A 55,526-nucleotide genomic window follows, 5' to 3' on the forward strand; every position below is an offset into this window, starting at 1 on the left:
GTCATCGGCCAGGCCTGCGAGTTCGATTACTCCGGCGCCCAGGCCTGCAAGGCGCTGCGCGAGGAGGGCTTTCGGGTCATCCTGGTGAACAGCAATCCGGCCACCATCATGACCGACCCGGAGATGGCCGACGCCACCTATATCGAGCCGGTCACCTGGCGCGCGGTGGCCGCCATCATCGAGAAAGAGCGCCCCGACGCGCTGCTGCCCACCATGGGCGGGCAGACGGCGCTCAACTGCGCGCTCGACCTGGTGCGCCGGGGCGTGCTGGAGCGCTTCGGGGTGGAACTGATCGGCGCCTCGCGCGAGGCCATCGACAAGGCCGAGGACCGCGACCTGTTTCGCAAGGCGATGCGCAAGATCGGGCTCGACATGCCCCGCTCGGCCATCGCCCACAGCCTGGAGGAGGCGATCCAGGTCCAGGCCTCCATCGGCTACCCGTCCATCATCCGGCCCTCCTTCACCATGGGCGGGAGCGGCGGCGGGATCGCCTACAATGAGGAGGAGTTCGAGGAGATCTGCCGCCGCGGACTGGACCTGTCGCCGACCCACGAGCTGTTGATCGAGGAGTCGGCCCTGGGTTGGAAGGAATACGAGATGGAGGTGGTCCGCGACCACACCGACAATTGCATCATCATCTGCTCCATCGAGAACTTCGACCCGATGGGGGTGCATACCGGGGACTCCATCACGGTCGCCCCGGCCCAGACCCTGACCGACAAGGAATACCAGATCATGCGCGACGCCTCGCTCAAGGTGCTGCGTGAGATCGGGGTGGATACGGGCGGCTCCAACGTCCAGTTCGCCATCAATCCCGACGACGGGCGCATGATCATCATCGAGATGAATCCGCGCGTCTCGCGCTCCTCGGCCCTGGCCTCCAAGGCGACGGGGTTTCCCATTGCCAAGGTCGCGGCCAAACTCGCGGTGGGCTATACGCTCGATGAACTGCGCAATGACATCACCGGTGGGGCGACGCCGGCCTCGTTCGAGCCGTCGATCGACTATGTGGTCACCAAGATCCCGCGCTTCGCCTTTGAGAAGTTCCCCCAGGCCAATCCGCGGCTTACCACCCAGATGAAATCGGTAGGGGAGGTGATGGCCATCGGGCGCACCTTCCAGGAATCGCTGCAAAAGGCCCTGCGCGGGCTGGAGACGGACCGCTATGGGCTCGACGAGGTCGTCGACCTCAAGCACCCGGAGGCCCGCAATACGATCAAGCACGAGTTGCGCCAGGCCGGGTCCGAGCGCATCTTCTATCTGGCGGACGCCTTCCGCGCCGGGATGGACTGCCGGGAGATCTATTCACTGTGTCAGATCGACCCCTGGTTCCTGGCCCAGATTCATGACCTGGTCGAGACCGAGGCTCAGGTCCGCCAGGCCGGTGTGGCGGCACTGGACGCGCAGCGACTCTATGCACTGAAGCGCCAGGGCTTCTCCGATCGCCGCCTGGCGCGCCTGACCGCCGCCACCGAGCAGGAGATCCGGGAACTGCGCCATTCACTCGGGGTGCGCCCCGTCTATAAGCGAGTCGACACCTGCGCCGCCGAGTTCGCCTCCAGCACCGCCTACCTCTACTCCACCTATGAGGAGGAGTGCGAGGCGCAGCCCACCGACCGGCAGAAAATCATGGTGCTGGGCGGCGGTCCGAATCGCATCGGTCAGGGGATCGAGTTCGACTATTGCTGCGTCCACGCCGCCCTGGCACTGCGCGAGGACGGCTATGAGACCATCATGGTCAACTGCAACCCGGAGACCGTCTCGACCGATTATGATACCTCCGACCGGCTCTATTTCGAGCCCCTGACCCTGGAGGACGTACTGGAGATCGTGGACAAGGAGAAGCCGCTCGGTGTCATCGTCCAGTACGGCGGTCAGACCCCGCTCAAGCTCGCCCGGGCCCTGGAGGCCAACGGGGTGCCCATCATCGGTACCACCCCGGACGCCATCGATCGGGCCGAGGACCGCGAGCGCTTCCAGCAGTTGATCCACCAACTGGGGCTGATGCAGCCGCCCAACGCCACCGCCCGCAGCGAGGCGGAGGCGGTGGCCAAGGCCGCCGCCATCGGCTATCCGCTGGTGGTGCGCCCGTCCTATGTCCTGGGCGGGCGGGCGATGGAAATCGTCTTCGATGAGATCGAGTTGGCCCGTTATATGAAGTACGCGGTGCGCGTCTCCAATGAGTCACCGGTGCTCCTGGACCGCTTCCTGGAAGACGCCATCGAGGTCGATGTCGATGCCATCTGCGACGGCAAGGACGTGCTGATCGGCGGCATCATGGAGCATATCGAGCAGGCCGGGGTGCATTCGGGTGACTCGGCCTGCTCGCTGCCGCCCTACACCCTGTCGCAATCCACCCAGGACCGGATGCGCGTGCAGATGGCCCAGATGGCCCACGGGCTCAACGTGGTGGGGCTGATGAACGCCCAATTCGCCATCAAGGGTGACGATATCTATATCCTGGAGGTCAACCCGCGCGCCTCGCGCACCGTGCCCTTCGTCTCCAAGGCCATCGGGTTGGCCCTGGCCAAGGTCGCGGCCCGCTGTATGGTCGGCACCTCATTGGCGGCACAAGGATGCACGCGGGAAGTCCGGCCCAAACACTACTTCGTCAAGGAGGCCGTCTTCCCCTTCATCAAGTTCCCCGGGGTGGATACGGTGCTGGGGCCGGAGATGAAGTCCACCGGCGAGGTAATGGGGGTCGGCGAGTCCTTCGGCGAGGCCTATGCCAAGGCCCAGGAGGGGGCCGGCACCCTGTTGCCGGTCAAGGGCAAGGCGATGCTCAGCGTGCGCACCGCGGACCGGCCGCGCCTGATCCGGGTCGCCCGCGACCTGCTGGCCCTGGGCTTCAGCCTCTACGCCACCCGCGGCACGGCCATCTCGGTGCACGAGGCCGGGCTGCCCTGCGTGATCGTCAACAAGGTCATGGAGGGTCGGCCCCATGTGGTCGACATGATCAAGAACCGCGAGGTGAGCTTCATCGTCAATACCACCGAGGGCGCCCAGGCGATTGCCGACTCCTCCGCCATCCGCCGCGCCGCACTCCAGCACAAGGTCAGTTACACCACCACCATCGCCGGGGCCGAGGCCACCTGCCTGGCGTTGAAGCAACTCGACATCCTGAGTGTCAATCGGCTCCAGGACCTTCACTGAGGACTCCACGAATGAGCAAGGTACCTCTCACCGCCCGCGGCGCCGAGAAACTGCGTGAGGAACTGGAGCGCCTCAAGCGCATCGAGCGCCCGCGGGTCATCGAGGCGATCGCCGAGGCGCGCGCCCACGGCGACCTCAAGGAGAACGCCGAATACCACGCCGCCCGCGAACAGCAGAGTTTCATCGAGGGCCGCATCAAGGACCTGGACGGCAAGCTCTCCAATGCCCAGATCATCGACGTCACCAAGCTCCCGGCCACCGGGCGCGTCGTCTTCGGCGCCACCGTCCTGGTCCTGGAGGTCGAAAAGGACGAGGAGCGCAGCTTCCAGATCGTCGGCGACGACGAGGCGGATCTCAAGCAGGGCATGATCTCTATCAGTTCCCCCATCGCCCGCGCCCTGATCGGCAAGAGCGAGGGCGACGTCGGCGTGGTCGATGCCCCCGGGGGCAAGCGGGAGTTGGAGATGCTGGATGTCAAGTACATCTGAGCAGGAGCAGATGGTACGTTGTCGTTGTAGGTGTCGTAATCGTAATAGGAATCGTAATCGTTGTCGTAATCGAATAATCCGACCACGATTACGACAACGACAACGACAACGACCGCGTACCCGGGATCGCGGTCACCACATCAGTTTCGATCGCAGCCGTATCTACTGGACTTGCATCATCTCAGCGTTGCGCCGTGTTGCTCTTGAGAGCAAAGCCCGGCGGTGTCTTCTGCCAGGGGTAACCCTTGGCCGCCATCTCGTAGCCCAGGGCAAAGAGCTTGCGCATATACTGGGTATCGAAATCCTCCTTGCGCTGCGCCGTAAAACTGTCCGGGATGTAGGCCAGGTTGAAGTCGACACCATCGCGTTGGGTGGTGAGATAAATGCGAAAGAGATCGCCGATCCCCTGGGTCTGGATCAGCGAGGAGATCGCCCGTCCGGCGATGGTCATGGTGCTGCGATCCACCTGCGCCCATTCCGGGTCCAGCCGACTGTTGCGGATGATATAGGCCCGCCGCGCGCGCTGCTGGATGCCAAGTTTGCGCGCCCCCGCCCTGATATCGAGCGAGGCGGGGTAGACGAACACCTGTGCCGTGGCACCGCCGTCCACATGCATCTCCTGATAGCGGCGGCCGTCGACCTCGACATCGATCATGGTCGGGGGAAAGGCGCCGGGGATGGCGGCGGAGGCCACCATCAGGGTGCGAAACAGTTCCAGCGCCTTGGGATCGCGGCTCACCGCCAGCTTACTCAGGTTCCAGATGACCCCGCGGCGCGCATCGAGATCCGTGGTCCCGACCAGGAGCAGGCGCCCCTTGGCATATTCGGCGGCGATGACATCCAGGAACGCCCGATCGACATGCCGGGCGATCAGCTTCCACAGGGGGGCATTGTCGGCCATGGCGTCGCCGGTCAGCGCCACGATGAGGTTGCGCGGTTGGGCGATGTCCTTGGCGGAAATCGTCGTATAAACCTGCTTCAGCGTGGCGTCGTAGGTCGGCCCCGCAAAGGCGAAGGGTGCGGTCAGTGCCCCGGTGCTGATGCCGGTGACCAGCTTGAACGCGGGCCGGTTGCCGGCGAGGGTCCAGCCATTGAGCAGCCCGGCACCGAAGGCGCCGTCGTCACCGCCGCCGGAGATCGCGAGGAAGACGGCCGGCGGCAGCGGGCCACGGTGACCCTGGCTGGCCAGGTAGGCTTGCTCGCGGGTGACGGACTCCGCCGCTTCGCGGGCCATCGCCACCTGATCCTGTGGGTTGCCGATGCGGTACCGGATATTCGCCATTCCCGGGATCTGTGCCTGAGCCTGCAACCCTGGCGGAACGGCCGGTTGGCGGGTCAAGGTGGTGCAACCCTGGACGCATAGCAGGGCGAGCAGCCCGATCAGTGTGGTGATCGCCATGCGCCCGTTCGGTATTTTCAGTCTCATGAAGGTATGCTCAAGTTAGGGGCTCGTTGAGTTCGCTCATGCGCCGGCGATTATCATACCGGAAGCGCCGGCGCTCGGTACCGCGCCGGTGGTCACTCAGGGAATGTCGAATCAATAGGTTTCCGCGATGAACTTGAAGGGATAATCAGGTTCCCGATAGTCGTGGGGCTTCTGGCGCTGCGGCAACTCCACCCGGTCCCGCGGCAACTCCTCATAAGGGATCTGGTCGAGCAGATGGGTGATGATATTAAGCCGTGCACGCTTCTTGTCGTCCGACCTGGCCACATACCAGGGTGCAAACGCGGTATCGGTGGCCGCAAACATCGCGTCGCGCGCCCGGGAGTAGTCATACCAGCGGCTGTAGGACTTGAGATCCATCGGCGTGAGCTTCCAAACCTTGCGCCCGTCCTCGATCCGCGCGGAAAGTCGGCGTGTCTGCTCCTCGGGGGTGACCTCCAGCCAGTATTTGAGCAGGATGATCCCGGAATCCACCATCGCCTGCTCGACCGCCGGGACCAGGGTCAGGAATCGCTCCGCCTGGTCATCGGTGCAGAAACCCATGACCCGCTCCACGCCGGCCCGGTTGTACCAACTGCGATCGAAGATCACGACCTCGCCGGCGGCCGGGAAGTGCGCCATGTAGCGCTGCACATACATCTGGCTCTTCTCGCGGTCCGTCGGCGCGGGGAGCGCAACGACCCGAAAGACCCGCGGGCTCACGCGCTCGGTGATCGCCTTGATAGTGCCGCCCTTGCCCGCCCCGTCGCGCCCTTCAAAGACGATGCAGACCTTGAGGCCCCGGTGAACGACCCACTGCTGGAGCTTCACCAACTCGGCATGCAGCCCCGCCAGCGCGGCATCGTACTGTTTCGGTTTCAGCTTCTCTGGGGTCTGCGTTCCGTCGGGCTGCGCCTTCTCGATCTCCACCGGTGCCTTTTTGGTCGGTGTCTTGGGTGGCTTGGACTTCACGGATTCATCTCCTGGGGTTGGTCCGACGCGCCCGCCTGCGAGCGGTAACGCTCCACGGCCGTCGGCAGATTGAACAGCATCCGCTCGCGACCCAGCGTCGCGCCGAGCGGCGAGCGCTGAACCATACCGAGCGCCTGCGGATTGAGCGCCACCAGCCAGAGCAGGCCGCCGCGGCTGCGCAGCAGCTCCTCGCCCTCGATCAGCATTTTGAGCGCCGAGTATTCGATGTCGGGCACCGCGCTGAAGTCGAGCGCCACGACCCGTGGCGCGGTGGCATCAATGAGTGCCCACAGCTGCTCGCCGATGCGCTGGGCGTTGGCGAAGAAGATCTGTCCCTCAGGGCGCACGAGCAGCAGCCCGGGGACGCTCTCATCCTCTGGATGGTCATCAGACCTTGGGCGAAACACGTCGGTGCCGGGCTTGCGACCGAGGACGTAGAGGCGGGGGTGGGCGGCCTGATAGGCTAGGGCGACCAATGAGACGATGATCGCCACCGCGATCCCCTTGAGCGTCCCGAGCAGCACCACCCCGGCACCGGCCGTCAGCGCCCAGAGGAACTCCATGCGCCTGATCCGCAGGATGTCACGGAACTCCGTCGGCTGGATCAGGCCGATCGAGTACACGATCACCACGGCCGCCAGGGTCGCCTGCGGCATCAGCCCCATCAGCGGTGCGAGCAGGACCAGGGTCGCCACGGCGACCGCGGCCGTCGTCAACCCCGCGATCTGGGTGCGGGCCCCGGCGCGCCGATTCACCGCCGTCTGCGAGGTGCCGCCGCCCGCGGGCATGCAGCTGAAGAAACCGCCGACGACATTGCCGAGGCCCGTGGCCAGCAACTCCCGGTTCGGCGCGGGGCGCGGCTCGCCGCGCCCCGCGAAGGCCCGCGCCGCGGCGATGGACTCGGTGAAGCTCATCAGGGCGATGCCGAGTGCGCCGGGCCAGAGCTGCTCGACCAGCCCCAGGCTCGGCGCGGTGAAGGGCGGCAGCCCTTGGGGGATGTGGCCCACCGTCTCTACGCCAAGACTCTGCAGCGACAGCAGGCCCGAGGCGGCAATACCGAGTGCGACGGCGACCAGCGGTGCCGGGGCGCGCGGGGCGAACCGCTCGATCCCCACCAGGAGGATCAGCATCGCGGCGCCGACCGCAAGCGTCGCCAGCGAGGTCTCAGGCAGATGGTGAACGAGCGCGAGCAGGTTTTGCAGGAACGAGCCCTTGTCGAAATGGATGCCGAGTAGCTTCGGCACCTGATCCAGCACGATGATGAGCCCCACCCCCGCCTTGAAGCCGGTCAGCACCGGCTCGGAGATGAAGCTGGCAACGACCCCCAGGCGCAGGATCGCGGCCAGGATCAGCATGACCCCGACCAGGAGGGCAAGGGTCGCGGAGGCAGTCAGCAGCCCCGCCGCATCCCCGCCCGGCACCACCAACGCGAGTTGGGTCCCGGTCAGGATCGCCAGCGTGGTGGTGGTGCTGACGCTCAATGGCCGCGAGGTCCCCAGGATCGCGTAGATCACCATGGGGATGAAGGCGGTGTAGAGACCCACCTCGACCGGCAGCCCGGCGACCGTGGCATAGGCCATGGCCTTGGGGACGACCACCGCCGCGGTGGTCAAACCGGCGACGAGATCAGGGCGCAGCCACTCACCGCGGTAACCGCGGATCCAGTCGAGGACGGGCAGGCCGCCCTGTGAAGCGTTAGCTCCCACCGTATGCACTCCTCACTGTTTGGTCAACCGAGTTCTCGCCCCGCCCCTGCCGTTGGTGGGCACAGAGATCGGAGCCGCGAGCAGCCGCGATACGAGGGCGAAGACCATCGCGCTCGACCGTTCAGCGCCCGTTGAGCGTTTCGTCCGGCCAGTAGCGGGAACCGGTCAGCTTGGCTGCGACCTTCCATCCCTTGCCGGTCAACACGAACACCGCCTTGCCGTCGGTGAAGCGCAGCCCGACCTGCTTCTTTTCATCGCCCGCCATGGCGCCCACCGCGGCCGATGCGTCCAGGCCCTTGGCAACGAATGAATCGAAGCTGGCGCGGTCCTCGAACAGGATCACGAGCTGGGAGGCGAAGCCGCCGAGTCCAACGCTCAAGCCCGCGCCGGTGGTCGCCATCTTCATGTAAACACGCGAGCCGGACTTGGCGTCGACCGCGACTCCGCGCCCGTAGCCCGCGACGACGTAGAAGCTCGCCTCCCGTTTGTCGAAAACCGCATAGCCGGCGCTCCGCTTGAACAAGGCGCGACTGCCCGGCTCCTGAGCAAACAGCCGCCGCAGCGTGGTCTTGGCCATCGTATCAAGTTTGGCCCGGGTCGCCGCGGGCGTGGCCTCGTCGCTCAGACTCTTCTTGGTCGAATCCACCGTGCCCTTGACTGCGCCAGCGGCCTTGCCCGCCGCCGCCCCGGCGGTATCCACCGCACCCTTGGCCGTATCGCCGACCGCTTTCGCGGCCTTCGCCGTGCCTTCTTTCAGGCTGTCGAAGAGCTCGGCGCTCGCGAGCGGGGGTGCGAGCACGAGCAACAGTGCGACAAGAGAATGGATTTTCATCTGTCTAAAGACTCCGATACGGATGGGAACGTCCAGGTGATAGGCCCGGTCTTGACGAGCTGCCGCCCGGGCTCGCCCAGCTTCTTGCGGTAACGCACAAGCTGAATCAGGTCCGAGCTGACCTGCGGATTACTGGTGAAATACGAGTGCCCGAAGAAATCGGTGCGCTTGCCCAGGTAAGAGATCATGTCCATGCGTCCCAATGCCTCCATGTAGCGCTGACCCTTCTCGGGGATGTCCTCGGGCCGCATCTGGCCCACCCGGTTGCGGCTGCGGAACAGGATCTGCGAGACCCGCAGCGCCCGGTCGTCGGGCGCCGTGTAGATGGTCAGCCGGCCCTTCAGGACACGCGGCAGCTTGCCCTCGGGCCACACCGTGACCAGGTCGGGATCGGAGAGAAAACCGGTAAGCTGCTGGGCGGCGATGTCCAGATCGATGTCCGGGGAGAGCAGCACCAGGTTGTCGATCTTGTACAGATCGACCGGCTCCTTGCCGGCGGCGATCGCCTCGAGCCCCAGCTCGCGCACCGCCTTGAGGGTCAGCGCGGTGCCGCGGCTGTGGGCCAGGATCTGCACCCTCTCCACCCCGGGGGTCGTCGCGAGCATGCGCAGGCTCTTCTTGAGATGCTCCACCGCGAAGTCAGCGGACTCGGTGGTGCTGGTGTAGGAGGTCAAGAAGTTGCCGCTGGCGGAGGCCGGCCAGGTGAAGAAGGCGCATACCTGCTCCCGGCCGAGGAAGTGGCAGAGCTCTGCGGCGGTATAGGCCGCGGTGGCGAAGGTCTCGTTGAAGCCGTGCACGTAGAGCAGGACTTCCTTCTTGGGTGCGGCGGCGAGCCGGCGCTGGACCTCACCCTGGAGCCTACCCTTGGCCTCGTAGTGGCTCGCCAGCTCGGCACGATCCCGCAGCAGCTTCCCGTTCTCTGCCCGGTGCAAACGATAGGGCTCAATGGGGAAGGCCCCCAGCTCCCGCACCTGACCCAGTTCCAGATCGACCTGGCGCGTACGCTTGGCCAGTTGGCTTTGCTGCGTCATGGTCTCCCAGTCCAGCCCCGGCACCACGCGGACCTGGGCGGAGCCGAAGGCGATGCGCCGGGCGCGGTCTTGGCCGTAGGTCAACGGGCCCTGGTCCGTGTCCTGCGCTGCCAGTTCCGCGGCCGTCGGCGGTGCCCGGTCGGTGATGTAGAGGAGATCCAGGTCCGGGCTGCGGCGCGCCTCCTTGGGTAGATCGAAGACCGGCTGGCCGCCTGGCAGTTGGTACAGGGTCGGGGTCGGCATCAGTTGGCGCGCGCTGGTGGCGCAGCCGCCGATCAGTAGGGCGGCCAGCAGTCCGGCGGCGACCTCGGCGGGTCTCAACAACATCGTATGGATTCCACAGGAGCGTGACGCTGGCCCGGCGCCGCGGGCAACGGTTGAATCGGAGTATGCACGACGCGCGCCGACCGCAGGGCCGGCGCGCGTCGTGCCATCGTCAATGCCCGCCGAAGACCAGCACCTGCATCGGCAGCAGCAGGGCCTGGATGCGCAGGATCATCGCGTGCACGAGGCCGACCGTATCGATGGCGTGCAGCCCGAAGCGGTGCAGCGCGCCGATATCGTTGGACTGCAGCGCCTCGTAATTGCTGGTATAGGCGTTGGCGATACAACTGCCGCCCTGCGGCAGGGCGTCGAGCTGACCCGGGTAGAGCGGCTCCATGATGACCGTAATGGTGCCGGGGACGGCCATCTGCTGGACATCGAGCAGTTGGTCGGTCTGGCGCACTTGGCCGGAGGCGATGACATTCTGGACCTCGGTCACGACCACCGGGACGATCCGCCAGGGCATGGCGATGCAGGTGACCTCGCCGATCATGCCCACCTTCATCACCTGCGCCTCGATCTGCCCGAACCCGGCCACCAGGCCGGTGGCGCGGCGCTCCGGCACCAGGATGCCGGCCGGTTTGACCATCGGGTTGACCACGTCGCCCGGCCGCAGCGCGAACTGTTGCAAGATGCCGTCGGTCCCGGCCACGACCAGGGTCTTCTTGAGGTCCACCTGGGCCTCGCGGAGCGCCGCCTCGGCGCTCGCCTTCTCCGCCGGGAGCTTGTCCTCAAGCTCCGACAGGGTGCCGGTGCGGGCCGCCACCGCGGCCTCGACGGCACCCTCCTGGGTGTCGACCTGCACGCGCATCCGCTCGATATCGCGCACCGCAACCGATCCGGGGCTGCGGCGCTGCACTTGCTCCCGGGCCGCGAGTTCGTCGACGGCCTGCTTGAGCGCGGCGCGCGCCTGGACGACCCGCGCATCCGCCTCCGCCAACTGGGACTTGGCCCCGACCATGGCGGCCTCGACCTCAGCGATCTTGCGTTGGGCCGTGGCCGCCGCCGCCTCCTGCTCGGTGCTGTCCAGCCGGAACAAGGGTTGCCCGGCCTTCACCCGTTCGTTGAGTTCGACGAAGGTCTCGGCCACCCGGCCGACCTTCTCCGGCATGATGGTCACGGTGCGAAACATCGAGTTGGCGGACTTGGTCGCGGGATGAAAGTAGAAGATGGTGGTGATCAGGCTGAGTGTCAGCAGCAGGCAGAGGGTGATCCCCCAGCGCAGCTCGAACCAGACGGTGAACAGATTGATCTCGTGCCCCAGCCGCTTGCCCTGTACGAAGCGGCGATAGAGGAAGTCCGGCAGGATGGTTAGCATCGAACAGAGGAATAGCTCGACCATGGCTTAAACCTCCCGCGGCTCGGTAGGCGGGGCCGTGCCCGGTGGCGGCGCCTCCGGGACCGCGGCCTTAACCGGAGCCGGCGCCGGGGGCTCGGCGCCGCCGGCCATCCGGTCGAGCGAACGGGCGATCGATACCAGCGGGGTCATGAAGTCCGGCATGGGCAGGAGGGCGAGCAACAGCCCGGCGATCCAGAAGGCGTGGTTGTGGGTGAAGAGCGCCAGCAGCGCCAGCACCGCGACGATCTCCATCTGCACCTTCTGCCCGCGATGCGCCATCTGCTCCGGAAGCGCATGGAGCTTGAAGTAAAAGATCCCGATGCCGATCACGGCGAGCAGCACGAAAATGGCCATCACCACGAACAGTACGTCGGTCTCCCCCGGCGCCGTGACGAAGGCGGGCAAGTGGTGCGTTGCGGCCGGGTGTAGCGGCTCCGCCATCAGTGTATCTCCAACTCGAACGTGTGTAGGTCGGGACCGGGTTTCATACCGGTCCTTGGGGTCCTCGAGGTCCCGGTAGAGCTGGCCAGCGATGCAATCGAGCAAAAACCCCATTCCCGGCCGCCATCCCACCGACTGATCGGCAGGTCGCCGGGCAGGATCTCCGCGGCGACCATCCCGGCATAGTTGACCGGGTCCTTGGCGCTGCCGAACGCGGGAGCGTAGCACACTTCGGCGTCGTCGAGATCGTCGCTGGCTGCGCCCGGCTGGATGGCTATGGCCATGGCACTGATCGGCTTGTCCGCCGCCCCCCGGTCCGTGCCGAGCGCTCGACGGCGTTGCCCGTCGGATCGTCGCGCTTGGCCTCTGCGTGGTCTCGCCGCTCGTGCAGTTGGAACCCAACACCTGTCCGGACGCTCGGGGTCAGCACCCGTCGTCAGGCCCTCGCCCTTGGAACCTCGGGTGCAACCCCCCGAGGTTGACCCGCGGGGGCTCGGGGGTGTCCAGGGTGCCTGCGAAGTCGGCCTATCTCGCCCTGTTGTGATAACCTGACCAAGGCTCGCAATGATCCAACATGCTACCGGAGGCCGAGCCCGAACGCGAGGACCCGGAGCCTCTGCAGTCGCGCAACGCCTGCTCTACCGGTTCGACCCGGCCGCGCTACTGATCCAGCGCGAGCAGGATGGGGGAAGCCGATTCCCCGAGCGAGGTTCCAACCGCCCGCTGTCTACACTTTATCGCTTAAGGATCCATCATGAATAATCCCACTCTCGGGCGTGTGTTGCGAGCGCATCTCGGCCGCGCCGCGCTGCTGCTGTGTCTTGGCGGTGCCGGGCCCGTCGCGGCCCGGACGCTGGAGGTGGGGCCTGACAAGCCATTCCAACTGCCCTCCGCCGCGGCCGCGCAGGCGCAGGACGGCGACCTGATCCGGATCGCGCCGGGCCGGTATGTCGACTGCGCGGTGTGGAAGGCGAATAACCTGGTCATCACGGGGACGGGGCGGGCGCAGGACACGGTGATCGCCGACCAGTCCTGCGGCGGCAAAGGGCTGTTCCTCACGGATGGCACCGGCATCACGATACGCAACCTGACCCTGACCGGCGCGCGCGTGCCGAGCAGGAATGGGGCTGGTATCCGTATGCAGGCCGACAATCTCACCGTCGAGGGGGTGCGCTTCATCGACAATGAGAACGGGATCCTGGTCAATACGGATGTGCACGGCTGGCTGCTGGTGCGCGACAGCGAATTCGTACTCAACGGCATCTGCTCGCCGTGCGGGCACGGGATCTATGCCGGCCCTATCGACTTGGTGCGCGTCGAGCGCTCCAGGTTCTTCCAAACGCGCGAAGGGCACCATATCAAGTCGCGCGCAATGCGTACAGAGGTGATCGACAGCGACCTTCAGGACGGGCCCGATGGTACCTCGAGCTACCAGATCGAGGCGCCCAACGGCGGGGCGGTGGTGGTGCGCGGTTGTACCATTGAGAAGGGTCCGAAGAGCGAGAACCACACCGGCGCGATCGTCATCGGCAAGGAGGGCGTGAAGCATCCGACGCCCGAGATCCTGGTCGAGAACAACCGCTTTCGGGTCGATGGGGACTACCATTCGTTTCTGGTTGTCAACGAGGCCGTGACCGGCGCCGTGCTCAAGGGCAACCGCCTGTCGGGTTCGGCCAAGGCGCTGCTTGGCAATGGTGAGGTCCACTGAACGCGACGCGGGAGCGGGTTGTCGTTGTTGTGGTCGTATTCGTGGTTGTCGTAGCGCCCCTGTTTCTCTCGCACGCCAGATGGCCTCGCTTGTCGGATTTCGAAAACGAAACCGACAACGACAACGATTGCGGCCATGTTCAACTTTTTCTTGACTCGTTACTAAGAGGTTGCGGTCCAGTATGATGGGGTCGGCAACGCACTTGAGACATCCATGGACTTCGACACCCTCGACACCCTGCGCACCCACCACCCCGGCTGGCGGCTGTTGCGCTCTGACCATGCCCCGCTGGTGGCGAGCTTTCTGGCGCGTGTGTTCATCGCGCCGAACGTGCGGGTAATGGCGGCGGCCGATCTGGCCGAGGCGCTCGAGGACGCGTTGTACGAACTGCGCGTGCGCCTGGGCGCGGACGCCTTCCCGAAGTCCGCGCTCAGCTACCTGAATGACTGGGCCAGTCCCGACAAGGGCTGGCTGCGCAAGTTCTACGCCCAGGGCTCGGACGAGCCGCAATTCGACCTGACACCGGCGACCGAGAAGGCCATCGCCTGGCTTGCCACCCTGACCGAACGCGCCTTCGTCGGTACCGAGTCGCGCCTGTTGACGCTGTTTGCCTTACTCAAGCAGATGTCCGAGGGGAGCGAGTCGGACCCGGCCAAGCGCATCGCCGACCTGCATCAGCGACGCGACGCGCTCGACGCCGAGATCGCCCGGGTCGCGGCGGGCGATCTGCCGCTGTTGGACGACACCGCGGTCAAGGATCGCTTCCAGCAGTTCACCCAACTGGCCCGCGACCTGCTGAGTGACTTTCGTGAGGTGGAATACAACTTCCGCCTGCTGGATCGGCGGGTGCGTGAGCGTATTGCGCTCTGGGAGGGTGCCAAGGGGGCGCTGCTGGAGGAGATCATGGGTGAGCGCGATGCGATCGCCGACTCCGACCAGGGGCGCAGCTTCCGCGCCTTCTGGGACTTTCTGATGTCCAGCAGCCGGCAGGAGGAATTGACCGAACTGCTGGCGCGGGTCCTGGACCTGCCGCCGGTGGCCCAATTGAAGCCGGACCCGCGCACCAGGCGGGTCCACTACGACTGGCTGGAGGCCGGCGAGCATACCCAACGCACCGTGGCGCAGCTCTCGCAGCAACTACGGCGCTTTTTGGACGACCAGGCATGGCTTGAAAACCGTCGCATCATGGATATCCTGCACGGTATCGAGGCCAAGGCCCTGGCGTTGCGCGACACCCCGCCCCCAGGCGAGCTGGTGAGTATCGCGGAATCTGCCGCCACGGTCGAATTGCCCCTGGAGCGGCCCCTGTTCACGCCGGCCCGGCGGCCGCTGATCGCGGATATCGTCCCGGAGGCGGGCGATTCCGATTGCGATGCGGCCGGGCTTTACGATCAAATCGTGGTCGACCGCGCCCGGCTTGCCCGCCATATCCGCCACGCCTTGCAGGATCGGGCGCAAGTCACGCTACGCGAACTGACGCAGACCCAGCCCTTGCAGCAGGGCCTGGCGGAACTGGTGGCCTATCTGCAGTTGGGCAGCGAGTCATTCAAGATCGCGGTCGATGAGGACACCCAGGAACTGATCGTCTGGCAGGCCGTGACGAGCGGCGGCGAACCGATTGAAAGGCGCGCCCGGCTGCCGCGCGTCATCTTTGTGAGGTGAGGCGATGGAAGAACCAACCCCGGTCGGTACCGGCGTGGACCTGTCGGCGCTCGCGATCACCCTGCTCAAGGGGGTGATCTATCGCGAGGGTGACGAGCGCCTGTGGGGCGGCCTGCTCAACCTGCAGGCCCGGGTGCGCGATTATGTTGCGATCCTGGGCCTCGACCTGGTGCTCGACGAGGCCGAGGGCTATGCCTTCCTGAAGAGCCGCCCCGAGACGGCCGAGGACGAGGCCCCGGTGAAACTGCCCCGCCTGGTCGCGCGGCGGCCCCTGTCATTCCCCGTCAGTCTGTTGCTGGCCCTGCTGCGCAAGAAGCTGGCCGAGTCCGATGCCGGTGGGGGCGATACCAGGCTGGTGCTGACGCGCGAGGACATCGTCGAACTGGTGCGGGTGTTCCTGCCCGACAGCAGCAACGAGGCCAGGCTCATCGACCAGATCGATACGCACCTGAACAAGGTCATCGAACTGGGATTCGTGCGCCGCCTGAAGGCGGCCGGCAGCCCGTCCGGCTTCGAGGTGCGGCGCATCCTCAAGGCCTTTGTCGATGCCCAATGGCTGGCGGACTTCGACGCGCGGCTGGCCGACTATCAGGCCCAGCTCGCGGGGGCGGCGGACGCGACTGATGATGAATGAGCCCTTGACCCTGGATCTGGATTTCGTCGCTGACGATACCCTGGCGGGCTTTCGCCTTCAGCGGCTCGAGGTCTTCAACTGGGGCACCTTCGATGAACGCCTGTGGACCCTGCACCTCGACGGCAAGAACTGCCTGCTGACCGGTGATATCGGCTCCGGTAAGTCGACCCTGGTGGACGCCATCACCACCCTGCTGGTGCCGGTGCAACGTATCGCCTTCAACAAGGCCGCTGGGGCGGACAGCAAGGAGCGAACGCTGCGCTCCTATGTGCTTGGGCACTACAAGTCGGAACGCAACGAGGTGACCGGAACAGCCAAGCCGGTGGCGCTGCGCGATCACAACAGCTATTCGGTCATTCTGGGTGTCTTCCACAACGCGGGCTATGACCAGACGGTGACGCTGGCCCAGGTGTTCTGGATGAAGGAGGCGCAGGGTCAGCCGGCGCGCTTCTTCGTCGGTGCGGAGCGCGACCTGTCGATTGCCGCGGATTTTACGCGGTTCGGGACCGACATCGCCCAATTGCGTAAGAAGCTGCGCCGCCTGGGCGCCGAGATCGAGGACAGTTTTCCCGCGTACGGTGCCTGGTTCAGGCGCCGCTTCGGCATCGACAACGAACAGGCCCTGGACCTCTTTCTCCAGACCGTCTCGATGAAGTCGGTCGGCAACCTCACCGACTTCGTGCGCAGTCACATGCTGGAGCCCTTCGACGTAGGCCCCCGCATCGCGGCCCTGATCACCCACTTCGACGACCTCAACCGGGCGCACGAGGCCGTGCTCAAGGCCAAGCATCAGGTGGAACTGCTCAACCCGCTGGTCGCCGATTGTGACCGCCACCGCGTACAGGCGGCCGAACTCGAGGACCTGCGCGCCTGCCGCGAGGCCCTGCGACCCTATTTCGCGGAATTGAAACTCGAGCTGTTGGACCGGCGGCTGCAACTGCTGACCGAGGATCAGGCGCGCCTCACGGCGCAGAAGACGCGGCGCGCCGAGCAACGCGATCAGGAGCGCGCCGAACTGGATCGGCTCAAAGGTGCGGTCGCGGACAACGGCGGCGACCGCCTGGAGCAGTTGGCCATCCAGTGCCGGGATCAGGAACGCGAGCGTGACCGCCGCCGACAACGTGCCCAGCGCCATGCCGAACTGCTCGCGGCCATCGGTGAGTCACCGACCGTCGAGGAGGCCACTTTCGCGACCCAGCGGCATCGATTGGCGCAACGGCGCGAGGATCTCAGCCGGCAGGAAAGCGACGTGCAGAATCAACTCACCGAATGGGGCGTGTCGCTGCGCGAGGGCCGCCGCGAGCACCAGACGCTCATTGATGAGATCGCCAGCCTCAAGGCCCGGCAAAGCAATATCCCGTCCTCGCAGGTGGCGATGCGCTCGGCCATCTGCACTGCACTGGGGCTCGACGCCGAGGCCATGCCCTTTGCCGGTGAACTGCTCCAGGTGCGCGAGGAGGCGCGCGACTGGGAAGGCGCGATCGAACGGGTTCTGCACAACTTCGCCCTGTCGCTCCTGGTGCCGGATGCGCAGTATCCGCAGGTCGCCGACTGGGTGGATCGCACCCATCTGGCCGGGCGCCTGGTGTATTTTCGGGTGCGTCCCGGCAGAACCGCCGACGCCCAGCCATTGCACCGCGATTCATTGGTCCGTCAACTCGCCATTCGCTCGGATTCGGCCTTCTATGACTGGCTGGAGCCTGAGCTCGCGCGGCGCTTCGACTATGCCTGTTGCGCCACCCCGGAACAGTTTCGCCGCGAAACCCGCGCCCTGACCCGCAGCGGTCAGGTCAAGACGCCGGGGGAGCGTCACGAGAAGGACGATCGTCACCGGCTCGATGACCGGGGCCGCTATGTGCTGGGCTGGAGCAACGCGGCCAAGATCGCGGCACTTCAGGTGCAGCAGCAGGGGCTCGAGACACGGCTCGGCGGGATCGGGGCCTCCATTGCCAAGGCGCAGGCCGAACAGTCACAGTTGCGTCGGCTACTCGAGACCCTGGCAGCCCTGCATGAATTCGACACCTTTCGTGATCTCGACTGGCCGACCTGCGCGACGACCATCGCGCGCCTGCAAGACGAGCGGGCGCGTCTGGAGGCTGCCAGCGACCTCCTGCGCGAACTCGCGTCCCAGCTTGCCGCGGCCCAGACGGCCTTGAGTGCGAGCGAGGCGGGCTTGTCGGCACTGGACAAGGAACTGGGCAGTGTGGAAACCCGCCAAGAGACCGCCGCGGCGCTGCGTTTACAGACCGCCGCATTGGCCGTCGGGATTGACGAGGCGCTGCGTCTGCGGCTGACGGGACTGCGTGCGCAGGTGTTGGGCGAGCACCAGCTTGCCATTGAGTCGTGCGACAACCGTGAGCGTGACCTGCGTGACGGCCTGCAGCAGCGCATGGACACCGAGGCCCGAGCGCTCTCCCGGTTGGCCGAGCGAATCATCAAGGCAATGTCGGCCTTCAAGGACGCCTACCGGCTCGAGACCGCCGAGTTCGATGCCAGTCTGGAGGCCGCATTCGAGTATCGCAAGCTCCTGGATCAGTTGGGCCGGGACGATCTGCCGCGTTTCGAGGAACGCTTCAAGGAGCTCCTGAACGTCAATACGATCAACGAGATCGCCAACTTCAATGCGCAGCTCGCGCGCGAGCGCGAGACCATCCGCGAACGCCTGGCCCGTATCAATGAGTCGCTCACCCAGATCGATTACAATCCGGGGCGCTATATCGTGCTGGAATCCCAGATCAGCCCCGATACCGAGATCCGGGACTTTCAGGGCGACCTGCGCGCCTGCACCGAAGGGGCACTGACCGGCTCCGAGGACGCGCAGTATTCGGAAGCCAAGTTCCTGCAGGTCAAGGCCATCATCGACCGCTTCCGCGGACGCGAGGGCACCTCGGAACAGGACCGGCGCTGGACCGCCAAGGTAACCGATGTGCGCAACTGGTTCCTGTTCGCCGCCAGCGAGCGTTGGCGCGAGGACGGGACCGAGCATGAGCACTATTCGGACTCCGGCGGCAAGTCCGGCGGCCAGAAGGAAAAGCTCGCCTATACCATCCTGGCGGCGAGCCTGGCCTATCAATTCGGGCTGGAATGGGGGGCGGTGCGTTCGCGCTCGTTCCGTTTCGTGGTCATCGACGAGGCCTTCGGCCGGGGTTCGGACGAATCGACCCAGTATGGGCTCAAGCTCTTTCAACAACTCAACCTGCAACTGCTGATCGTCACCCCGCTGCAGAAGATCCACATCATCGAGCCCTATGTCGCCAGCGTGGGCTTCGTCCACAACGAGGGCGGCCGGGCCTCCAAGCTGCGCAACCTGTCGATTGCGGAGTACCGGGCGCGCAAGGCCGAACTCGCGGTATGAGCTGGACGACCCCCGCCGACCTGAAGGCGCAACTGCGCCGCCTCTGGGAGCGCGGTGAACTGCTGCGTCCGCTCATCACCGGCGAGCCGCGGTTCCCGCTGCGGCTGACCCTGAAGGTCCCCGGCTCGACCGAGCTGGCCGAACGCTTCGAGTCCGTGCGCGTCTGGATTGCCGAGTTGATCGCCGTCCCCCAGTGCCGAATCGAGTGGCGCGAGGTCAATCATCGGGTCCTGGGGTCCCAGCGCCTGCCCCAGTCCATCTGGGTCGAAACACTCGACGCCGCCCTGGCCCTGATCGGCAGACGCAGCGAGGCCGATCGTTTCGCCGAGTTGCTGGCGCTCACGCGCGCCCGGCAGCCGCGCCTGCTCGACTGGGTTGGCAAGCGGCCCCTGCAGGCCATCGAGTTGGCCGGGCAGTGGCGGCACCTGCTCGCCGTGGTGGACTGGCTGGCCGAGCATCGGCGGCCCGGCATCTACCTGCGGCAGGTGGACATCGCGGGGGTCCACAGCAAGTTCATCGAGGCACACCGCGGGGTCCTCACCGAGTTGCTCGACCTGGTATTGCCGCCCGCGGCCATCGCGGCCGAGCGAACCGGCATCGGCCAGTTCGCCGCTCGCTATGGCTTTCTCGACAAGCCGGCCCGTATCCGCTTTCGCGTGCTCGATGCAGGGCTCGCCCTGCTGCCGGGTCCGACCCTGCCGGATGTGACGCTCGATGCCGAGAGCTTCGCACGGTTGGAGGTGCCGGTGCGGCGCCTGTTCATCACTGAGAACGAGACCAACTTTCTGGCCTTCCCGCCCGCCGCGGACTCACTCGTCATCTTCGGCGCCGGCTATGGCTGGGAGGCGCTCGCCGGGGCCGACTGGCTCGCCCGCTGTGCCATCCACTATTGGGGCGACATCGATACCCACGGCTTCGCCATCCTCGATCAGTTGCGCAGCCGCTTTGCTCAAGTGGAATCCTTCCTGATGGATCGCCCAACCCTGATGGCCCACGAGGCCCTGTGGGGGGAGGAGGGCGACCAGGTCAGGCACGACCTGCCGCGACTCACCGATGCGGAGACGGCCTTGTTCAATGATCTGCGGGACAACCGCATCCGCCGCGGCTTGCGGTTGGAACAGGAGCGGGTGGGGTTCGGGTGGGTGAGGGCGGCCTTGGATGCAATCGATCTTGGAGAATCCTCCCTCACCCGCGCTTACTCTCGACCGCCAAGCCATGCAGTTAATCCGACCTAAAGCCTATGCTACGCGAACAGTGCATCCAACTGCGGATTTGCTGTCACCAACAACACCTGCTTGCGCACCGCCTCGCTATTGAGCTCCAGGCGGACATAACACTCCCCACCGGCCTTCGATGGCTGCTTGCGGATGAGTTGGATGCGGTGGAATAGATGCCCGTGGCGTTCGGCGAAGCGCGCGAGGCCGACGGCCTTCTCGAAGTTGTCCGCCAGGCTCGGATCGTGGGGCTCCAGGATATCGAACCGGTAGCCGCCAACCGCTGAGCCGGCGGCCTCACCCTGGCGCACCACCACCAGGTCCGGGAACATCGGCCGCTCGGCCCCGCCGGTCAGATAGGGGATCTCCAGCGACCAGGGCTTGCGGTCCTGGTTGCGGAACCAGCCGACAACCTCCGGGTTGCCCACCTCCTCCGCAATCAACTCGCGCTCCCAGGTCTCGAGATCCGCCCGGAAGCGGCCGTCGTCCTCCAGATACAGATGGCGCTCATAGTCGGGCGCACCCTCGGTGCGGCGGAACTCGATCCGCTCCGGCAACCGCCATTGCATCTCCACCGGCTTCGCAGTGGCGAGCCGCAGGCGTTCGTAACGGACGCGATCCTTCTCCTTGAGCTTGCCGATGGCGTGTTTGTGACGGTCATACAGGGCATCGAAGGCGGTCTCGCCCTTGGCCTCCAACCCGGCCATGACGGCATGACTGCGGGCCAGCAGGATGACCTCGACCTTCACGTCCAGGGCCTCGCGGTCGGCGTGGGTATCCCACCAGGTCTGGTGCAGCCCGTTGCCCAGGCGCTGCCCGGCCTCGGAAAACTGGCGCTCAATGTCCGCTTCGGACGCATCGATCTCGTACTCGCGCACCGGCGTAACCAGCTCGCTACCGGTGTCGAGGGTCGTGGTCTTCATCCCGACCCGCATGATGGCCGCCGCCGACTTGGCGAAGGTCCCCGTCGCCTTGAGCCCGTCCAGCTCGGTCCCGAGCCAGGCGACCACCTGCTCCTTGGCCGCTCCCCAGGCCGCCGGCTCGATGTCGTCCAGGTTCAGCCGCCGCGCGAGCCCGACGAAGCGGCGAAGGTGGCCCTGGGCGCGGGCCGCGTTGACCCGATAGGTCACAAGCCCGGCCATGGCCGCGAAGATATCGGCCGCGTCCGTGCGCCGGCTGAGTGTCACCAGTTCGCGGCTGGAGCCGACCACCGCCGGGGGCGCGTGCTCGACGTCCTTCAAATCCTCCACCACCGCCTTGACCGCGGCATCGTCGAAGTAAGGCAGGAACAGATGCACATCGTTCAGGGCTGCGTCCCGCTCGATCCGCCGCGCGAGCGGCGTGCGCACCATGCGCCCGAGCAACTGGGCAATGTAGGTGTGGTCCTCCGCCCGGCGGAAGGACATCATCACCTCGGCCCGCGGGCAGTCCCACCCGGTGGAGAGGCTGGTCTTGAAGAAGACCACGCCGATGCCCTTGTCTTCGTCGATCCGCGAGGCATCAACCCGGCGCACCCGCCGTCCTCCCAGGTCCATGTCCCCGCAATCGTGCAGCGCATGGACCGCCTCGCCCTCCAGCAGCGGCCTGCCGATGGCCTTTTCGATGACGTTGAGCGCCACGCCGAGATCGGTCCGCGACGGCTGCCGCTCGGTGCCGTTCTCCACCTGCACCACCAGGATCGGCCAGACCCGCTGCTCCTGCTCGGCCTTGCAATAGGCGTCCCAGGCCTGGCTCATCCGCACCCAGGCCGCCGCCGCCTCCGCCAACAGGGCCATCTCGGAGTGCCCCGCCTCCTTGGGATGATGGATCGGGATGCGGTCCTTCAGCAGGCCGGAGGCACGCACCTCGGCGACCGGCACACGCACCGGATGCTGGGTGTGGTCGCCGCCCTCCAAGAGATCCGTGAACCGCTTCGGCGTCGCCGAAACTCCGATGACCAACGGCATCCGAATTAGGCCGGTCTCGATATGCCCCAACAGGAAGCGCTGGATTAAGGTGCGGGCTTCTTTGGCCTGCTTGCCCCCAGCCATACCCCGGTGGGCCTCGTCGATCACCACATAGAAGCGATCCGGGATCGCCCGTGCAGTATTCGAGAAGGTCGTCCATATCGAATATTGCCGCCCATCAGTCCCTCCGCGCGTGAGGCGCTTGTCTGTCCCAAGTTTCTGTACGTTGATGAAGTGGATGACGCCGGGTTCCAATTGCTCGCGGTCGAAACCGGCATCGATGGTGACGAGACGCTGCTCGCCGATCCGGTTCGACACCTGATTGATCCGACGCCGAGTCTGCTCGTTCAACTCCGGCATGTCAGAAACCCAGAGGATGGTCGCATCCGGCTGGGCCGGGAGACCCGCGGCATCACCGAACAGGATGTTCTCGAACAGGGCCGCCATAATGACGGTCTTGCCGCTACCCGTGGGGGCCGAGAACGAGATCGCCTGCGGGTTCTGGCTGGACGCATGTTCACGCGCCAGCAGCACCTTATCGCGCAACAACCCCAGCGCCGTCTCCTGGAAGTCGAACAACTCGTACTTCATCGCGTGCCCTCCTGGTTCACGGCGGATCGTCCATCCGCGCTCAGCCGGTCCGTATTGATCAGGAAGTTGTCCAGATAATCCCGGTAGAGTTGAACCATCTCCAATCCTGGGCTGCCCTGACCCAGCACCTCCATCGCCTCGGCCGACAGGTCCTTGAAGGCGTCCGCCGAGTCGGTCACGATGAAGACGCAGCGCAGTCCGGATCGGCCGGACAGTGCGCCGAGCAGGGCCTTGAGCCCAGCCTCGTCCAACAGCACGGCGAATGGATTTCCCGGCGGGGCGAAGAAGACCGGCTCCGACTCACCGCGAGCAAACGCCGGCCGGGGTCCGATAGCCCCAGCCTTGAGCCAGAGCAACGGCAGGATCTCACGGAAGGCCCGCTTCAAGGCCACACGATCCTGGTCCAGGAACTCCAATTTGAAATAGGCCAGATTCGCCGCGAAGCCATCGGCCAGCGGGCGCTTCTCCTCCTCCGCGACCAGGATCGGCCCCAGCAACCCCTGAACCTCGCCCTTCAACGCCTCGAACCGGGCCTTGTTGGCGGTGACGATGTAGAGATCCGTGATGTGGTCCTGTCCGTCCAGGGCCGCGACCCAGTCTTCCGCCGCCGCCTCGTCGAACAGCACGCTGGCCTTGTGGTCCTCGGAGCAGATGAAGGGGCAGGGGTCCGTGACCAGGCTTTGCGGCAGGCCGTCGATCAGGGCCGCGAGTTGCTTCTTCTTGGCGGGGGTATCGAAGGCTCCCGCCGCGACGAATCCGATCTGGGTCACGCGCCGCGGACGCTCGCGCTCGACCGTCTTGCCGGTCAGGTAGTCGCCCGGCAACCGGGTGCCGTCGTCGCGGCGACCCAGAATCGTGAACTTCGAGCGCGGCCAGGTCACCGAGCGACAGATTCCACGATCCTCCCATTGATCGTCGCCGGGCCGCAAACCCCGTGATTGAAGGGCGTCCGCTTCGCTTCCCGCTACTTCGTTATTTGTAACGAGGATACAGCGTCGCTTGCTGCCATCGATGGCGTTAAGGAGGTTCACAGCGTTTAGTGTGGTGCCACTACCAGCAAAGAAATCCACTACCAAGGCATCACTCTTGCCCGCAACGAAGAATCGAATGGCGTCGCGCACTGCATAGATGCTCTTCGGGAATGGGAATTCCCCACCGGGAATGATTTGTTGCAAAATACCTGTGCCGTGACTACCCGCATCATAAGCCGTTTTGTTCCAGACGCTTCGAGGTGCTGTAGACTTCAATCCCAGAGCATACTGAACAATCAACTCGTTTGACTGTCCGCGGCCGGTTACAACGATTTCCCCCCTTTTGATCTTTTCAAAAGAACCCGCAGATAAGTAATAGAAGGGGTACGAGCGCTTCTGGTGATCAATGCGTCCAGTCTTGAACCCTCCTTTTTCGCGGATCGAGCGGAGTGTTTCGGGGACAGCCGACCAGCTATATTGGCGACCATCCTTTATAGGGGGCCAAACAGCGATCGTTCCCTCCGGTATGGGGACACTGGCCTCGCCCTCATCTACTCCTATAGATTCGCCAATAGAGTGAAGGCTGAAATCGGACTTGTTTAAGAAAATCGGATACCAAGATCCTGGGTTGTTCGACCTAAGTCCTTTGCGCCCGGTTCGCGCAAGACCCCGCCATCGCACATGTGTCTCAGATGAGTAGTCTCGCTCGGTTAGCATGTCGCTGCCAAAAGATTGCAGCCGAATATCTCCAATGAATACGAAGAAAGCGTACTCTTCTACGCGTGAAAATTCGTTATATCGCGCAGTACCTTTCGGATTAATCACGATGCTGGTCATTTGCACATTGCAGCCGGGAAAAATTTGCTCTAACAGCAGTCCGAGGCGCAAGTATTCCTTCTCGTCAATTGTGACAATGAGCACGGAATTGTTGGGATTAAGCAGCCGCTTCGCGAGTTTCAACCGCTTTTCCATGAACGACAGCCATTTCGAGTGCCGCCAGGCGTCGTTGCCATCCACGTAGTCGTTGTTGTACTTCCAGTCCCGAGCGCCGGTATTGTAAGGCGGGTCGATATAGATGCAGTCCACCTTGCCGGCGTAGAGATAGGTCAGCAGTTGCAGTGCGTGGAAGTTGTCTGCCTCGATCAGGCAGTGCCAGGGGGCTCCCGCCGGGCCGTTCTGGACCTGATCCATCGGCACCAGGGCGGGGAAGATCGGCTCGCCGAACTGACGTACCACAGTCAACTCGTCGACCGGCCAGTCCCAGGGGTCGCCGGCACCGGGAGCGCCCTCGGGCCGGACGCAGTGGGCCATCCCCTCGCTCACTCGACGCACTCGCCAGAGGTCGGTCAGCGTGCCGCCCGTGCGTGCCACCAGGTCGCCGCGCCGCGGCCGGGCCTGCGGGATGGGGACCAACTCCGGCAAGTGGCGGTCGAACACCAGGCCGAACTTCCTGGTCTTCTGCGCCTGCGCCCACTCGCGCCGCAACTGCTCGCGCAGCCTGGGTTCCTGGACCTGGGCAATCAGATCGTCGATGGCAGACAAGGAAGTTCCTCTTCTTGTGAAGTCGCGGGGTCAGGTGTCGTCGCGGTCCGCCGGTTCCCGCATCCACCTGGCGATATCGCGCTTGCCATGGAGCACGCGCCAGACATCGATGTGGTCGTCGCGCTCGCAGTAGAAAACGAGGTGGGGGTAACGCGCCAAGGGCCAGGAACGCAAGCCCGGCAGGTCCAACTCAAAGGCGTAGCGCGCCGACCCGGTAGCCGGGTGGGCGCCGATGTGGGCGTAGGCCCGCTCCAAGGCGTCAATGAAGCCCAGCGCGGCGGGCGCGGCGTCCGCCGCCAGATAGTCGTCGATGATTGCCTCAACATCCCGCATGGCCCGTTCGCGCGGGATGACGGGCTTGCCGGTCACTGCGCAGAACCCTGGCCGGCACGCGTGCGCAGGGCTTTGAAATAGGCCCGGTCGGCCGGCGCCGCCGGGGCGGAGTCGGCGCCGATGAGCAGCAAGCCGCGCAGCCGTTGCCGATCCTGGTCGCGCCGGATCAGGTCGCGCACGTACTCGCTGCTACTGCCGAAGCGGCGGCCGGCCACCTGCTCGTCCACATAGGACTTGAGCGTGTCGGGCAGGGAGATGTTCATGGTACTCATGCCGTCAGCGTAGCGACGATGGCAAGTTTTGGCAAGACGGGGTGCTGTCGGTTCGGCGCGGGTGGCATCATTTCTGCGCTTCTTTCAGGGGCAGGAAGAGTTGCCGTGGGACCAGCCCAAAAGGTGCAAAACCCTGGTGACGATAAAATGCCTCGGCCTGCTCATTCTTGGCATCAACCACCAGGGCAAAGACCGCCACCTCGGAACGCGCGGCGCGCGTAAGCGCGTCCCAGAGCATGGCGCTGCCGAGACCCCGGCCTTGATCGTCCTGAGCGACGGCCAGGCGACCCAGCCGCGCGACGGGGATCGACGGATACCGCGGCAGACGTTTGACCAGCGACTCCGGCAGGTCGCCCAAAGGGATGCCGGCGGCGGCCAGCGTGTAGTACCCGACCACCCGTAAAGTTGTTGCCTCGACGGCGACATAGCCGGCCGTCAGGCGGCGGCGCATATCCTGGGTGACGCGCTCGGCGAAGTATCGATCCAACGCCTCGACGCCACAGGCAAAGCCCTTTCGGTCATGGTGGGGCGCCAGCGCCTGAAGTCGAAACGGGGCCGTCACTCGGAACCGAACAGTCGGGCGTGGGCCTCTTGGGCGCGGCGCAGCGCGGGCGTCGGGGCCGGGGGATCGAGCAGCGCCTCGACGAAGCGCCGTTGATCCTCGGCGGAAAGCCGGATGATGCTGGTCTCCTCGATGGCGCGGTGCGCGGCCTCCTGCGCGGCAGCAACGACAAAATCGCTGACGCTGCGCCCCTGGATCTCGGCGGCACGTTTGACCAGCACCAGCGCCTCGGGCGCAATGCGCGCCTCGAGGCGCGCGGTGCGGTTGGATGTAACCGGCATGATGGATCTCCTTAAATTTTTCTACCTCATTATGTACGGCAGAGTGACGAACATGTCAAGCGCCGCAAGTGTCAAGCGTAGTTGACAATAGGTGCTGTCAGTTATAACTTACGCCCATGAATGCTCCCGCGCCCCCCCCGGCCGCCGCCGGCCGTCCGTCCCCCGCGGCGGTGCTCGAACTCCTGAAGCCGATCACCTGGTTTCCCCCCATGTGGGCCTTTGCCTGCGGTGTGGTGTCCTCCGGGATACCGATCGCCGAGCGCTGGCAGTATTTCGTGCTCGGGGTCATCCTCGCCGGTCCCATGGTGTGTGCGACCAGCCAGGCGGTGAACGATTGGTTCGACCGCCATGTGGATGAGATCAACGAGCCCCATCGCCCCATCCCCTCCGGGCGGATCCCGGGGCGCTGGGGGCTTTATATCGCCATCATCTGGACCATCCTGTCGGCGCTCCTGGCCGCGACGCTCGGCACCTGGGTCTTCTGGTCGGCGGCCCTCGGGTTGGTGCTGGCCTGGGCCTACAGTGCCCCGCCGGCGCGCCTCAAGGCCAACGGCTGGTGGGGAAACCTGGCGGTCGGCATGTCTTACGAGAGTCTGGCCTGGATTACCGGGGCGGCCGTAATGCTGTCCGGCGCCCTGCCCAACTGGCGCGTCCTGGCCCTGGCCGGACTCTATGGTCTGGGCGCCCACGGGATCCTGACCCTGAACGATTTCAAGGCGATCGAGGGCGATACCCGCATGGGCGTGCGCTCCCTGCCGGTCCAACTGGGCGTCAAGGGCGCGGCCTGGGCCGCCTGCCTTTTCATGGCCCTGCCGCAGGTCGTCGTGGTGCTGCTGCTGTTCGCCTGGGACCGACCGCTCAACGCCGCCGCGGTCGCGGTCGTGCTGCTGATCCAGGTCGGGATGATGGTACGCTTCCTCGGCGACCCGGTCGGGCGCGCCCTGTGGCTCAGCGCGATCGGCGTCAGCGTCTATGTGACCGGGATGATGATCAGCGCCTTCGCGGTGCGGAGTCTCGCCCCGTGAGCAGGCCGGACGGCGCGCCCTTCGGCTGGCTCGGGATCTTCCGGCTCGGGCTGGTCCAGGCCGCCCTGGGGGCCATCGTGGTCCTCACCACCTCGACGCTGAACCGGGTCATGGTGGTCGAACTGGCGCTCCCGGCCATGCTCCCCGGCGCCCTGGTGGCGCTGCACTACGCGGTGCAGGTGCTGCGTCCGCGCCTGGGCTACGGGTCGGACCTGGGCGGTCGCCGCACCCCCTGGATCATCGGCGGCATGGCGGTCCTGGCCGCCGGCGGCGTGCTGGCGGCCCTGGCCACGGTGCTGATGTTCACCGAGCGGACGGCGGGTATGGTGCTCGCGGTCCTGGCCTTCATGATGGTCGGGGGCGGCGTCGGCGCCTGCGGGACCTCGCTCCTGGTGCTGCTGGCCAAGCGGGTCGATGAGCGCCGCCGGGCGGGCGCCGCGACCGCGGTGTGGCTGATGATGATTGTCGGCTTCGTGGTCACCGCGGGCCTCGCCGGGCACTTTCTTGATCCTTTCTCACCGGCGCGGTTACTGCTGGTGAGCGCGGTCGTCTCCGCCGTCGCCTTCGTCGTCACCCTGCTCGCGACCCTCGGGATCGAGGGGCGCACCGCGGCCCCCGCGACGTCAGGGACGCGCCCAACGCCCTTCCGCACGGCCATGGCGCAGGTCTGGTCCGAGCCCCGGGCGCGGCGCTTCACCATCTTCATCTTCGTCTCCATGCTCGCCTACAGTGCCCAGGACCTGATCCTGGAACCCTATGCCGGGACCGTCTTCGGGATGACCCCGGGGGCCTCGACCGGGCTCGCGTCGGTGCAGCACGGCGGGGTCCTCGTCGGGATGCTGTTACTGGCCGTCCTGGGCAGTACCGCCTGGGGGCGGCGCCTGTGTTCGATGCAGACCTGGACCTTCATCGGCTGTATCGCCTCGGCCCTGGCCCTGGGCAACCTCGCCGCCGGCGGTCTGGTCGGGGCCGGGTTCCCGCTGCGTCAGGCGGTCTTTCTGCTGGGGGCCGCGAACGGACTCTTTGCAGTGGCCGCCATCGGCTCCATGATGGGCCTGGTGGGGGAGGGCAGGGAGGATCGCGAGGGGGTACGGATGGGTCTTTGGGGCGCCGCGCAGGCCGTCGCCTATGCCGTGGGCGGCTTCCTGGGTACCGCCGCCATCGACCTCACGCGTCAACTCATGGACTCGCCCGCCCCGGCCTACGCCGCCGTCTTCGGCGCCGAGGCCGTCCTGTTCCTGGTCGCCGCCGCCCTGGCCAAGCAAGTCGTCCGCCCGGACGCAGCCCCCGCGACCGCGACGCCAGTCCTGACCGAGCAGTCCGCCGCGGCCGACTGCTGATGCCTTTTCACTATCGGCAGCATCCTGCCGGCTGTTTATTCTTACTATATCCTGAAATCGCCTTAAGCGATTTCAGGATGGAGGCGGGTGATGATCGACACTGAGCGCTTCGAGGTGGTGGTGGTGGGCGGCGGCCCCGCCGGTGCGACGGCCGCGACCGACCTGGCCCGCGCCGGCCGCTCGGTGCTGCTGCTCGACCGGGCCGGGCGCATCAAGCCCTGCGGCGGGGCCATTCCGCCCCAGGCCATGCGCGAGTTCGACCTGCCGGCGCACCTGCTGTGCGCCCATATCAACTCCGCCCGGATGATCGCGCCCTCCGAGCGCCAGGTGGATATGCCGATCGAGAACGGCTTCGTCGGCATGGTCAAGCGCGATGTCTTCGACGAGTGGCTGCGGGCGCGGGCGGCCGAGCACGGCGCGGTGCGTCGCACCGGCACCTTTACCGAACTGGTCCGCACCGCCGACGGCGATGTCACCGTGCGCTACGCGGTCGAGGTGGACGGCGGCAAGGCCGAGATCCACGAGGTGCGCGCCCGCTGCGTGATCGGGGCCGACGGTGCCCGCTCCCGGGTGGCGCGCCAGTGCGTCCCCGGGGCGGACAAGATGCCCTGTGTCAGTGCCTATCACGAGATCGTGCGCTCCCCCAAGGACGGCGAGAACGGCTTCCAGGCCAACCGCTGCGATGTCTACTACCAGGGCAAGATCTCGCCGGACTTCTATGGCTGGGTCTTCCCGCACGGGGACACCACCAGTGTCGGCGTGGGCACGGCGCAGAGCGGCTTTTCACTGCGCGAGGCGACGCGCGAACTGCGCCAGGCCGCGGGGCTCGCGGACGCAGAAACGCTGCGCCGCGAGGGCGCCCCCATCCCGCTGCGCCCCCTGGGCCGCTGGGACGACGGGCGCAACGTGGTGCTGGCGGGGGATGCCGCCGGGGTTGTCGCCCCGGCCTCCGGTGAGGGTATCTATTACGCGCTGGCGGGCGGGCGCTTCGCCGCCGAGGCGGCGAAGGCCTTCTGCGCCACCGGCGATGTCCGCAGCCTCAAGTCGGCCCGCAAGGGGTTCATGAAGGCCCACGGGCGCGTCTTCTGGGTCCTGGGGATCATGCAGCGCTTCTGGTACTCCAGCGACAAGCGGCGCGAGCGCTTCGTGAAGATGTGCGCGGACCCGGACGTGCAGCAGCTCACCTGGGAGGCCTACATGAACAAGCGCCTGGTCAAGTCGCGGCCGGCGGCCCATATCCGCGTCTTCTTCAAGGACATGGGGCATCTCCTGGGGCTGGTCTCGGCCAAATGAAGAAGTAGCGTTCGCGTCGGCTGAGACTATCGGGACAGGATCAGTAGCGAGTTAAGAACAAGTTAAGCACAATCGTTGTCGTTGTCGTTTTCGTAATCGGAGAAGCGATGCACTTTGGGGTGCGAAAGAACGCGGGGCGCTTCGATAACCTCGATTACGACAACGACAACGACAACGACAACGAAAAGACCTGACAGCGGCCGACAAATGAGTTAAATACGACGACAATGCGCACGGAACCTGTGGCCCTGCCCGATGTGATGCTGGTGCTCGACACCCAGGGCATCATCCGCGATGCGACACTGTCCAACCTGTTCGCCGACGAGGGCGTGGCTGACTGGATCGGCAACCCCTGGACGGACACGGTGAGCGAGTCCGACAGCGAGGGCCTGCGGCGCATGATGGAGTACGCCCGTGAGACCGGCGTCTGCGCCTTCCGCAATGTGACACAGCGCTTCCCCAGCGGCCTCCAGATCCCGGTCGAGTACACGACCGTCCTGCTCGGCGGGCACACCGGGCTCCTGGCCGTCGGCAAGAATCTGCGGGCGGTGGCCGAACTCCAGTCGCGGCTGGTCGAGGCGCAGCAGGCGATGGAGCGGGACTATTGGAAGCTGCGCGAGGTCGAGACCCGCTACCGCCTCCTGTTCAACTCCTCCCGGGATGCGGTCCTGCTGTTGCGTGCCGCCACCCTGCGCATCGTCGATCTGAACCCCGCGGCGGCGGCGGCCCTCGGGATCGGGGCGACCCCGACCAAGGGCGCCGCCGACCTGCGCTTTCCGGAGGCCCTGCGGGTCGACGAGCGCGAGGTCTTCGATGGGATGATCCAGCGCATCCGTGAGCGCGGCAAGGCCCCCGGGGTCCTGTTGCGCCTCGGGCGGACCCAGACCCCCTGGCTGGTGCGGGCCTCCCTGGTCAGTTGCGCCCAGGAGGAGGTCCTCCTGGTCCAACTGGTGCCGGCGGTGCTGGACCAGGCCCCGCCGGACCCGGCCGACCCGGTGCGGTTCGAAGACCTGATCGAGGGCGGGCCGGACGGCTTCGTGGTCATCAGCCACGAGGGTACGATCCTGCGCGCCAACCGTGCCTTTCTGGAACTGGTCCAGATGGGTTCCGAGGCCGCGGTGTTGGGCGAGCCCCTCGGGCGCTGGCTCGGCCGGCCGGGGGCCGACCTCACGGTACTGCTGGCCAACGTGATGCGGCTGGGGGCGGTCAAGCTCTTCTCCACGGTCCTGCACGGCGACCTCGGCACCGAGGTCCAGGCCGAGATCTCGGCCGCCGGCCGCGGCGGCAAACAGGGCGGGACCATCGGTGTCTTCATCCGCGACGTGAGCCGCCGCCTGTCGGCCGCCGACCAGGGTCGGGGCATGGACGGGGTGATGGAGTCCCTGACCAAACAGATCGGCAAGACGACCCTGCGCAAGCTGGTGGATGACACGGTCGCGGTCGTCGAACAGCGCTACATCGAGGCCGCGCTGGATCTGACCGCCGGCAACCGCACCGCGGCGGCGGAGTTGTTGGGACTCAGCCGCCAGAGTCTCTATGTCAAGCTGGGGCGCTATGGGTTGGAGGATGATCCCAAGCTGTTGGCAGATCCGGCGGTGTTGCCTTAGCGAGGGTTTGCCTCAGATCGACCAGTCACAGGTCACAAACCAGGCATCGACAATGGTGTCGGCTGGCGATAAATTGACAGGATTAACAGGATTTCGCAGGATTAACAGGATTTTCGGAAGTGTAGCGCGTAGGTCGCGTTAGGCGCGCGCACCGAGCCTTGCTGTCATCCGCTGCGCATCGAAGCCCCCTGCCTTCAGATAACGGACCGAGACGGTAACCTCAAACCGCGTTCCCCGCAGCGCCGTCGTGTGGGGGACGAGCGTCACCAGGGCACGATCGACGTCCTCTGTCGCCACACTCCTCACCAGACAGGCAGGCTCCGTTGCGGATGTGCACGCGGCCCGCGAAGTCCTCCCGCGCCAAGCCCACGCCAGCACGCCCATCCGCTCGCCGCCGTCGCAACGCGCGGGCAGTCTGTCTCAGCCCTGACACAGGGCACTGACCGGCGCGCCCGCCGTCGCTGCCGAGCCTCGCCAGGGCGGCGATGACCTGAGGCAAAACAGTTCTATCGCGCATTGCGCCGGGCGCCTCGGCGGTGGGAACGGCTCTTGCTTGACCGGCATTGATCGCTCGCGACCCGGTGCCCAGCCCAGTCGCGGCTTACCCTGAAAGGCCGCGTGCCGGCCCAAGACCCGCGGACACCCCGGAGCGACTGCACCACGATGTGGACAAGTGACCCCGCCCAGACACCAGGCAACCTGACCTGCCCCTTCTGCGGCCTCGCGTGCGATGACCTGAGCGTCGCCCCAGGCCCGGCGGATGCCGGCCTGGTCCTGGTGAATGGCTGTCAGACCGCCCGCGGCGCATTCGCCGGCGCCATGGCCGCGGGCCCTGGTACCGCACTGATCAAGGGCCAGCCGGTCAGCCTCGAGGCAGCCCTGGCCCACGCCGCCGGGCTGCTCGCGGCGGCCCGGGCGCCGCTGTTCGGCGGCCTGGTGACCGATGTCAACGGGATGCGCGCCGTGCTGGAGTTGGCCGATCGCTGCGGGGCCCTGCTCGACCATGTCGGCGCCGACGCCCTGTTCCGCAATCTGCTGGTCCTCCAGGACGGCGGTTGGATGACCGCGACCCTGACCGAGGTGCGCAACCGTGCGGACCTGATCCTGATCCTGGGCCGCGAGGTCCCGCACCGCTTCCCGCGGCTGTGCGAGCGGGTGTTGCTGCCCCCCGAGGCCCTCTTCTCGCCGCCCGGAGAGCGCCGTCTGGTCCTGCTCGGCCCCGCGGAACCCGGTCCGCTCCCGGCCGAGTTCGCCGCCGCCAACCCGACCCTGATCCCGGTGGCGTTGGCGGACCTGGCCGGGGTCGGCGCCCTGCTGCGCGGCCTGATCGCCGGTCGGCCGGTGCGGGCCGATGCCATCCCCGGGGTGGCGGGCGCGCAACTAAAGCAGTTAGCGGGCTGGCTGTGCGGCGCCCGCTACGCGGTGGTGACCTGGGCCGCGGGCGAACTCGCCTTCCCCCACGCGGAGTTGACGGTCCAGGCCTTCGTGGAACTGGTCCGCGACCTCAACCGCACGACGCGGGCCGCCGCGCTGCCCCTGGCCGGGACCCTCGGGGACCTGACGGCCAACCAGGTCTGCACCTGGCAGACCGGCTATCCGCTGCGCAGCGGGCGCCAACAGGGCCGCTCCTGCTACGAGCCACTGCTCTACCGCCATCAGGACCTGCTGGCGCAGGGGCAGTCCGACCTGCTGCTGTGGGTCCAGGCGCTGCCGGCCGCCAACCCGGCCGCAACGCCCGCTGCCAAGTGTCCGACCATTGTCTTGGGTTACCCGGGGCTCGCCTGTGGGCGGGTACCGGAGGTCTTCATCCCGGTGGGCCTGCCGGGGATCGACCACCCCGGGCACTGGTACCGCACCGATGCCGTCTGCCCGCTGCCGCTCGGGCAGGTGCGCGACCTGGGGTTGGCGTCGGTGGCGGGGGTGATCGGGAAGCTGAGCGAGCGGCTTGGCGCCACGGCCGAGTGAAAAGGTATTTGTCCGTAAATGAACGCAAATAAACGCAAATGAAGATAATTCGTTTTCCGGCGGCCTTGATCATTACTCCGGCCACGGCGCTCGTGTCGGGGGTGCTGGTCCGCACAGCGGACCCTACGCGGCGTCGTGCCCGTAGGGTCCGCTGCGCGGACCGGGCCTCGCCGATTTGCGTTCATTTGCGTTCATTGGCGGACGACTCCTCTTTCTTGGACATTGCAGCCGCGATGGTCTGTGCAGGAGGGGGCAGATGCTGACCCGGCTCGCCGGCGGCCTGATCTATGATCCCGCCCAGGGGATCGACGGCGAGGTCCGCGACCTCTTCATCCGTGACGGACAGCTCGTCGCGCCCGCACCCGGGGAGGACCCGGACCACACCTATGACCTGCGCGGCAAGTTGGTGATGGCTGGCGCCATCGACCTGCACACCCATATCGGCGGGGGCAAGGTCAACATCGCCCGCACCATGCTGCCGGAGGATCAACGGGCCCATTGCCGTGCCCGCACCGCATTGACGCGCACCGGGGGCGGGCAGGTGGTGCCCTCGACCTTCGCCGCCGGCTATCGCTACGCGGAGATGGGCTATACGACCGCCTTTGAACCGGCCGTGCTGCCGATGAATGCCCGCCAGGCCCACATGGAAATGGCGGACACCCCGATGCTCGACACCGGCGGCTATGCCATGCTCGGCAATGACGACCTGCTGCTCCAGCTCATGAGCGAGGGGGTGGGCCAGGAGGTCATCAATGACTATGTGGCCTGGACCCTGAAGGCCACCCAGTGTATCGGCATCAAGGTCGTCAACCCAGGCGGGATCAACGCCTTCAAGTTCAATGCCCGCAAGCTGGATGTCGATGAGCGCCATCCCCATTACCCGCTCACCCCCCGCGACATCCTGCGGACCCTGAGCCGCGCGGTGGCGGAGCTGGGCGTCCCGCACCCGCTGCATGTGCATGCGAGCAATCTGGGTATCCCGGGTAACCAGGTCTCCACGCTCGCCACCATCGACGCCGCCGAGGGACTGCCGATCCATCTCACCCATATCCAGTTCCACAGCTATGGGGCCGAGGGTGACCGACGCTTTTCATCCGCCGCGGCGGTGATTGCCGAGGCGGTCAACCGCCGGCCGAACGTCACGATCGACGTGGGTCAGGTGATGTTCGGCCAGACCGTGACCGTGTCCGGCGACACCATGCGTCAGTATGCCAACCACCAGCACGCACACCCGCGCAAGTGGACCTGCATGGACATCGAGTGCGACGCGGGCTGCGGGGTGGTGCCGTTCCGCTATCGCGACCAGAATTTCGTCAACGCGCTGCAATGGGCCATCGGGCTGGAACTGTTCCTGATGGTAGACGATCCCTGGCGGGTCTTCCTGACCACCGACCACCCCAACGGCGCCCCCTTCACCAGCTACCCGCGGCTGATCCGGCTGCTGATGGACCGGGGCTTCCGCAATGACTGCCTGGCCCAGATCAACCCCGAGGCCGCCGCCCTGTCCAACCTGGGCTCACTCACCCGGGAGTACAGTCGCAATGAGATAGCCATCATGACCCGCGCCGCCCCGGCCCGCATCCTGGGCCTTGCCGACCGCGGCCACCTGGCTCCCGGTGCGCGCGCCGACATCACGGTCTACCACGACCTGGCGGACCCCGAACAGACCTTTGCCCGTCCCATGCTGGTCTTCAAGGGCGGCGAGCTGGTGGTGGAGGAGGGCGCCGTCACCCGCGTGGTGCGGGGCCGCACCCAGGTGGTCAGGCCCGAGTTCGACCCCGCCATTGAGGGCCGTATCGGCCGCTGGTTCGACCGTTACCACAGCATCCGGCTGGCCAATTTCGCGATCACCGACACCGAGATGGCGGCGGGCATCGGCAGCCCGGTCACCATCCATCCCTGTAATAGGAGAAGTACGTGAGTACGTTAGTACGGAAGTACGTTGGAGCGCGGCGGGCCGTGCGAACTCCCTCTGGCCGTACTCACGTACTCACGTACTAACGTACTCCCGTACTAACGTACTTCCGCCGGAGCCAGGATGATCAGAAACGGCATCGCCATCGATGACACCTTCGCCGAGGCCTTCGGCATGACGGCCGCGCGCCTCATCGTCACCGCCATCAACCCCCGCTGGGCGCGGATCGCCGGGGAGACCATGACCGGCTTCGCCACCTCGGTCATCGGCTGCGGGGCGGAGGCGGGGATCGAGTCTGCGCTGGCCCCGGAAGCGACCCCGGACGGTCGACCAGGGGTCAGTGTCCTGCTGTTCGCCGTGTCCGGCAAGGAATTGGAGAAGCAGGTGGAGCGCCGGGTCGGTCAGTGCGTCCTGACCTGCCCCAGCACCGCCTGTTTCTCCGGCATGGAGGGCGAGAAGCCGGTCCCCCTGGGCAAGAACCTGCGCTATTTCGGCGATGGCTTTCAGATCGCCAAGCGTATCGGCGGCCGGCGCTATTGGCGGGTCCCGGTGATGGACGGTGAATTCCTGTGCGAGGAGGTCACGGCCCGCACCAGCGCGGTCGGCGGCGGCAACTTTCTGGTCCTGGCCCGCGGCTTGCCGCAGGCCCTCGCGGCCTGCGAGCAGGCGGTCCTGGCGATCCGGCGCCTGCCGCGCGTGCTGCTGCCCTTCCCGGGTGGGATCGCCCGCTCCGGCTCCAAGGTCGGCTCCAAATACAAGGCACTGATGGCCTCCACCAACGATGCCTATTGCCCGACGTTGCGCGGCTTGGTGCACTCCAGTCTCTCGGAGGACGTCGGCGCGGTGCTGGAGATCGTCATCAACGGCCTGACCGAGGCCGACGTGCGGGAGGCGACCCGGGTCGGCATCGAATCCATCTGTGCCCTGGGTGCTGCCTCCGGTGTGCTGCGTATCTCCGCCGGCAACTATGGCGGCAAGCTCGGGCAGTATCATTTCCATTTGCGCGAGATACTGGCTGACCAAGCATGACCTCACTGACCCTGGAATTGACCGCGCCGCCGATGCCCCGTATCGACCTGTCGGCCCTGACCCCGGACCGGCTCGCGGGTCGGTCGGCGGATGCGATCCGGCGCCTGCCGCTGTGGGTCGGCAATGAGGAGGCCACGCTGGGCGACCTCTTCACCGTGACGGCCGGGGACACCGATGACATCCTGATCCGCTGCGACAGTGACCGCCTGGACGGTATCGGTACCGGTATGAGCCGCGGCGCCATCCGCGTCGAGGGCCGCGCCGGGGCCTACCTGGGCCGGCAGCAGCGCGGCGGCACCATCAGCGTCAGCGGCGACACCGGCCCCTTCGCCGGCAGCGGCATGACCGGCGGGGGCATCGAGATCGGCGGCAATGCCGGCGACTTCCTGGGTGCCGCCATCCCGGGCGAGCGGCGTGGGATGCGCGGCGGTCGTATCCAGGTCCGGGGCAACGCCGGGGACCGGATCGGCGACCACCAACGGCGCGGCCTGATCCTGATCGGCGGCGACGCCGGGGACTACTGCGGCTCCCGTCTGGTCGCCGGCACCATCGTCGTCCTGGGCCGCACCGGGGCCAATCTGGGGTTCGCCATGCGCCGCGGCACCCTGCTGCTGACCTCGCAACCGCGCCTGCCCCCGACCTTCAACCCCAACGGGACTCAAGAACCGGGCTTTCTCGCCCTCCTGACCCGCGATCTCGCCGGGCTGGGCGGCCCCTTCGGCCAACTCCAGGCCCGCGGCACCCGCGTCCACCGCTGGCTCGGCGACCTGGGCTACGGCGGTCAGGGCGAGGTCCTGGTCTGGGCCTGAGTCAATCCTCTCGTCATTGTCAGCAACCAGCGAACGACCATCCTATGGCCACGCAACTCCTCTTCTATGATACCGCCGTGCCGGTATCCAGTCAGCGCCACCTGGGGCTGTCGGTGAAGGCCGGGGGCGACTTCGGATTCGCCCGCAAGGCGCACTCGGTGCCGCTGACGGCGGTCGAGATCGCCCGGGCGGCGGCCGAATACGCGGTGGTGTTCGCCGGTGAGGGCGAGGCGGTCATGCCGGTGGTGATCCTGGGTGTGGATGCCGGGCGCAACCTGTTCGTCAAGGCGGGCGGTGCCTGGGATGGCGCCTATGTCCCGGCCTTCGTGCGCCGCTACCCCTTCGTCTTTGCCGCCAGTGAGGATGGCAAGACCTTCACCCTGTGCATCGACGAGTCCTTCAGCGGCTGTAACCGCGAGGGCCGCGGCGAGCAACTCTTCGATACCGCGGGTGAACGCACCCAATACCTGGAAGGGGTCCTGAATTTCGTCAAGGAGTATCAGGTCCAGCACCAGAACACCCGCGCCTTCTGCAAGCATCTGCAGGACCTGGGTCTCCTGGAGCCCATGCAGGCGCAGTTCACGTTGCCGGGCGGTGCGCAACACAACCTTGCCGGGTTCATGGCGGTGAATCGCACCCGGTTGAAGGCCCTGGGGCGCGAGGCCCTGGCGGACCTGGCGCTGAGCGACGAACTGGAACTGATCTATCTGCACCTGCACTCACTGCAACACTTCAACCGGATGCTCGAGCGCATCGGGACCGCCGCGGCCGGGGAGGGCGGCGCCCCTGTCACCCACTGAGCCCCGTAGGGTCCGCTGCGCGGACCGCCGCCCCCTCAACCATTAGAAAGGCCCAGGATAAGCAGGCAAGGCCCAACCAGACTCAGCGCCCGTCGCCTGGCTTGCCCCCGAACTCCGCTGCATCCGTGAGCCCCGCCAAGTCGCTCAACGCGGCGCGGTCCCTGACCGTGACCTGCGCGCCCTGGACCGCCACGACCCCATCCTGGGTCAGTTGCCGGATGACGCGGGAGAAGGTCTCCGGCTGGATCGACAGGCGCGACGCCAGCACCCCCTTGGGGACCTCCAGCACAAATTCCGGCCGGTCCGCCGACACCTGTGCCAGCAGATAGCGCGCGACCCGGCTGGTGGCACTGTGCAGCGTCAGGTTGTCGATCTCCGCGATCAGGCCGCGCAGGCGCCGACTCAATGCCCCCATGACCACGAAACAGATGTCCACGGATTCGCGCAGCATGGCGGCGAAGGCCGCGGCCTCGATGCCGATCAGTTCCGTCGGCTCCAGGGCCGCGGCGCACACCGGATAGCGCGGTGCCTTCAGGAACATCAGGGCCTCGGCGAAGGTCTGCCCCGGCGAGACGATCTCGATGACCTTCTCGACCCCATCCGGCGACAGCCGGAACAGCCGCAGTTGCCCGTGCTCGACGAAATAGAAGCGGCGCGATGGGTCCCCCTGGCGGAACAGCCACTGACCCTCGTCCAGGTGGATGGCAACGGCGTGGCCGGCCACCCGTTCCAGTTGTTCGGTGCTCAACCCCGACAGCAGCGGCGCCTTGCGCAGCAGTTCGATCATGATTCATGGCCTCGTGACGCGGTATCGGGCAGTATGCTCGCAAGCGACAGTGACAGGCCAAAGCAGCGCATCCGGTGGTGAGCAAGTGGGTGACGATTCGGTCGGCTTGGCGCGTTGCGCGGGCCGCCAGCCGTCCCCGCCTCCGCGAAGTTACATAAGATACATTATCGGCAATTGGTACTGCCCCGGCCATCGGGCGCGATTCGCGACTCGATTTACTGGCGGGACCGGCGGAAACGAGACACCCGGGGGCCTCCGGTTTCCGTTTGGTCAAGGATGGTCCCGAGGCCTTCGCGTTGCGCATGACCACCGCTGCGCTCGCTCGGCGTAGCCTCGACGTGCAAACCTATATCTGGCACGCGGACATGACCGGCTTGGCCCTGGCCGACGCGCTGATCAAGGCCGCGGAGCGCGGCGTCAAGGTGCGTCTGCTGATCGACGACATGGACGCACGGGCGAAGAACTACGGCTTTGCCGCGCTCGCCGCCCATCCCAATATCGAGGTGCGGATGTTCAATCCGCTCCCCTCGCGACAAGGCGTACTCGCCTTGGCCGGGGATTTTCTCGGCAGCGGTCGACGCCTGAACCATCGCATGCACAACAAGACCTGGATCGCCGACAACCGGATCGGCATCGTCGGTGGCCGCAATGTGGGCAACGAGTATTTCGGCGCCGACGCCGAGGTGAATTTCGTCGATCTCGATTTTGCCCTGGTCGGACCCGTCGTGCGCGACCTGTCAAAGTCCTTCGACCGGTACTGGAACTCCGCGCTTAGCTATCCGATTGAAACCTTGAGTGCCGACGGGGTCAATGCGGCGGCGCTGGCCAAACTCCGGAGTGGCCTGGCGCGGGCCACGCAAGCAGCGCGGACCAGCGCCTATGCCGCGTTGCTGCGGCGCGACGACGCCGTGCAGCGCCTGGTGACCGGCGACTGGCCCATGACCTGGAGCACCGAGTACCGCTTTGTCTCGGACGACCCGCGCAAGGCACTCAAGGAGCCGGACCCTGCACAGTCCAGCGTCTTGAAGGTCATCGGGTCCCCGCTCACTGGGGCGCAGCACTCCGTGACCATCATCTCGCCCTATTTCGTACCAGGAAAGGGAGGCACCGCGTGGCTGGTCGCGCGGGCTAAGGAGGTCGAGCGCGTGCGTATCCTCACCAACTCACTGGCCGCCAACGACGTGGCCCTGGTGCATGGAGGCTATTCGCGTTACCGCCCGGCCCTGCTTGCCGACGGCGTGCAACTCTGGGAGCTCAAACCAGTGCCCGGCATCAAGTCGCGCGCCGGCCTGTTCGGTTCGCGGGGGGCGAGCCTGCACACCAAGGCCCTCGCGGTGGACTGGTACCGAAAGGCGCACGCCGGGCGATCCGGCGCCCGGACCTACGCTAAGCGCGCGGCCCCCACAGATGGCCCAGATTGATGGAAATCGCGTCGAAGGGGGCAACTGAGACCTGGGCCGCGCCGGCAAAGCGGCCGATCTCCCTCCAGGCGCCGGCTTCGAAGGCATAGGCTTCCAGGGTCCGCGCCCGCGGGTCGATCAACCAGGCATAAGCGACGCCGTATTGCGCGTAGATCGGCATCTTGACCTCGCGATCGGTGCCGACGGTGGATCTTGAGAGCACCTCACACACCCAGTCCGGCACCACGGTGAAGCGGTGCCCCTCCGGCCAGGTCGGCATGCGTTCGCGCCGCCAACCGGCCAGGTCCGGCACATCCACCTCGGTGTTGTGGATGAAGTGCAGTTCCGGCTCGGGGAAGATCCACCAGCCGCCGGGGCCTTCGCCGTCGTCGTCAAAGTCGAAGTGGCGGGCAATGATGCGATCCAGGCGCGACGCCGCCCCGATATGCCGCGCCGCGGGGCGCGGCTGGGTGTAGAGCTGGCCGTCGAGGATCTCCCCGGTCAGCCCCTCGGGCAGGGCCTCCAGTTGTTCGTAGAGACTGGGACGCGGTTTCGTGCGGGCATGCATGGCCTGGTCTCCAATGGGTTGGTACCGGTCCGCCAGGGACCGGCACCGGCAACAGGTGCCCCCCGAAGGGACAAAGGGCGGTCGGCAATGCGCTGCCGAACAATCGCCCCCCCTCACCACGGTCCGTTGCGAAACGGGCGGACGTGGCGTTCGGGAGGGTCCATGGTAATACGTTCGAGCACCGCTGGTCTCGGGGGTCGCCTGGGTTCAGGCAAGCTACGGGCTCCTCACGGACGTGGGCAACCTTTGCATCCAAAGGGACGAGTTTCCCGATTTCCAGGCGGCGCTGCTACCGCTACCGTGCCACCCAGCCGCCGCAGACCGGGAACACCTGACCAATGAAGCAATTCGCGGCGGTGCTGCACAGGTAGGCGGCAAACTGGGCGTCCTCGCGCGCTGCCACCAGCCTGCCAAGTGGAACCTCGCGAGCAAGACGCTCCTGGAATCTTGGGTTCGCCTGCACTTCGGCGGGGAAGTAGGTCGGGTTGTCGACGAAGTTCTGGGCGATGGCATTGACCTGCACATTGTGCGGCGCGAGTTCAACACCAACGGCCTGAACATACGCAAGTTGAGCACCGCGGGCGGCGCTGTACGAAGAGGCCCTCTTCATGCCGCGCAGCGCTGAGGCACTGCCGATGACAAGCACCTTGCCTGAGCGGCGTGCAACCATCGCGGGTATCGCGGCGCGGACGAGCCTGGGAAGCGGGTCCACCAGGGCCGCGAAGACTTGGCGCCATTCGGCTTCAGAGACCTCCGTAGCGGTGGTCGTTGGTGCCGTGAACGCGAGGTTGGCGACCAGGACATCGATGGTTCCCGCGGCGAGAACCACGCGCTCCGCCGCCTCGGGTTCGGAGAGTGCTTCCGAGCTGGCGACGACGGTTGCACCCTGCTCTGCGAAGACCTCGCAGAGTACCGGCCCCATGAACTCCGTCGATTGAGTGATGAGGACTCGCTTGCCGAACAGTGCGTTCTGCATGGGTATTCCCCTCTTGGATGCCCCGCGATCAATGAATTGCGCCGCATAAAGCCAAGGCTAAAGACCGCCTGCGCGCATCAGGCCGCCCGCAGCGGGGCAATGTCCTCGGCTGTCAGTGTGGGCGCGTTGACACTCGCGAGGACTGCATTGATGTCCGCGATCGTTACCCTTCCCGGCGCCGTGATTTCGATACCGATCGGTTTTCCCTCTTCGGTGTAGTCGATGATCATTCCGACCCCAGCCGGTATCGTGCGTCGGCTCCGGTCGCCGGGGGAGCGGGACAGATACAGATAGGCGGCCAATGGACGCCCGTGCCGAAAGGTCACTTCAAGATAGGGCCATTTCATGTGATTCACCCTGAGACTGCGCATCGACGATGAATCTCATGCTGCCAGTCGGATCAGTTGCTTGGTGTGGGGCATCCGGGCTGCAAAGGCCAGGGCGGCCAGGATGTCCTCGCGGGTCAGATCCTCGTAGTCGGCCAGGACGTCGTCGGTGGTCATCCCCCCGGCGAGCCATTCCAAGACCGTCTCAACCGGGTAACGAAGCCCGCGGACGCAGGGCTTCCCGTGGCAGACTGCAGGGTCCATGGTAATACGTTCGAGTATCGCTGGTCTCCGGGGTCGTCTGGGTTCAGAAAAGCTTAGCAGGTCGCTTGTGTCCCTCTTGGACGCATTGTTTGGCGCTATGCGACCGCACACATCGGTCGGACCTTTCGGTACTGCCCCCTTATTCCCGCTCCATATTCCCGCTGACCCGATCCCCCCGAGACCTCACCCCATTCTGTTCTAGCCGCCGCGCAGTTCAAGAACCCGCGCGAGGCTTTCTGCAGTCACTTCACCCGCCGGAGACCCAAGTTGCGATGCGGCGGTATCGAGTGTGATCTTTCCCATTTCAAACAGCTTGGCGACACACCAAGCGAACTTACCCCTCCGCGAAAGGTTAGTCGAATGAACGGGGAAGTAATCCAACGTGAGATTCTCCATCGCAACCCAGGAGTCATCTGGATTGGGGAGATGCGGATGCCTAGAGCTTAGCGTGTCCAAGCCTGTTATGTTGCGCACATGGTGCTTAGCCGCCGTAGCACTGATGCCAAAGGCAGTCATCACGTCTTCGACGATAGCAATTGGATCGCGGCCGACTTTAGCGATATCTCTCACGGCGTCCGGAGGAGCGAGAAAGGCGACGGCAAAAGCATTGGCGCGAATTTCGGGTAAATCCCGTCGGAGGTCGCGATCGCTTTGCTCGATATCGGCGTACTGATCCACCATCACTCGTTGCAGACGGTCATCAGGGTCCCAAAGGAGATGACCAAGTTCGTGGCACAGCGTCATGCGCCGTACCCAAACGTTCGCGTTCATTCCTGTCTCGTTCACCACGATTCCGCGGGCATGTCCATTCGCAATCGTCGCGCCGGCAAAGCGCTGATTCATCTTCTGCTGTACTAGGGGAAGTGCAAACTCATCCTCGATGAGCATACGAACGCTTGCGATTGGAGCGTCGTCATAGATTCCTAAGATTTGGCGAGTCTTCTTGGCAAGGCGGTAGCCAATATCGTGGGTGGGATACGCAAAGCTCGGCTCGTGCCGCGGAAGGCGAACACGCGGCTCCGCATCTTGGCCAATAGAGAGTTGCATGGCGGCTTGGCGGGCGATTACCCAGGCGGCCTCAGTGAGTTGCAGAACAGTGCCTGGGGTAAAGCCTGCAATATCACCACTACTCGCCATCTCACGAAGACGGACACCCAAGACAGAGTCACCGCCAGCGTTTGGACTGAAGCCAAGCTTCCGTTCGTCCAGTGCCAACGTTTGACCAATTGCCTCAAGCACGCGGATTGGAGTCTTTCTCCCTGGCGTTTCGGCGGTTGTGACAGCGGCAGGCGGCGACCCCACCCTATGGGCGACGCTCTCAACGGAAAGGCCCAGTTCCTGCCTCCGCTGTCGAAGCGTCAGGGCCGGTTCGGTTGCAGACCTGATGAGAGGAACTGAACCCTCGCAAGCTGCTTGCCGCACTGTTTCCCAACCGAAGGCTTCGAGTGCTTCGTGTGCGGTCAGCTGACGACCGGTGGCCCCTTCTGAGTATGGGGCTAACTGGATCTGACTCCGTACGAAGCGGACTTTGGAAGATGCCGATCGCTCTTCCGGCGTGGCGCCGATCGAGTCCGAGCCGAAGACTAAGTCGAGGTCGGGTAGGGTGTGCAACATCTTCAGGAAACCCAAACAGGCAGGACACCGACAAACGGTGAAGGGCGATTCACTTCGTCATCGAAGCCCATTGACCACACTCCGTATCCAGAATTGGCAAACGCTTGCACAACCAAGTCGAGCTCTTGCGCCGAACGGGGGCCATACCTACCCGAGCAGCCGTTAACAACAACGGTCTGTGGGTCGAGAAAGAGAAGTTCGCCCCCAGAGAAGGCAGGGGCTCCGCCGGTCAAATTCGTATGTTTGATGACACCGCTCTCGAGTGACATGCCAAATCCCCCCCGTTCGTGAGCATGAACTACGTCATCCATGCGAACGACCCAGAGATGCGCTGCTTGCACGTGACTTGTGTCCAGAAGCGGAGCGGATGGCGCGGTGAGACGACGTACCGCGCTTCCGTCTACCCACTGTTGAAGCCCATCCTCGGGAGACATCTGCTTCACCTGGTCGGCATTCGCGATGAGCGATGGTGGGGGCAGCCTCGGGTTCCCGAGCGCGTTCCGGAGGCTGTCGAATGATATCTTGGTTGCACTCATTCCGATACTCTAGCGAAGAACTTGGCGCGCGCTGGTTTTCCGCCCGGGGCGGCGATGCCGATTGTTCCCTATTGCACGGTGCCCTGCGTACCTCAACCGGGACGGGGTTTGAAAGCCCGTCCCGAACGTTTGGGTCCTGGTAGACACCAAGGGCAGGAGCCACCGCGGCATCCAAAATGTTCCGGACGGGGCGCATGCACCGTCCGGCCTGTGAGGGTGAATGCCCTGTCTGGCCAGATAGTTACAGGGGCCTCACGCATCACAAGCCGAGTTGGTTGGTGCCGGACAAGATAGTGCCACGCCGGTTGCCCCTCAGTCCATCCCCACACTCGCCTCGATCCGGAAGAATGCCTCGGCCCGCCGCTTGGCCTCGCTGCGGTTTTCGGTACGCGCCTCCGGGGTCGCGTCGAAGTCGATCTTGACCGCCTGGACGGCACGGCAGGTCATGTAGGCCTTGGCCTTGGGGTGGTCGAGCCGATCCAGGTAGTCGTTGGCCGCGGCCACCAGGGCGGCCTTGCGGCGAAAGAGATCGACGTGACCCTTGTAATCGTGCGGCTTCTCGGCCAGGAGGACCTTGGCGCAGGACTCCAGTTTCGCCCCGCCGCAAGACGCGGGCGTTTCCAACACGGGCATCTGGACGCCGCTTCGCTTGACCACCGACGACCCTTGCAGCAGGGTTTGCAACAGGGCGTCCTGGTAGGCCTGGGCGTGCTCGTACAGGGTCTGCTCGCAGGTCTCGCAGGGGATCGCCGCCAGCAGCCACTCCATCAGGCTGCCGCGCGACTCGCGCTGTTTCTTGACCACGGCTACGTCGAACTCCTTGACCAGATCGGCCGGCAGCCCGGTGCGCGCACAGGTCTCGGCCTCCCAGGCGGCCATCAGGTCGGCATAGCTCTTGACTGGCTGGTCGCCATGCGGCATCAGGTCAGCCCGCACCAGCAGGCGCTGGGCACCCGCGTCATAGGCAAAGCTGATGCGGCGGTAGGCGATCGGCCAGTCGGAGAGCGAACTGACGTTGAGTTCCAGCAACGGCTGGCGGGCCAGTGACCGGTGCACCGCCCAGAATCCGCTATGGGTATGGGCGGACAGATAGACCAGCGGTTGGTGGAGCTTGGCCATCTCGGCGCGCAGCAGAATGCGCGCCGACAGGTCCAGTGAGGCCCAGTTGTGATGGCCGGCGAAGATCACGAGGTCGCCCTGGCGGATGGCCTCCTCGACCCAGGGGTCGATGGCCTCGATCTGGTCGGGGCGGACCCGACCCATGCTCCCGGGGCTGCGGCCCCGGATGACGTCCCAGGTGCCGACCAAGCCCCCGGCCTGGTTGGTGTCCAGGCCGATGATGATGACGCCGCGCGTCGCCCCCGGCGCGGGCGGCAGCCGCAGCCGCTGCGCCAGGTACGAATCCGCATAGCGGTTGCCGTCCAGGACCTTGGCCTCGATGGCGGACAGATAGGCGGGCGGATCGGGACTGCGCCAACTGACTTGGTGCTCGCCGGTCGGCGGCGGTGCATGGAGTCCCGGCTTGGGGCGGCGACCGCTCGCCTGAGCGGCGATGTAGCCGGTGATGAAGTCGCGCTTGGTCAGGGCTTCGTTGGGGGTCTTGTGGCTGGTATCCTCAGGTGCTGCGCCCCGCCGACAGGTCTGGTGCCAATGCCGCACGGCCGGATCGAGCTTGACCGCGAAGACGTTGTAGCCGTAGATCCCGAACATCAGGCCGTCGTGGTTGCCCGGCAGGATGGCGCCCGCGTTCCGGGTACCGCGGAACATATCGGCGACGCGCTTGGCCTCGATCCGGCAGGACAGGTCCAGGACATCGCCCAGATGCAGGAAGGGTTCGTCGGGGTCGTGGTTCAGTGCCCATTCGGGGATGCGGCGGCCGAACAAGGGCTGTTCCGGGGGCCGTTGGGCGACCTCGACATAGGTGTCGACCGCACTGTCGTTGCCTGTTTCTTCATTCGACCGTGCCCGCCACGCCAAGAGGCTGAAGATGGAGATGGGATGAGCGATCGTCAGCACGAGAACCGGCTTGAGGCCAGGCGCGGGGGACTCAAGCGGTCGGTGCGGCGCGCCGGTTCGACCGCCGCCGCCTTGCTCTGCCTGACGGCTTGCGTCTCGAAGCCGCTTGCCCCCTACACGGAGCAGATGCCGCCGACCGTGATGGTGACGCTGGACCAAGCGGGTGTGCGCGATCTGCGCGGCCAGTTCCGCGCCGCCTTGTGCCCCCGGCTCGCCGCCGACGCGCCTCCCTGCGACCAGGTGCTGCTGCGCTTTCCAGGCGAGGCCGACGCCGCCCCGGCGGCCACCAAGGCCCTCAGGTCGCGCTATCGTATCGTCTTCGTGCCGGGCTTTTTCAACGAGTGCGTGGACCGCGTCGTCCGTCCATTCGGCGGGGTCGTCGAAGACCTCGGCAAGGATGGGTACGACGTGCGGTTTTTTCAGGTGGCCGGTCGGGGAACGGTCACCGCCAACGCCGCGCAACTGTCGCGGTCATTCGCGGCGCTCGCTGCGGACGCAAGGCCGATCATCGTGTTTGCATACTCCAAAGGGTTCGCCGATGTGCTGGAGATGGTCGTCCGCTACCCGCAATCCGCCCGCCAGGTCGCCGCCCTCGTCGCAGTGGCGGGGGTCGTGAACGGCACGCCGCTCGCGGAGGGCTTGGACGACCTCTATCGGCGCCTCGGGGCGCGTTTCCCCATGCCCGGCTGCGCACCCGGTAACGGCGAGGAGGTCACGGACCTACGACGGGAGCGCCGCCTGGAATGGTGGCAGCGCAACGGCGACGCGATCGGCGTGCCGCTATTCTCGCTCGTCGCGGTGCCGCGTCCAGGGAACGTCTCCCCGGTGTTATCCCCCAAGTACCGGCAGCTTGCGCTGATCGACCCGCGTAACGATGGGCAGGTGCTCTGGTACGACACGATCGCCCCGCGGGGGAACCTGCTCGGCTATGTCAACGCCGACCATTGGACGATCACCATCGACTTCAACTGTTCGCGGGCTGCATATCGCGCTCCATGGTCGCGGCCAAGGCGCGGGCGAGCCCCGGACTCTCGACCACCACCCCCATCTCGCTGTTGATCGCGCCGGAGCGGGGATCGAGGTTCATCGACCCGATGAAGACCCGCTGGCGGTCGATGACCATGGCCTTGGTATGCGTGAACAGGTCGCGGAACGCGGCGGCCATGTGATGGGTAATCGCGTCGTGGTCCGGGGTATCGGTGTAGACGCGGCTGGTTCCGCGTTGGAGCTTGCCGGGCAACTGGGCCAGCGCGTCGGTCCAGTCCTGGGCGTCCGCCGGGAACCGCGCCAGCGACGGCGCCGCGGCGAGTTGCTCGCGCACCGGCCCCGCGAGCCGGTCAAGGTCCCGCGGCGTCGCCGCCAGCCCGAGCGACGCGGCCGGTAACGCCCACTCGCTGTTCCAGAAGCGGTCGAACACGGTGGATGCCTGTCTGGCCCCCGGCCCGATGCCGAGTAAGTCGAGGTCGTGGAAGTTGAATGCCGGGTTGAGCCCCAGGTACTCGTCGCCGATATTGCGGCCACCCAGGATCACCGCCTGGTTGTCGGCGATCATCACCTTGTTGTGCATTCGCTGGTTCGCGCGCTTGAGGTCAGTGAGCGAGTCCCCCGCGCGTCCTAAGAGCGAGCGATGCCGCCAAGCGTTGAAGAGCCGCACTTCGATATTGGGATGGGCATCGATCGCCGCCACGATGCTGTCGCGGACCTCGGGTGTCGTCATGTCCCGGAGCATTGAGCTCAGGTCATCGACGATAATCCGCACCTTGACCCCGCGTTTGGCCGCCTGCACCACGCGCTTCATGAGCAGCACGCCGCCGGCATCGCCGAACCAGACGTAGTACTGCAGGTCGAGTGAATGCCTCGCCGAGTCGATGAGCGCCAGGCGCCAACTCAGCCCCTGCTCGTTGGAGTCGAGCAGCATGAAGCCGGAGGCATCCGGGCCAACCTGTGCGCGGATCGACGCCTCGATCGGGGCGAACGCGGTGTCGGCCCGCGCCGACACTGCGTTTTCGCGGGCCGGGCGAGGGCCCTTGTCCGGCAGACTGCTGCATGCACCGAGCACGCCGGCAATCAGAATGAGTAGTAGAAGGCGAGTGCGCATTGCGTCACAAGGTTCGGTGACGGCCTGTAGACAACCTGGGTGTGGCGCATTCTACCGGACCACTAATTGCCCGCGCGACTGATCCTGTAGATGGCGTTGTCGGTGAGCGAGACGACGTACAGGTTGCCGTCCGGGTCTTGCTCGATGTCCGTGGTGGTGCCGAAGTTGCTGCCGATCTTCAGGGTCTCGCTCTCCGTGCCCTCGAACTTCTGCGTCCGGAACAGGTTGTCTGCCACTCGGTCGGCCAGGCGCGGGTCAGCGCTTACGTCGAGACGCAGGCGATCGGCGGTCATTTTGAAGCAGTAGAGACTGCCGCCATTGGCCCCGACCTGCTGAAATGATCGCGCCGACCCGATCCATAAGGTACCGTTATAGTTCGCCCCCAGCGCGTCGCCGACTACGAAGGCCGCGCCGGAAGGACCGATCTCATAGCGCCAACTGAAGTCCGGATCGACATAGGTGGCACCCGGCAGCATGACCATGCGCGCCTGCGCCAGAGTGAACCGGTAGGCGGCCCGGGTCGGCGGATACCGGACCTGCTGCAGTGCGTTGCTGAACTGGGTCGTCTCGATGAGCTTCCAGTCGGCATAGCGACTGGATGGTCCCGCCAGTTGAATCCAGCCGCCGTTCATCCCGGGCACCACGCGGTTGATCTCGCTGTAGGCATCGTCGGCATTCTCGGTCTCCCACAGGGCGCCGCTCGCGGGATCGAAGGCCATGCCAAAGCCGTTGCGGTGGCCGTAGGAGTAGACCTTCTGGAGATTGGCCCCGACCTCTCCGCCGATGGACGTGCCGATGGCAAAGAAGGGATTGTCGGAGGGCGCCGTGCCGTCGGTGTTGAGCCTCAGGATGACACCGGACAGGTGCGCCTGGTCAGGTGCCGGGCCACCGAGGGTATCGTCCACCAAGGGTGTGGTGATAAAGGGACCGTTGGCGAGATTCTGCATCCAGCCGCGACGGCCCTGGTCGCCCATGAAGAGGTACAGCTTACCGTCCGGGCCGAACTTCATCACCCCGCCGTTATGATTCGCGGCGGGGGCGACGTTATTGGTCCCGGCATGTCCGGTCACGGCGATGTTGTCGGTCTGCAGGGCGCGCAGTCGGATCAGATTGTCCGCGAACACCAGGCTGGTGCCGTTCCACACAAACCGGTCGACCCGATTGCCCAGCGGCGGCACCTCAGTCGTCACTGTCGAGTCGGCACCGGTGCTGCTCTCGGTCCAACGGATGTAGACAGACGGATCGTTCGGGAAACCAGGGCTCAGAACCAGGCTCAATAGCCCCCGTTCGGAGGCCGCATTCACCGGGAGATCGAGCACCGGCGCGGCCTGGACCGCGCCGCTGATGACACGCTTGACCTGGCCCGTGGCCTTTTCGAGGACCAGGAAGTCGTCGGCGTCGAGAAAGACGATCCCGATGGGCTGGGAGAGACCGGTATTGACGACGGTGGTAACCACGAGATTCGGGTCCAGCAGGGTCGGGGGATCCGAATCGGCTTGAACCGGGCCCAACGGTCCTAGCGACAGGCCGGCGGCGATCAGGAGGCAAGCGGTGAGGCGCCGCGGCATCCGCCGCGGCCAGTTCCAGGCTGCCCGAATCGCGTGGGACGAGCGCTGCCACAGTCCTGGTCCAGGGGTTTCGCGGCCTCGGCTGGCCGGGCCTCCCCGGGCCCGGACAACGCGATGGCGCCGGCGGACCCCGAGCGCGGCGACGGCCGCGCCGAACAGGCTCAGGGTTCCCGGGGCCGGGAGCTCGTCCAGACTCACGTTGTCGACCCCGAGCTGGAACCCCTGGAGGTTGTCGGTTTCGGCAAAACGCAGGCGCAAGGTCTGGCCGGCATTAGCGGCGAAGAGGGCACTCAGGTCGAAGACATAGGGTGTGTAGCCCGACACCAGCGGGTCGCCGACGGCGCTCTGCACCAGATTCAATACGACATCGCCGGCAGCGGTGCTGAACGGGTCCGCGCCGACCGTCATGAGGTCTACCCGGGCCTGCTGGTTGAGGGTTTCAGCACCAACTTGGCTGGTCAGGTCGAAGGCCAGGGAGCTAGAGGGCGGTGTGGCGAACTGGGTCGCGCGATTGCCGATGAAGAGGTCGAAACGCAGTACCGCGCCGAGCGCGCCGACCACGAAATCCTGGTAAAGCAGATGGCTGCCGGGTCCTTCGGCATCGGTCATCGCGGCCTGGTTGCCGCCCGGGGGCGCCGGCGTCGTCTCCAGAGTCAGCGGGCTTGAGGTGCCGCTCTGAAGCTCAAAGGTGCCCTCGCTGCCGAGCTGATCGACCCGGGTCCAAGAGGTGAACCCTGCCTCGAAACCGCCGTTCGCAATGAGCGAGGCAGGTGCGGGAAGGACGGTCGTCAGGCCTAAGAGGCCCGCCGCGATTGCCGCTGTCCGGGGGTAGAGCAGGTGTTTCACACTGGTGTCTCCTCGTCTCTTGTTGGTCGCTTCGATCGCTGGATAACGATCACAGGATGAACAGGCATGGCCCGGCAGCGCCATGTCATGCAAACGGTCAAGAACCCGAACGTTGCCGCTGGCGAACTTTTCGGCGATGTCCTACGGAAATGCTCGGCTTTGTGCGGTCACTATAGCGCGGGTCGCTTGGAAAGCAAGTGCGCCTAAGTTCCAGGTTCGGCCGATCCTGCTGCGGCCCAACGGCCGCCGCCTTGTTTGTCAAAGGATATCGACCCGTTTGGCGGACCACCGCGGCGGCTTGGCCCCCTGACAACCACCCAGAGGATAATTCGGGTTAAAGTGTCGGTGTCTAAGTCGAAGGAACGGTGGCCGGCGTCGGACGGACCCGCTGGGCTCTTAGACCGCTTGACGTAAGGGAAAAAGGTGCTGAAATGGTCGCAGCTTCGGACTCCCGCGCCGTTTGGGCCGGGGGCCGCCTGTGAAACCGTGATTTGAAGGTGATGAAGATGACGAAGACTGAACTGGTGGAGCGGATCGCAAAGGACCTGACCGCCGCGGAGGACGCCGACCAAGGGCGCCGGTTGTTGTTGACCCGCGAGACCGGGGGGTGGCGGCTCGGCTACTGTGCACCGAGCTACACGGGCGCCTGGGGTCCGGGACAGACCCCGGCCGAGTGGGTGGTCCTGGACTGGCTGACGACGGACGACGATCCCGTGACCTGGCTCAACCTCGCGCTGGGGGCGGCCGAGGCCCTGGCGATCCGGCGGCTGGCCATCAAGGCGGCCGGGGCGACCCCGGCCGAGGTCCTGGTGGTGATCGCCGAGCAACCGCGGGTGGTGGTATGAGCCCCCTGCCCCATCCCGGGGGCCGCCGCGACGGCGCCCCGGGAGACGCCCGATGACCGAGACCGACTGCCTCACCGCCGCCATGCTGACGGTGGGTCAACGCCATAGCGCGCGGTTGCGGTTCACCCGGGCGCAGGTCGATACCTACTGCGCCCTGACCGGCGATGCCAACGCGATCCACCGGGACCTGGAGGCGGCGCGCCGCCGCTTCCCGGGGGTGACGGACATCGTGGTGCCCGGGGGGCTGATCCAAAGCACCATCTCGGGTCTCTTCGGCACCCGCTTCCCGGGCGACGGCGCGCTCGGGCTGTCCTTTGTGCCCGAGCGCTTTCGCAAGCCGGTCCTCCCGGGGGAGGAGGTGGTCGTAACCTTCGAGATCACTCGCATCAAGGGGGCGATCATCGACATCGACCTGGCCGTCACGGACGCACAGGGCGTGCGTCTGACCAATGGTCAGGCCCGGGTCCTGGCGCCGGACGAGGGTTATCGGCAGTGGTGGGAGGGGCAACGCGGCAAGGTCCCGGATTGAGCGCTGCCGCAGCGCCGGACGCCCGCGTCGCTGCCGCTCCCCTCCCCTCCCTTGGCCGCTCAACCCGAAAAGAGCGGTCGGCCGTCAGTGATCAGCCCGCTGAATGCTCATCGCTGATGGCCCATTCCAGGTTCACAGATTGACCAAGGCCCCGAGTTCGACCACCCGGTTGGGCGGCAGGCCAAAATAGGCCGCCGGATTACTGGCGTTACGAAACATGCCGATAAACATCTTTTGTCGCCAGATGGCCATTGGGATGCCCCGGGAGGGCACCAAGGTCTCGCGGCCGAGGAAGAAGGTCGTGGTCTCCGGATCGCAGGGGATGCCCCCGCGCTGCCAAGCCGCGATGACATCCGGCACCTTGGGTGTATCCATGAAACCGATCTCCATCCGCGACTGATAGAAGCGGGCGTTGACCTGCTCGATCCGCACCCGCCGCTCCGGTGCGACATAGGGCTGGCTCGACACGGCCACGTTCAGAATGATGACCCGTTCGTGCAGACAGCGATAGTGCTTCAGGCTGTGCAGCAGGGAGTGCGGCACCTGGCCCAGGCGGGCCGTCAGGAAGACCGCCGTGCCCGACACGGTCGGGATGCCTTCCGCTTCGATCAGCGGCACGAAGAGCGCAAGCGACATGTTATCGCGGGCCTGGTGCTCGATCAGCAGTGCCCGGCCGCGGCGCCAGGTACTCATCGGGATGAAGACCAGGGCGCCGATCACCAGCGGGAGCCAGCCCCCATCGCTGAACTTGGGCAGGTTCGCCCCAAAGAAGGCCAAGTCGATTACCAGGAAGATGCCGAGCACCAGGAAGGTCCGGGCCGGACCCCAGCGCCACCGCCGCCGCGCCACGACAAAGGCCAGGACGGTGGTAATGCTCATGGTGCCGGTCACGGCGATACCGTAGGCGGCGGCCAATGACTGTGAACTGCCGAAGCTCAGCACCAGCACCACCACGGCGACAAAGAGCGCCCAATTGATCCCGGGGACATAGATCTGGCCGCGCGTCTCCTGGGAGGTGTGCAGCACGGACATGCGCGGCAGATAGCCGAGTTGGATCGCCTGGCGGGTGAGCGAAAAAGTCCCCGAGATCACCGCCTGCGAGGCAATAACGGTGGCAACCGTGGCCAGCACCACGAGAGGCAACAGCGCCCAGCCCGGCGCCAGTCGGAAAAAGGGGTTGTCGACCGCCTCCGGATGGGCCAGCAGCAGTGCCCCTTGGCCAAAATAGTTCAGCACCAGGGCCGGGAACACCACGACCGTCCAGGCCAGCCGCACCGGCGCCCGGCCGAAATGACCCATGTCCGCATACAGCGCCTCGATCCCGGTGATCGCCAGCACCGCGGACCCGAGTGAAAAGAACGCGAGCAGGGGGTGGCCCGCGAAAAAATTGACGGCATAGAGGGGTGACATGGCCGCGAGCACGCCGGGTTCCCCGGCAATGGCGGCGATACCCAAGGCGCCGATGCTCAGAAACCAGACCGCCATAATGGGTCCGAACCAGTCCCCCATGCGCCCCGTGCCGTGGCGCTGGACGGCGAAGAGTCCGAGCAGGATCACCAGCGTCAAGGGTATCACCCAGTCGTCCAAACCCGGGGTGACCATCTCCAGTCCCTCGACCGCCGACAGGACCGAGATGGCCGGGGTGATGATCCCCTCGCCACAGAACAGTGCGGCGCCGAGCAGGCCCAGCACGATCAGGCGTTGACCCAAGGGCTGATTCGCCAGGCGCCGCTGTACCAGCGCAATCAGGGCCATGATGCCGCCCTCACCGCGGTTGTCGGCGCGCAGGATCAGCGTCACGTATTTCAGCGAGACCACGATCACCAAGGACCAAAACACCAGCGACAGCACGCCCAGGACGTTTGCGGAATCCACCGGGACGGGATGGCGATCGTTGGCGAATACGGCGTGCATGGCATACAGGGGGCTGGTCCCGATGTCGCCGTAGACGACGCCCAGGGCCGCCAGAGACAAGGCGGGCAACCGCCCGCGCGGCGGCGCTTGGCCATTCAGTGAGAGGCTCATTGACAAGGACAGATTCCATAAGCGAGCGAGGCTTTGCCTCGCGAGGTTGGCGGGTCGGGCCGCGGATCTGTGCGGGCCGCCGCGCTCAGGCGCCCCGCCCCCGCTCGGATGGTCCGGTGCGGAGTCTGCCCCACGCGGCGACCGGGCGCTTGTTTTTTCGACGCTTTTCCCACCTGGAGCGCCGTCGGCCAAGGCTCCGAGGTGGCGGGCGATGGGCCCTGGATCGGCGCCAAGGGACGCCCGTCTGCTGAGGTTAGCCAAATTCCAGGCGCAACTCCACGGCAACATGTCTCAGTTGCACCTGCCCTGCCCCGGCCGCGCCGGGAAAATCGACCCCGAAGCTTAGCCAACGGCTGCGGTCCGCGGTCTGCGGTCCGCGCAGCGGACCCTACTGCGCCGCGCCCGTAGGGTCCGCTGCGCGGACCAGCGACCTCCCCTCCAGCAGGGCGGCCGGATTGATGATCAAGGCCGGTGTAGGGGGTTCGTCCCTCACGCTGACCTTGATAACTGACGAGGGCCCTGGAAATCCTCACCGTCTGACGTTAGCCTGGGGCGGCCTTGATCA

Annotated in this window: 45 protein-coding genes; 20 read left to right on the forward strand and 25 right to left on the reverse strand. The window is 66.0% G+C overall.

The genetic code is table 11. From position 1 onward, the window contains the following. Together carB and greA are read left to right on the forward strand one after the other, a co-directional pair. The coding region (gene carB, locus QZY48_RS23820) for a carbamoyl-phosphate synthase large subunit (protein ID WP_295435755.1) at positions 1 to 3,153 on the forward strand (3,153 nt) is incomplete at its 5' end. Positions 3,154 to 3,164: 11 nt separating this feature from the next. Next, the gene (gene greA, locus QZY48_RS23825; protein ID WP_295435757.1) at positions 3,165 to 3,641 is read left to right on the forward strand and encodes a transcription elongation factor GreA; all 477 of its coding nucleotides are present in this window, start codon (positions 3,165 to 3,167) and stop codon (positions 3,639 to 3,641) included. Positions 3,642 to 3,822: 181 nt separating this feature from the next. Here greA and QZY48_RS23830 read toward each other — a convergent pair whose 3' ends face one another. The 8 genes from QZY48_RS23830 to QZY48_RS23865 form a co-directional block, all read right to left on the reverse strand. After that, a complete protein-coding gene (locus QZY48_RS23830; protein ID WP_295435759.1) occupies positions 3,823 to 5,067 on the reverse strand; it encodes a patatin-like phospholipase family protein in 1,245 nt (414 codons plus the stop codon). A 111-nt stretch (positions 5,068 to 5,178) separates the two neighbouring features. Then, a complete protein-coding gene (gene ppk2 / locus QZY48_RS23835; RefSeq protein WP_295435761.1) occupies positions 5,179 to 6,036 on the reverse strand; it encodes a polyphosphate kinase 2 in 858 nt (285 codons plus the stop codon). Further along, on the reverse strand, positions 6,033 to 7,742 hold the full coding sequence (locus QZY48_RS23840; RefSeq protein WP_295435763.1) for a SulP family inorganic anion transporter: 1,710 nt from the start codon (positions 7,740 to 7,742) through the stop codon (positions 6,033 to 6,035). The genes ppk2 and QZY48_RS23840 overlap by 4 nt, the downstream gene beginning before the upstream one ends. 121 nt (positions 7,743 to 7,863) lie before the next feature. After that, positions 7,864 to 8,574: a hypothetical protein gene (locus QZY48_RS23845; RefSeq protein ID WP_295435765.1), complete on the reverse strand. Its 711-nt coding sequence runs from the start codon at positions 8,572 to 8,574 to the stop codon at positions 7,864 to 7,866. Further along, on the reverse strand, positions 8,571 to 9,932 hold the full coding sequence (locus QZY48_RS23850; RefSeq protein ID WP_295435766.1) for an alpha/beta hydrolase: 1,362 nt from the start codon (positions 9,930 to 9,932) through the stop codon (positions 8,571 to 8,573). Before QZY48_RS23850 ends, QZY48_RS23845 begins: the two co-directional genes overlap by 4 nt. Before the next feature lie 109 nt (positions 9,933 to 10,041). Then, a complete protein-coding gene (locus QZY48_RS23855; RefSeq protein ID WP_295435768.1) occupies positions 10,042 to 11,271 on the reverse strand; it encodes a biotin/lipoyl-binding protein in 1,230 nt (409 codons plus the stop codon). Between the two features lie 3 nt (positions 11,272 to 11,274). Continuing rightward, on the reverse strand, positions 11,275 to 11,709 hold the full coding sequence (locus QZY48_RS23860) for a hypothetical protein (protein WP_295435769.1): 435 nt from the start codon (positions 11,707 to 11,709) through the stop codon (positions 11,275 to 11,277). Next, a complete protein-coding gene (locus QZY48_RS23865) occupies positions 11,709 to 11,993 on the reverse strand; it encodes a hypothetical protein (RefSeq protein WP_295435771.1) in 285 nt (94 codons plus the stop codon). Before QZY48_RS23865 ends, QZY48_RS23860 begins: the two co-directional genes overlap by 1 nt. A gap of 470 nt (positions 11,994 to 12,463) precedes the next feature. Here QZY48_RS23865 and QZY48_RS23870 point away from each other — a divergent pair, with 470 nt between their 5' ends. From QZY48_RS23870 to QZY48_RS23890, 5 genes are all read left to right on the forward strand, one after another. Continuing rightward, the gene (locus tag QZY48_RS23870; RefSeq protein WP_295435773.1) at positions 12,464 to 13,417 is read left to right on the forward strand and encodes a hypothetical protein; all 954 of its coding nucleotides are present in this window, start codon (positions 12,464 to 12,466) and stop codon (positions 13,415 to 13,417) included. Positions 13,418 to 13,630: 213 nt separating this feature from the next. Further along, positions 13,631 to 15,079: a DUF3375 domain-containing protein gene (locus tag QZY48_RS23875; RefSeq protein WP_295435774.1), complete on the forward strand. Its 1,449-nt coding sequence runs from the start codon at positions 13,631 to 13,633 to the stop codon at positions 15,077 to 15,079. A 4-nt stretch (positions 15,080 to 15,083) separates the two neighbouring features. Further along, complete coding sequence (locus tag QZY48_RS23880; protein ID WP_295435776.1) at positions 15,084 to 15,713, forward strand: DUF4194 domain-containing protein; 630 nt, start codon at positions 15,084 to 15,086, stop codon at positions 15,711 to 15,713. Next, on the forward strand, positions 15,706 to 19,068 hold the full coding sequence (locus QZY48_RS23885) for an ATP-binding protein (RefSeq protein WP_295435778.1): 3,363 nt from the start codon (positions 15,706 to 15,708) through the stop codon (positions 19,066 to 19,068). The genes QZY48_RS23880 and QZY48_RS23885 overlap by 8 nt, the downstream gene beginning before the upstream one ends. Further along, positions 19,065 to 20,303 carry a DUF3322 domain-containing protein gene (locus QZY48_RS23890; RefSeq protein WP_295435779.1) on the forward strand — a complete coding sequence of 413 codons (1,239 nt, stop codon included), beginning with the start codon at positions 19,065 to 19,067 and terminating at the stop codon, positions 20,301 to 20,303. Before QZY48_RS23885 ends, QZY48_RS23890 begins: the two co-directional genes overlap by 4 nt. 8 nt (positions 20,304 to 20,311) lie before the next feature. On the opposite strand, the gene QZY48_RS23895 is transcribed toward QZY48_RS23890, so the two are convergent. The 6 genes from QZY48_RS23895 to QZY48_RS23920 all read right to left on the reverse strand — a co-directional run bounded on the left by QZY48_RS23895 (position 20,312) and on the right by QZY48_RS23920 (position 26,780). After that, a complete protein-coding gene (locus QZY48_RS23895) occupies positions 20,312 to 22,819 on the reverse strand; it encodes a DEAD/DEAH box helicase family protein (protein WP_295435780.1) in 2,508 nt (835 codons plus the stop codon). Next, a complete protein-coding gene (locus QZY48_RS23900) occupies positions 22,816 to 25,332 on the reverse strand; it encodes a site-specific DNA-methyltransferase (protein ID WP_295435782.1) in 2,517 nt (838 codons plus the stop codon). Before QZY48_RS23900 ends, QZY48_RS23895 begins: the two co-directional genes overlap by 4 nt. A gap of 30 nt (positions 25,333 to 25,362) precedes the next feature. Further along, positions 25,363 to 25,701, reverse strand: coding sequence for a type II toxin-antitoxin system RelE/ParE family toxin (locus tag QZY48_RS23905; RefSeq protein WP_295435784.1), 339 nt, complete (start codon positions 25,699 to 25,701; stop codon positions 25,363 to 25,365). Beyond that, positions 25,698 to 25,937, reverse strand: a complete 240-nt coding sequence (locus tag QZY48_RS23910; RefSeq protein WP_295435786.1) for a type II toxin-antitoxin system ParD family antitoxin — start codon at positions 25,935 to 25,937, stop codon at positions 25,698 to 25,700. The genes QZY48_RS23905 and QZY48_RS23910 overlap by 4 nt, the downstream gene beginning before the upstream one ends. 67 nt (positions 25,938 to 26,004) lie before the next feature. Next, on the reverse strand, positions 26,005 to 26,424 hold the full coding sequence (locus QZY48_RS23915; protein ID WP_295435788.1) for an N-acetyltransferase: 420 nt from the start codon (positions 26,422 to 26,424) through the stop codon (positions 26,005 to 26,007). 71 nt (positions 26,425 to 26,495) lie between these two features. Further along, positions 26,496 to 26,780, reverse strand: a complete 285-nt coding sequence (locus QZY48_RS23920) for a DUF1778 domain-containing protein (RefSeq protein ID WP_100923082.1) — start codon at positions 26,778 to 26,780, stop codon at positions 26,496 to 26,498. Positions 26,781 to 26,896: 116 nt separating this feature from the next. On the opposite strand from QZY48_RS23920, the gene chlG reads away from it, so the two are divergent. The 9 genes from chlG to QZY48_RS23965 all read left to right on the forward strand — a co-directional run bounded on the left by chlG (position 26,897) and on the right by QZY48_RS23965 (position 38,563). Continuing rightward, on the forward strand, positions 26,897 to 27,805 hold the full coding sequence (gene chlG, locus QZY48_RS23925; RefSeq protein ID WP_295435791.1) for a chlorophyll synthase ChlG: 909 nt from the start codon (positions 26,897 to 26,899) through the stop codon (positions 27,803 to 27,805). Further along, positions 27,802 to 29,145: a BCD family MFS transporter gene (locus tag QZY48_RS23930; protein ID WP_295435792.1), complete on the forward strand. Its 1,344-nt coding sequence runs from the start codon at positions 27,802 to 27,804 to the stop codon at positions 29,143 to 29,145. The genes chlG and QZY48_RS23930 overlap by 4 nt, the downstream gene beginning before the upstream one ends. 90 nt (positions 29,146 to 29,235) lie before the next feature. Next, positions 29,236 to 30,438 carry a geranylgeranyl diphosphate reductase gene (locus QZY48_RS23935; RefSeq protein ID WP_295435795.1) on the forward strand — a complete coding sequence of 401 codons (1,203 nt, stop codon included), beginning with the start codon at positions 29,236 to 29,238 and terminating at the stop codon, positions 30,436 to 30,438. 227 nt (positions 30,439 to 30,665) lie between these two features. Next, a complete protein-coding gene (gene ppsR, locus QZY48_RS23940; protein WP_295435797.1) occupies positions 30,666 to 32,045 on the forward strand; it encodes a transcriptional regulator PpsR in 1,380 nt (459 codons plus the stop codon). Positions 32,046 to 32,708: 663 nt separating this feature from the next. After that, entirely contained in the window at positions 32,709 to 34,010 is a 1,302-nt protein-coding gene (locus tag QZY48_RS23945; RefSeq protein WP_295435798.1) for a formylmethanofuran dehydrogenase subunit B, read from the forward strand. A 256-nt stretch (positions 34,011 to 34,266) separates the two neighbouring features. Then, a complete protein-coding gene (locus QZY48_RS23950) occupies positions 34,267 to 35,931 on the forward strand; it encodes a formylmethanofuran dehydrogenase subunit A (protein ID WP_295435800.1) in 1,665 nt (554 codons plus the stop codon). Positions 35,932 to 36,048: 117 nt separating this feature from the next. Further along, complete coding sequence (fhcD, locus tag QZY48_RS23955) at positions 36,049 to 36,954, forward strand: formylmethanofuran--tetrahydromethanopterin N-formyltransferase (RefSeq protein WP_295435801.1); 906 nt, start codon at positions 36,049 to 36,051, stop codon at positions 36,952 to 36,954. Then, positions 36,951 to 37,763, forward strand: coding sequence for a formylmethanofuran dehydrogenase subunit C (locus tag QZY48_RS23960; RefSeq protein ID WP_295435803.1), 813 nt, complete (start codon positions 36,951 to 36,953; stop codon positions 37,761 to 37,763). Before fhcD ends, QZY48_RS23960 begins: the two co-directional genes overlap by 4 nt. A gap of 44 nt (positions 37,764 to 37,807) precedes the next feature. Beyond that, on the forward strand, positions 37,808 to 38,563 hold the full coding sequence (locus QZY48_RS23965; protein WP_295435806.1) for a SapC family protein: 756 nt from the start codon (positions 37,808 to 37,810) through the stop codon (positions 38,561 to 38,563). An 82-nt stretch (positions 38,564 to 38,645) separates the two neighbouring features. Here QZY48_RS23965 and QZY48_RS23970 read toward each other — a convergent pair whose 3' ends face one another. Next, entirely contained in the window at positions 38,646 to 39,350 is a 705-nt protein-coding gene (locus QZY48_RS23970) for a Crp/Fnr family transcriptional regulator (protein ID WP_295435808.1), read from the reverse strand. Positions 39,351 to 39,652: 302 nt separating this feature from the next. On the opposite strand from QZY48_RS23970, the gene QZY48_RS23975 reads away from it, so the two are divergent. Beyond that, positions 39,653 to 40,771, forward strand: a complete 1,119-nt coding sequence (locus QZY48_RS23975; protein ID WP_295435809.1) for a phospholipase D family protein — start codon at positions 39,653 to 39,655, stop codon at positions 40,769 to 40,771. Here QZY48_RS23975 and QZY48_RS23980 read toward each other — a convergent pair. The 7 genes from QZY48_RS23980 to QZY48_RS24010 form a co-directional block, all read right to left on the reverse strand. Further along, entirely contained in the window at positions 40,737 to 41,318 is a 582-nt protein-coding gene (locus QZY48_RS23980; RefSeq protein ID WP_295435811.1) for a Uma2 family endonuclease, read from the reverse strand. The genes QZY48_RS23975 and QZY48_RS23980 overlap by 35 nt on opposite strands. Positions 41,319 to 41,613: 295 nt before the next feature. Next, the gene (locus QZY48_RS23985; protein WP_295435813.1) at positions 41,614 to 42,294 is read right to left on the reverse strand and encodes an SDR family oxidoreductase; all 681 of its coding nucleotides are present in this window, start codon (positions 42,292 to 42,294) and stop codon (positions 41,614 to 41,616) included. A 77-nt stretch (positions 42,295 to 42,371) separates the two neighbouring features. After that, positions 42,372 to 42,641 (reverse strand): DUF2283 domain-containing protein, encoded by a 270-nt coding sequence (locus tag QZY48_RS23990; protein WP_295435815.1) that lies wholly within the window; start codon positions 42,639 to 42,641, stop codon positions 42,372 to 42,374. Positions 42,642 to 42,677: 36 nt separating this feature from the next. Continuing rightward, on the reverse strand, positions 42,678 to 42,884 hold the full coding sequence (locus tag QZY48_RS23995) for a DUF433 domain-containing protein (protein ID WP_295435817.1): 207 nt from the start codon (positions 42,882 to 42,884) through the stop codon (positions 42,678 to 42,680). A 198-nt stretch (positions 42,885 to 43,082) separates the two neighbouring features. Further along, entirely contained in the window at positions 43,083 to 44,123 is a 1,041-nt protein-coding gene (locus tag QZY48_RS24000) for an ImmA/IrrE family metallo-endopeptidase (protein WP_366929765.1), read from the reverse strand. A 377-nt stretch (positions 44,124 to 44,500) separates the two neighbouring features. Continuing rightward, positions 44,501 to 44,767: a hypothetical protein gene (locus QZY48_RS24005; RefSeq protein ID WP_295435819.1), complete on the reverse strand. Its 267-nt coding sequence runs from the start codon at positions 44,765 to 44,767 to the stop codon at positions 44,501 to 44,503. A gap of 579 nt (positions 44,768 to 45,346) precedes the next feature. Beyond that, entirely contained in the window at positions 45,347 to 47,050 is a 1,704-nt protein-coding gene (locus QZY48_RS24010; protein ID WP_295435821.1) for a hypothetical protein, read from the reverse strand. Between QZY48_RS24010 and QZY48_RS24015 the strand changes: the two genes are divergently transcribed. Further along, positions 47,033 to 48,109, forward strand: a complete 1,077-nt coding sequence (locus QZY48_RS24015; RefSeq protein ID WP_295435823.1) for a hypothetical protein — start codon at positions 47,033 to 47,035, stop codon at positions 48,107 to 48,109. The genes QZY48_RS24010 and QZY48_RS24015 overlap by 18 nt on opposite strands. On the opposite strand, the gene QZY48_RS24020 is transcribed toward QZY48_RS24015, so the two are convergent. After that, positions 48,015 to 49,148: a phospholipase D family protein gene (locus QZY48_RS24020; protein WP_295435825.1), complete on the reverse strand. Its 1,134-nt coding sequence runs from the start codon at positions 49,146 to 49,148 to the stop codon at positions 48,015 to 48,017. The genes QZY48_RS24015 and QZY48_RS24020 overlap by 95 nt on opposite strands. A 62-nt stretch (positions 49,149 to 49,210) precedes the next feature. Further along, positions 49,211 to 51,562, reverse strand: coding sequence for a PQQ-dependent sugar dehydrogenase (locus QZY48_RS24025; protein WP_295435827.1), 2,352 nt, complete (start codon positions 51,560 to 51,562; stop codon positions 49,211 to 49,213). Positions 51,563 to 52,068: 506 nt separating this feature from the next. Here QZY48_RS24025 and QZY48_RS24030 point away from each other — a divergent pair. Together QZY48_RS24030 and QZY48_RS24035 are read left to right on the forward strand one after the other, a co-directional pair. After that, on the forward strand, positions 52,069 to 52,407 hold the full coding sequence (locus tag QZY48_RS24030; RefSeq protein WP_295435829.1) for a hypothetical protein: 339 nt from the start codon (positions 52,069 to 52,071) through the stop codon (positions 52,405 to 52,407). A 52-nt stretch (positions 52,408 to 52,459) separates the two neighbouring features. After that, positions 52,460 to 52,936: a MaoC/PaaZ C-terminal domain-containing protein gene (locus tag QZY48_RS24035; protein ID WP_295435831.1), complete on the forward strand. Its 477-nt coding sequence runs from the start codon at positions 52,460 to 52,462 to the stop codon at positions 52,934 to 52,936. A gap of 132 nt (positions 52,937 to 53,068) precedes the next feature. Here QZY48_RS24035 and QZY48_RS24040 read toward each other — a convergent pair whose 3' ends face one another. Further along, the gene (locus QZY48_RS24040) at positions 53,069 to 54,961 is read right to left on the reverse strand and encodes a potassium transporter Kup (protein WP_295435833.1); all 1,893 of its coding nucleotides are present in this window, start codon (positions 54,959 to 54,961) and stop codon (positions 53,069 to 53,071) included. Positions 54,962 to 55,526 lie beyond the last annotated feature (565 nt).

Origin of the sequence: uncultured Thiodictyon sp. (genome assembly GCF_903828115.1) — a bacterium.
GTDB lineage: Bacteria > Pseudomonadota > Gammaproteobacteria > Chromatiales > Chromatiaceae > Thiodictyon.

Bases quoted from the DNA above. Each gene is read 5' to 3' on its own strand.
- greA (WP_295435757.1), top strand. From the start codon at position 3,165: ATGAGCAAGGTACCTCTCACCGCCCGCGGCGCCGAGAAACTGCGTGAG.
- QZY48_RS23830 (WP_295435759.1), bottom strand. From the start codon at position 5,067: ATGAGACTGAAAATACCGAACGGGCGCATGGCGATCACCACACTGATC.
- QZY48_RS23845 (WP_295435765.1), bottom strand. From the start codon at position 8,574: ATGAAAATCCATTCTCTTGTCGCACTGTTGCTCGTGCTCGCACCCCCG.
- QZY48_RS23850 (WP_295435766.1), bottom strand. From the start codon at position 9,932: ATGTTGTTGAGACCCGCCGAGGTCGCCGCCGGACTGCTGGCCGCCCTA.
- QZY48_RS23855 (WP_295435768.1), bottom strand. From the start codon at position 11,271: ATGGTCGAGCTATTCCTCTGTTCGATGCTAACCATCCTGCCGGACTTC.
- QZY48_RS23860 (WP_295435769.1), bottom strand. From the start codon at position 11,709: ATGGCGGAGCCGCTACACCCGGCCGCAACGCACCACTTGCCCGCCTTC.
- QZY48_RS23865 (WP_295435771.1), bottom strand. From the start codon at position 11,993: ATGGCCATAGCCATCCAGCCGGGCGCAGCCAGCGACGATCTCGACGAC.
- QZY48_RS23870 (WP_295435773.1), top strand. From the start codon at position 12,464: ATGAATAATCCCACTCTCGGGCGTGTGTTGCGAGCGCATCTCGGCCGC.
- QZY48_RS23875 (WP_295435774.1), top strand. From the start codon at position 13,631: ATGGACTTCGACACCCTCGACACCCTGCGCACCCACCACCCCGGCTGG.
- QZY48_RS23880 (WP_295435776.1), top strand. From the start codon at position 15,084: ATGGAAGAACCAACCCCGGTCGGTACCGGCGTGGACCTGTCGGCGCTC.
- QZY48_RS23885 (WP_295435778.1), top strand. From the start codon at position 15,706: ATGAATGAGCCCTTGACCCTGGATCTGGATTTCGTCGCTGACGATACC.
- QZY48_RS23890 (WP_295435779.1), top strand. From the start codon at position 19,065: ATGAGCTGGACGACCCCCGCCGACCTGAAGGCGCAACTGCGCCGCCTC.
- QZY48_RS23895 (WP_295435780.1), bottom strand. From the start codon at position 22,819: ATGAAGTACGAGTTGTTCGACTTCCAGGAGACGGCGCTGGGGTTGTTG.
- QZY48_RS23910 (WP_295435786.1), bottom strand. From the start codon at position 25,937: ATGAGTACCATGAACATCTCCCTGCCCGACACGCTCAAGTCCTATGTG.
- QZY48_RS23920 (WP_100923082.1), bottom strand. From the start codon at position 26,780: ATGCCGGTTACATCCAACCGCACCGCGCGCCTCGAGGCGCGCATTGCG.
- chlG (WP_295435791.1), top strand. From the start codon at position 26,897: ATGAATGCTCCCGCGCCCCCCCCGGCCGCCGCCGGCCGTCCGTCCCCC.
- QZY48_RS23935 (WP_295435795.1), top strand. From the start codon at position 29,236: ATGATCGACACTGAGCGCTTCGAGGTGGTGGTGGTGGGCGGCGGCCCC.
- ppsR (WP_295435797.1), top strand. From the start codon at position 30,666: ATGCGCACGGAACCTGTGGCCCTGCCCGATGTGATGCTGGTGCTCGAC.
- QZY48_RS23945 (WP_295435798.1), top strand. From the start codon at position 32,709: ATGTGGACAAGTGACCCCGCCCAGACACCAGGCAACCTGACCTGCCCC.
- QZY48_RS23950 (WP_295435800.1), top strand. From the start codon at position 34,267: ATGCTGACCCGGCTCGCCGGCGGCCTGATCTATGATCCCGCCCAGGGG.
- fhcD (WP_295435801.1), top strand. From the start codon at position 36,049: ATGATCAGAAACGGCATCGCCATCGATGACACCTTCGCCGAGGCCTTC.
- QZY48_RS23960 (WP_295435803.1), top strand. From the start codon at position 36,951: ATGACCTCACTGACCCTGGAATTGACCGCGCCGCCGATGCCCCGTATC.
- QZY48_RS23965 (WP_295435806.1), top strand. From the start codon at position 37,808: ATGGCCACGCAACTCCTCTTCTATGATACCGCCGTGCCGGTATCCAGT.
- QZY48_RS23970 (WP_295435808.1), bottom strand. From the start codon at position 39,350: ATGATCGAACTGCTGCGCAAGGCGCCGCTGCTGTCGGGGTTGAGCACC.
- QZY48_RS23975 (WP_295435809.1), top strand. From the start codon at position 39,653: ATGACCACCGCTGCGCTCGCTCGGCGTAGCCTCGACGTGCAAACCTAT.
- QZY48_RS23980 (WP_295435811.1), bottom strand. From the start codon at position 41,318: ATGCATGCCCGCACGAAACCGCGTCCCAGTCTCTACGAACAACTGGAG.
- QZY48_RS23985 (WP_295435813.1), bottom strand. From the start codon at position 42,294: ATGCAGAACGCACTGTTCGGCAAGCGAGTCCTCATCACTCAATCGACG.
- QZY48_RS23990 (WP_295435815.1), bottom strand. From the start codon at position 42,641: ATGAAATGGCCCTATCTTGAAGTGACCTTTCGGCACGGGCGTCCATTG.
- QZY48_RS23995 (WP_295435817.1), bottom strand. From the start codon at position 42,884: ATGGACCCTGCAGTCTGCCACGGGAAGCCCTGCGTCCGCGGGCTTCGT.
- QZY48_RS24005 (WP_295435819.1), bottom strand. From the start codon at position 44,767: ATGTCACTCGAGAGCGGTGTCATCAAACATACGAATTTGACCGGCGGA.
- QZY48_RS24015 (WP_295435823.1), top strand. From the start codon at position 47,033: ATGAGCGATCGTCAGCACGAGAACCGGCTTGAGGCCAGGCGCGGGGGA.
- QZY48_RS24020 (WP_295435825.1), bottom strand. From the start codon at position 49,148: ATGCGCACTCGCCTTCTACTACTCATTCTGATTGCCGGCGTGCTCGGT.
- QZY48_RS24030 (WP_295435829.1), top strand. From the start codon at position 52,069: ATGACGAAGACTGAACTGGTGGAGCGGATCGCAAAGGACCTGACCGCC.
- QZY48_RS24035 (WP_295435831.1), top strand. From the start codon at position 52,460: ATGACCGAGACCGACTGCCTCACCGCCGCCATGCTGACGGTGGGTCAA.
- QZY48_RS24040 (WP_295435833.1), bottom strand. From the start codon at position 54,961: ATGAGCCTCTCACTGAATGGCCAAGCGCCGCCGCGCGGGCGGTTGCCC.